The following is a 57,671-nucleotide window of genomic DNA, read 5'->3' as shown; positions in this document are numbered from 1 at the left end:
AATGTCGCAATGTTTCTTTCGAGTGGCCCTTTGCTATGCCGTTATATTTGCTTGCCCTTGACGCCTCATCGAGCGCTTGCTCCGTCGCTCTGCTTCGCCAAGAAGACGCCTCTGACACTGGGCATCTAGCGCCCGAGAACCTAACGCCCGAACATCCGGAGGCCGAATGTCTGGCACGTTTTGAAATGACGCCTCGCGCCCATACGCGTCGATTACTGCCAATGGTAGATGAAGTGCTTGCCGAAGCGCAGGTAACCCCAGCTCAGCTTGACGCCGTAGCGTTTGGCCGCGGCCCAGGGTCGTTTACCGGGCTGCGCATTGCCGCGGGTGCTGCCCAGGGGCTTGCCTTTGGTTTGGACCGCCCGCTCCTGGGTATTTCTACGCTGGAAGCCCTTGCCCTTCAGGCACACCGGCGCTATCACCTGCGCCATGTTGTGACGGCTATCGATGCCCGCATGGGCGAGATCTATGCCGCAACGTGGCATTGCCTGAAAGACACTATTACGGTGATGAGCGCGGAGGCCGTGTTAGCCCCAGAGGCGATGCGACTGCCCAGCGGAGAAACCGACTGGGTCGGCGTCGGCAGCGGCTTTACATTATGGGAACGCTTCACGACCGATGTGCAGCTTAGTATGCCCCAGCACTTGTGTGACCTTGAGCCTCGCGCTGAAGAAATGGCATGGCTAGCGGCGCGTGACTTTGCAGCTGGGCTTGGCCAAGCGGCGCATTTGATTCAACCGGTTTATCTGCGTAATGACGTTGCTTGGAAAAAGCCCGCGTGATCGGTGTGCAGAGTGATCTTGAGAGCGATATTAATAATATCGCTTTGCCAGCGGGTTTGCGCCTAATACAAGGCGATGAAGGGCTGGCACTAGTGGGTGATGAGGTTCGCTACGGGAAGCCGCTAAGCGTTGATTTTACGGCGGGCAAGGCTGCCCATCGGCGCCGCTTTGGCGGTGGGCGTGGTCAGCTAGTCGCCAAAGCCTGCGGGCTGAGCAAAGGCGTATCGCCTAGTATTGTTGATGCGACTGCAGGGCTGGGGCGCGATGCCTTTGTACTCGCAAGCCTCGGTGCACAGGTGCTGTTAATTGAGCGGGTAGCGGCGATTGCAGCGCTGCTGGAAGATGGCCTAAAGCGGGCATTGAAGCATAGCGAGACAGCAGATATTGCTGCACGCATGATGCTCGCACACGGCGATGCTGCTCAATCGTTGGCGCAGTTGGTTGCCAGCGCCTGTTTTACCCCGCAGGTCATACATCTTGATCCTATGTTTCCCCATCGTGAGAAGTCCGCGCTGGTGAAAAAAGAGATGCGCCTGTTTCGCGAGCTCGCCGGTGATGATAACGATGCCCCGCGGCTGCTTGAAGCAGCGCTGGATGTGGCGACTCATCGCGTGGTCGTTAAGCGTCCGCGCAAGGCGCCGCCTATTGCTGGGCCTGCACCTCAGCACACGCTAGAAGGCAAAACCAGTCGCTATGATTTATACGTCCATCGTTCGTTAGTACGGTAGCTCACCGGTAACGCAAGGAGTACCCATGCATAATGCGTGGCGGGAAGGAAATCAATTTACGTTGCTGCCAGAAGCCACGCGCTTTCTTCCGGCCATGTTTGAAGCGGTCAATGCCGCGCAGCACTATGTGCTGGTCGAACTTTATCTGATGGAGTCTGGTGAGCTTGCTAGTCAAGCCATTGAGGCGCTCATTGGCGCTGCAGGGCGCGGCGTCTGCGTCTGTTTGCTACTCGATGGCTATGGTTCGATGGGGCTGTCCCGTGATGATCGACAGCGGTTGAAGCAGGGTGGCGTTCAACTACGTTTTTTTAACCCGCTAGGCTTTCACTCTTTAGCCCTGAACTTGAGCCGCGATCACCGTAAAATTGTCGTTATTGATGGTGAGCTGGCGTTTACCGGTGGTTTTGGTGCGGTCGATGAGTTTCTCAATGCTTGGTACGAGATTGCGCTGCGTATTGAGGGCCCGGTTGTGGCTGATTGGGAGCTGCTATTTCGGCGGCTGTGGTATTCGCGGCTAACCCGCGCTGAAAAGTGTGACGAACGTGCGGTCGGGCTGCCTGAAAGACGCGAGCCGCGGGCGCAGCTTAACGGCATGCCTGGGCGAGCGATGTCGGCACGGGGCTATCGCTATCAAGCTATTCGCCATTCATTGCACGGGCGTGTGAGTAATGCCAAAACGCAGCTATGGCTATGCACGCCGTATTTTGTGCCAACGTTTGCTCTGCGCCGCCGCTTAGTTCGAGCGGCGCGTCGAGGTGTTGATGTGCGCTTACTGCTGCCCGGTGCCAAGCATGATCATCCCGGCGTTCGTTTTGCCGGCCAGCGTTTTTATCAGACAATGCTTAAGGCCGGGGTGCGCATCTTTGAGTTCCAGCCGACGTTTATTCATGCCAAGTTTGTGCTCGCCGACGAGTGGGTCAGTATCGGTTCGTGTAATTTTGATCACTGGAACTTGCACTGGAACCTCGAGGCCAATCAAGAGGTAATGGACCCACGGCTGGCAACTGAAGTACGCCAGATGTTTGAGCGCAACTTTGCCACCAGCCAAGAAGTGGATGCGAAAACGTGGGCAGCGCGCCCCTGGGGGCAGCGCGCCAAAGAGTGGGTCTATGGGGTCCTAGATGCAATGGTGACGCGTCTTAAATAGCGCTTGAAACTGACTCTTGAAACCTGTTCTCGAGACCTGTTCTTGAAACTCGCTTTGAAAATCAGCACATGGAAGTTTGCAAGAGCGCCTAGCGTTTTTTACCTTTAGCGGGCGTCTTCTTGCGTGGTTTAGGCTTAGGCGTTTCCGGCGGCACGCGGTAGTGCAGGTAAAGATCCAGCACCAGCTCTGGCAGCTGTACCACCAGCGACTCTTGGCGCTGCTGGTCCTTGGCTAGTTCGACCATGTCTGGCTCGTCGTCGAACAGGCCCGATAGCAGCATGAACGGCAGTAGTAGGGTGGCCGCAGCCTCTTCATCGTCCTGGAACCAGGCGCCCTCATCGCTGAAAACGCCTTCCATGAAGCCCGCACACCAATCGCCAATCGGGGTGTCTTCAGCAGGTTCGCCGCCGAGCGTCAGCTCGAAAGGTAGTTCCGGTAAGCCGCCTTGTTCCAGTACCGCCACCGCATTGTCACGCAGCAGGGTAAGTAGCGTAATAATCTCATCGCGTTCGGCGTCATCGGCGTAACGCGGCTCACCTTGAAACAGCTCGGCCAGCCACTGGGCGGGCGGCAGCTCACTTGGCGCGACGGCAAGCGCGACTAAGAATCCATGGGCGGAGATTAGATCCAGGGCGTCTTCATCCACTTGATCTGAAGCAAGGAAGTCGTCCAATCTATCCAACTGCTCATCGTCGAGCAGTGGTTGCGGTGGCATGTTCGGTTCTTGGGTGTCGCTACGCTCTGCCATGAGTAAAGCCTCATTAATGCGAATCGGTCATCATCGGATACTATGTATCCCTATCAACGTGTACCTATTACGGCTAGTTTATCACTAATGAGTACTATACCTCTGCCTCCATGGCCTGCTGCCGAACTGGCCGCCATGACGACAACCGATTTGCACCATGCCGCGCGCGCGCGCGTAGAGCAGGCTTGGCAACGCTGCTGTGAGGTATGTCCGCCGCTACCCGCTCCAACGGTTTGGTTTGACTTGCGAGGCGCCTGCGCTGGACAGGCGCATCTCAGCCGTGGCGGCTTACGCTTAAACCCAGTGCTGCTGAGTGAAAACCGCACGGCTTTTTTTGATGACGTTATCCCACATGAAATGGCTCACTGGCTGGTATTTCATTTAGATAATGGCCCACGCTTGAAGCCTCACGGACGTGAGTGGAAAACGGTGATGCGGGATCTGTTCGGTTTGGCGCCACGCGTGACGCATCAGTTTGATGTTCAACAGGCACAGTCCGCGCCTTATCGCTATCAGTGTGGTTGTCGGATTCATCGTTTTACACCCAGGCGCCATGCGCTAGCGGCAAGCGGACGTGGATATCGCTGCCGACACTGTGTTAAGACCTTGGTCTACGCACCAGAAGATGTGCTTTGATATTATTTTAAATATTTGTTTTTTAAGTAAAATTTTTTAATACCAATGTCTAAAGGGAAGCTTGCTCGCGGAGGTTTATGCTAGAGGAACCTTATTAGCAGTCGATAGGCCTGATAATACTCAGCCCACGTCACAAAGCACGCCATAAAGACAGGTATCGGCAACAGTTTCTTTAGCACGATCATTTATTTAGAAAGTGCATTTTCACGCACAGAGGCAATGTCATGAGCAATCAACAGAAAGTCTATCCGGTGCGCGACGATTTCGCCGCCAAAGCATGGGCCGACAAAGCTAAGTATGAGGCCATGTATCAGCAGTCGCTGGACGATCCGGAAGCCTTCTGGGCAGAGCAGGCCCAGCGCCTTGACTGGGTTAAGGCACCTACTAAGATCAAAAACACCTCCTTTGCGCGTGATAACGTCGATATCCGTTGGTTTGAAGATGGATTGCTTAACGTCAGCGCCAACTGTTTGGATCGCCACTTAGACAAGCGTGGCGATCAAACCGCGATTATTTGGGAGGGCGATAACCCCAATGAATCCAAGCACATTAGCTATCGCGAGCTGTACGCACGCACGAACCAGCTAGCCAACGCGCTAAAAGAGTTAGGGATTGGTAAGGGCGATACCGTCACGCTGTATATGCCGATGATTCCTGAGGCCGCTATGGCGATGCTTGCCTGTGCGCGCATCGGTGCGGTGCACTCGGTGGTATTTGGCGGCTTCTCTCCAGATGCGGTTGCCCAGCGCGTGATTGGTTCGGACTCCAAGCTTGTGATCACGGCCGATGAGTCGGTGCGCGGTGGCAAGCACGTGCCGCTTAAGGAAAACGTGGATTCCGCACTGACCCGCGAAGGCACTGACGTATGCAAAAATGTACTGGTGGTGAAGCGCACCGGTGGTGACATTGACTGGAAAGAAGGTCGTGATATTTGGTTTGATGCGCTTGTCGACAAACAGTCAAGCGAGTGCGAAGCCGAAGCCATGGGAGCGGAAGACCCGCTATTTATTCTGTATACCTCAGGCTCTACAGGCGCGCCGAAAGGACTCAAGCACACCACCGGTGGCTACCTGACCTACGCCGCTATGACTCACCAGTATGTGTTTGACTATCAGGATGGTGAAGTTTACTGGTGTACGGCGGATGTCGGCTGGGTAACCGGTCACAGCTATATCGTATATGGCCCGTTAGCGAACGGCGCGACGACCCTTATGTTTGAGGGCGTGCCGAGCTATCCGACCCACGGTCGGATGGGCGAGATCGTTGATAAGCACAACGTTAATATTCTTTATACTGCGCCCACGGCGGTGCGTGCATTAATGGCGCACGGCGACAACGTTATGGATTCGAGCAAGCGGGACAGCCTGCGCCTGCTTGGCTCTGTAGGTGAGCCGATCAATCCGGAAGCCTGGGAATGGTTCTATCGAGTTATCGGCAACGAGAATTGCCCAATTGTCGATACCTGGTGGCAAACCGAAACCGGCGGGATCATGATTGCCCCGCTGCCTGGTGCCACGCCGCTTAAGCCTGGTTCTGCGACCGTACCGTTCTTTGGTGTGAAGCCGGCCTTGGTCGATAATGAAGGCAATATACTTGAGGGTGCCACCGAAGGTAACCTGGCTATTCTTGATTCTTGGCCGGGGCAGGCGCGCTCTATCTGGAATGATCACGAGCGCTTCATCCAGACTTACTTTTCGACCTATGACGGCATGTATTTCACGGGTGATGGCTGCCGCCGCGATGAGGATGGCTACTATTGGATCACCGGGCGCGTTGATGACGTGCTCAACGTGTCTGGTCACCGCATGGGGACCGCCGAGATTGAGTCATCATTGGTAGCACACAGCGCCGTTGCTGAAGCGGCCGTGGTAGGCTTTCCGCATGATATTAAGGGGCAAGGGATCTACATCTATGTCACCTTGAATGACGGTATCGAGGAGACTGACGAGCTCAAAAAAGAGCTGACGCAGTGGGTTCGGAAAGATATCGGTCCGATTGCATCGCCTGATGTCATTCAGTGGGCGCCAAGCTTGCCGAAAACTCGTTCCGGTAAAATCATGCGGCGCATTCTGCGCAAGATAGCCGCAAACGAGTGCGATGGGCTAGGCGATACCAGCACCTTGGCTGATCCGTCGGTGGTCGACCAATTGATTGAACATCGCGCGAATCAATAGCGGCGATATTTTTCTTTCAACAGCATTCTTTCAATAACATTGGCGGTAATGCGCCATTTTAATTAAACAGTGCCGGCCCGTGTAGGTCGGCACTGTTGTGTTGGTTGATATGAATTTTTCTTTGTATGAGTTTTCAATGGTACGATCGGTCAATTACAAATTGTGCATGTGATGCTTGGGCATGATGAGGCCCATGGGGTACCATGCTTCAAACCGCAAGAGCCTAGCGTCGGGGTAGCAGACAGCCCCGCTGTTCAAGGAACCGGAGAAATATCCATGGCAGTAGCTCATAAGTTTATCGTCGCTGACGATCACCCGCTGTTTCGTGCAGCGCTGACCCAAGCGTTACGCCAGTTAGCTCCCCAGGCGGAAATTGTCGAAGCAGATACCATGGAAGCCACTAATGAAGTGGTGAATCGCCATCCCGATGCTGACTTGATTCTCCTGGATCTGCATATGCCGGGTGCCCACGGCTTCTCTGGCTTGATTCAGTTGCGTGGTCAAATGCCCGATATTCCCGTTGCTGTCGTATCTGGAAGCGACGAGCCTTACGTCGTTCGTCGTGCTATTGACTACGGCGCGTCGGGTTTTATCCCTAAATCTTCGTCTCTACAACTAATTGCTGAGGCCGTCGGTGAAATTCTTAAGGGTGAAGTATGGTTGCCCGAGGCATTAGCTAACGTACTGGAAGAAACCAGTGAAGAGGAGTCGCGCTTTGCTGAAGCGATTGCTTCGCTAACCCCCCAGCAATTTCGCGTATTGAATATGCTGACGGAAGGGCTGCTGAACAAACAGATCGCCTACGAGCTGAGCGTTTCGGAAGCGACGATCAAAGCGCACGTGACCGCGATTTTGCGTAAGCTGGGCGTGCACTCACGTACCCAGGCCGTCATTGCTGCCCAGAAGTTGGAAGTTGAGCCACCGAAGGTTGCATCGTAAGCGCTTACTAGCACGTTACGCGGCGCTTAACGCGCCGCGCGATTGGCCTGTAACGTACGCGTCAATAACGCCCGCAGCGCAGCTGGTTTAACCGGTTTTAGCAGCAGTTGGTAACCCGCCCGTTTGATTTCTTCAGCAACAGCTTCAGTTCGGTCAGCGGTGATCACAATGCCCGGCACTGCTCCTTCAAAGCGCTCGCTAAGCGCCTCCAGCGCCATCAAGCCAGTCACTTCATTATCCAGGTGATAGTCAGCCAGAATAGCATCGGGCTCACCGTCCATATTACGCAGAATGGATTTCGCTCCCCCAATGCTAGTGGCCGTAAATACTTCGCAGCCCCACCCGCTTAGCATGGCCGTCATGCCTTCTAGAATCAGCGTTTCATTGTCGATACACACGATACGCGTACCGTTCAATTTATGACCACTCCGGCGCATTTGAGGCTCGAGATCGGATGCGTTAGCTTCCCGGGCCGCCACTGTTGGCACGCTGACCGAGAAAACTGCGCCTTTGCCTACCGTAGAGCGCACTTTGATAGGATGATCCAGCACACGGCTCATGCGATCAGCAATCGAGAGACCTAGCCCCAGCCCCTTTTCGCTTTCTTTATGCCGCGAGACTTGATCCAAGCGACGGAATTCTTGGAAAATTTCGGTCAGTTTAGATTCAGGAATGCCAGGGCCGCTGTCCCACACTTCAATAGAGAGCCAGCCATTTTGGCGGCGACAGCCCAGCAGTACCCGGCCCTCTTGGGTATAGCGAATAGCGTTAGATAAGAAGTTTTGTACGATACGCCGCAGCATCTGAGGATCTGAGTCGACCCACAGCTGGGTCGGCACTACTTCTAAATCCAGCCCTCTGTCGTCAGCCATTACCTCAAACTCGGCGCGCAGTGGGCGAAAGATATTCGCCAGTGGGAAGTGATTGCGACGTGGCGTTAAGGCGCCAGCATCTAGTTTAGAGATATCCAGCAGGGTGCTGAGCAGCTCCTCGGCCGCCTGGAGCGAGTTATCGATATGGCCAACGATGCGCTGGGTATCTGGGGTAGTGACATTTTGCATTAGCGCCGATGTAAACAGCCGGGCAGCGTTAAGAGGCTGCAGTAAATCATGGCTGGCCGCGGCGAGAAAGCGCGTTTTAGAGGCGTTGGCATCTTCCGCCAGCTGTTTAGCCTGGCGCAGGGCGAGCTCTGCCTCCGCGCGCACTCGGTTCTCCTGGCGCAGTGCTGCGTTGGCCTCCGAAAGCGCCTGAGTTCGCTCACGAACGCGCTCTTCAAGCGTTTCGTTGGTTTCCTCTAGGGCAATCTCAGCTTGGCGGCGCTCGGTAATATCTTGATAAAGGGCAAAGAAACCCAAAATAGTTTGGCTGTCGCCAAAGTGGGGCGTGTAGGTCACGAGCATATAGCGCATGGCCTCGTTAACGCGCAGCGAGACTTCAAAGCTCACGCGCTCTCCGCTTAATGCACGGGTAACCCAGGGCGTGCGCTCCTCGGCCTGTTTGACCTGAAGCACGTCCTCAAAACGACGGCCAATGACCGCGTTGCGATCAATATTAAAGGCCTGCTCGTAGGCGCGGTTGGTAAATAAGTAGCGACACTCTTTGTCGAAATAGGCGATCAGCGCGGGCACGTTGTCGGTATAAATTCGAATATTGTTTTCCGAGCGGATCAGCGCCTCTTCGATACGCTTTTGCTGGGTAATATCCTGATAGGTATAAACAAATCCGCCGCCCGGCATCGGGTTGCCCTGAACTTCCAGCACGCTGCCATCCTGGCGATAGCGCACGTAACGATGAGGCTGGCCTTCGCGAATATTGTCGAGCAGAAGCTGGACATGTTCTTCTGGATCTCCCGGGCCATATTCGCTGTTGTGGGCGTTGTAGCGGAAGATGCGATCAATTGGCGCACCGACGCGAATGAGGTGGTCCGGGAAGCGGAAGAGCTCCAGATAGCGCTGGTTCCATACCACCAGGCGCAGGTTCTGATCGACTACGCTGATGCCCTGATTAATATTTTCGATAGTGGCTTGCAGCAGCGCTCGGTTGAACTCCAATACCTGTGATGCTTCATCGACAATTGAAATCACGTCCGAAATGCCGATGCCCCGGCCTTGAAGCGCCGAGTTGACCACAATCCGAGCAGATGATGCGCCGAGCACTGAGGCCAGAAAGCGCTCGGTAAACTGAATAATATCAATCGATGCGCGGGTGCCGTCGTCCAGCGGTTTGCCCGTGCGGCGGGCGTAGTCTTCAAAGGCGCGGCCTACTTGGCTGGCGCCTAGAAAACGCTCGCAGAGCACTTTTAAATCGCCCACGGTGGTTGCCCCGGTCCAGGGCCGGTTGACCGAGGTCTGGCGTGTTTCCACGCTATCGACAAACAGTGATGCCTGAATACGCTCAACTACTCGCTGAGAGGTGACCTGGGAGACAAAAATGTAGCAAAACAGGTTAATCCCAAGGGACAGCATCACACCGTGGGTAAAGCTATCGCCCAAATTAAGCCCAAAGAGTGCCGTTGGCGATAGCCAGTTAAGCCCAAGCGGTCCACCTTCAAGCCACAGGGTTGGCAGCACGCCGGCATTGATCATGGCGGGCATTAGCAGGCTATATACCCAGATCGCGAAGCCGGCGTTCATGCCAACGATAACCCCGAATCGATTGCCGCGCTTCCAGTAAAGCCCGCCAATCACTGCGGGTGCAAACTGCGCTGCGGCCGCAAACGACAGCATGCCAATAGAGGCCAGCGAGGTGAACTCAGCAAGCAGCTGGTAAAACCCGTAGGCCATGGCCAGTACAGCGACAATCGTCAGGCGACGAGTGCGCAGCACCAGACGGCCATAGTCGCGTGCTTTGGTATCAAACCAGCGCAGGCGGAAGAGCGCTGGAATGATAATTTCGTTGGAAATCATGATAGATACCGCCACCGCAGCGACAATCACCATGCCCGTTGCAGCAGAAAATCCGCCAATAAAGGTGAGTAGCGTCAGCCACTGGTGTCCTGACGCCACCGACAGCGCCAGGACGTAGGTGTCGGGCTCTACGCCGGTTTCAGAAAATAACAGTAGCCCGGCCGCGGCTAGGGGCACTACAAAAAACGCAATGGCTAGCAGATAAAGTGGAAACAGCCAGCGGGCTTTGGAGGCATCGTCAGGGTGGATGTTTTCCACCACCGCCACGTGAAATTGGCGCGGCAAGCAAAGAATCGCCAGCATGGCGAGTAGTGTTTGCGCCCAGAAGCTTTGGCCAAAGTCCTGATTGGCGAGCTGGCGCTGGAGCTGAAGCTGGCTCTCGGCATGGCCCATTAATTCCCCTAGACCGCCAAACATACCCCAGGTGACAAAGGCGCCGAGCACCACGAAAGCCAGCAGCTTGACCAGCGATTCAAATGCGACCGCATGAATTAATCCTTCGTGATGTTCGGTGGCATCAGTGTGCCGGGTGCCGAATAAAATCGCGAAGATAGCCATGACAATGGCGACATAGAACGCCGTATCGCCAAACAACGGCGTATGAGTTACATCGGTGGCGTCGGTGAGTACGCTAAACGTGGTGGAAACCGCTTTCAGCTGTAGAGCAATGTAGGGAAGGGTTCCGACTAGCGCAACGAGACTGGCAAAGGCGGCCAACGATTGAGTTTTGCCGTAGCGGGAGGCAATAAAGTCGGCAATAGACGTAACGTTTTGGTGCTTAGCAACACGGATCATTTTGGCCAGCACGGGCCAGAAAAGTAAAAACGTTAATATGGGCCCAACAAAGATACTGGCGAACGACCAGCCGGCTGTAGCGGCTTGCCCTACGGCACCGTAAAAGGTCCATGAAGTGCAGTAAATCGCCAACGCTAAGCTATAGATAGTCGGACGCCGGCGGGTGGCGCCATGCGTGCGCGCTCGGCGGTCACCGTACCATGCTATGCAAAACAAAACGGCAATATAGAGGAACGATACCGCGACCAGTAGCCCGCCGTGAAACATGCTTTTCTCCCGCCAGAGTTTGCGATCCGCTTAACGTGCGCTGCTGATAAAAGGCCTTATTCTAGGCGAAATATCGCGCGCTGTACGATCATTGATACGCAGGTTTGCTGGCGACAGTTAAAGCCTATGTGGCACAGACGTTGAGAAGTAGGGGGGAGCTATCGCGCAACGTGCGTATCTGCTCAAGGATGGGGGCGCGTGTCTCTTTATCGAGTGGGACTAATTCGCGGTTTTCGCAGTTAAGCAGATAAGGCTGGGTGATGATGATGTCCGTGTAATGGCGTTCAAACTGATAAAGGATAAACTCTGCTAAGCGGGCGCCATTTTGCTCGCTGAGACGAATGTTTTCGCTGTCGATCACGCTAAATTTCGTGGTCATGGGGATCGCAAACGTCCATGGGCGCCATACTGCCGTGGAGGTGTCGCTGGAAATCACCGTGGTGGTAGCGGGAAGCTGGGCCTGCTTATGCTCAAACCAGCTGTATTCCACCTGAACCTGATAGCCCAACATCCCCAGCCCGCCAAATACTGGCACTATCCATTTGGGTAGCCGTTTGCCGCTCAGCGTACGCAGTATTAGACCGATCCCTGCGGCCGCCAGGCCCGCAAACACGGCGGCGATCAAATGCCATATCATAAATTATCCTTATTAAAAGACATCGGGCCTCCCTGAGGAAGCCCGATGGTGGGTCGATTCCAAGGCGTGATCACCGCATTACGCTAACACGCCAGGAACGATTATGACTTAGTGATCTATTGCCATGCCAGCACCTTTCGGATAGCGAACGCTTTCCACTAGGTCCTGAATTTCTTGCGGCGGAGCTTTTGTCACGCTAGAGACCGCAAAGGCAACGGCAAAGTTAATCATTGCACCTACTGCACCGAAGGAGAGTGGCGAGATGCCTAGGAACCAGTTGTCAGGCGTGTTTGCCAGCATGTTGGTACCCGAAACAAAGAACCAGCCCAGATAGGTGAAGATATACAGCAGGGTGCTGATTAAGCCTGCCAGCATGCCGGCAATCGCGCCTGAGTTGTTCATCCGCTTAGAGAAAATACCCATCATCAGCGCTGGGAACAGCGATGCACCGGCAATGCCAAAGGCCAGGGCGACCGTTTGTGCTGCAAACCCAGGCGGGTTGAGCCCCAAATAGGTGGCCAACAATATCGCACCGCCCATTGAAATCCTTGCCGCCAGCATCTCGCCTTTTTCGCTGATTTTTGGGTTGATCATCGTTTTGATCAAATCGTGGCTGATGGCTGAAGAGATGGCCAGTAGCAAGCCCGCCGCGGTAGAAAGCGCCGCTGCGATGCCGCCTGCTGCAATCAAACCGATTACCCAGCCGGGTAAGTTGGCGATTTCAGGGTTAGCGAGTACCAGGATGTCATTATTCACACTGAGCTCGTTACCTTCCCAACCACGATCGGTGTAGTCAACGGCATCATTGTAAAACTGAATGCGGCCATCGTTGTTGATGTCGTTGTAGGTGATCAGCCCAGTGTCTTCCCAGGTACGGAACCACTCAGGGCGCTCTTCGTATAGGATCGGCGTTTGCGCCGCTTCTTCGTAGTTCTCAACCTGCCCCGCCATCTCTGGATAGACCGTGGTCATCAGGTTCAAGCGAGCCATGGAACCTACCGCTGGTGCGGTGAGGTAAAGTAGTGCAATGAAGACTAATGCCCAGCCGGCAGACCAGCGCGCGTCGGCCACTTTAGGCACGGTGAAAAAGCGAATAATAACGTGAGGAAGACCGGCAGTACCGACCATCAGCGACAGAGTGAACAGCACCATGTTGAGCTTGTTATCTACATCAGCGGTGTAGTCTTGAAAGCCAAGTGCGCTTACGACGCTGTCCAGTTTCTCAAGCAGCGGCACGCCGGATTCGGTATGCGTACTGAACATCCCGAACATCGGAATGGGGTTGCCAGTTAACTGCATGGCAATAAACACCGCAGGGATAGTGTAGGCAACAATCAACACCACGTATTGAGCAACCTGGGTGTAGGTGATGCCTTTCATACCGCCAAATACGGCGTAGAGGAAAACGATTAGCGCGGCAAGCCAGATACCCCAAGTGTTGCTAACTTCCAAAAAGCGAGAGAAGGCAACGCCTGCGCCGGTCATTTGACCGATAACGTAAGTAACGGAGGCGATAATCAAACATACAATCGCGACGAGACGCGCGGTATTGCTATAGAAGCGGTCACCGATGAAGTCTGGCACGGTGAACTTACCAAACTTACGCAAATAAGGCGCTAGCAGCATCGCCAGAATCACGTAGCCGCCGGTCCAGCCCATTAAGAAGGTGGAGTTCGCGTAGCCTCCAGAGGCGAGCAAGCCAGCCATAGAGATAAACGACGCCGCTGACATCCAGTCCGCCGCGGTAGCCATCCCGTTGGTGATAGGATGAACGCCGCCGCCGGCCACATAGAAGTCTTTCGTCGAGCCTGCTCGTGCCCAAATCGCGATGCCGATATAAAGGGCAAAGGAAGAGCCGACGAACAGTAAGTTAATTGCAAACTGGCTCATACCGGCTTACTCCCCAAGGCCATATTTTTGATCGAGCTTATTCATCTTCCAGGCATAGAAGAAGATCAGCACGATAAAGGTCAGAATTGAGCCCTGTTGTGCAAACCAGAAGCCTAAGTCAGTTCCGCCAACCGGAATGCCGGCCAGGAGAGGGCGAAAAAGGATAGCGCATCCGTAAGAAACGAATGCCCAAACGGCTAGGCATCCATAAATTAAGCGGACGTTAGCTTTCCAGTATTCAGCAGCATTGCTTTTGTCGTCTGCCATTGTGTTTCTCTCCACTTGTGATTTTTAAGGTTGGGAAAGTTCACGAGAAATAGCGTGTAATCCATCAAGGTAATCGTACGTCGAAAACTACTCAGTTTTAGGGCTGACGAACTGATATTTTTTAGTAAGTCAGCTTATTGTCAAGAAGACAAAGTTGAGTGAGTTAGTAACGTGCGATTACCCTGCATGGCTCAGTGCTAATAGTGGCTAATAAATGCAAAAAAATAAATCCCAGACTTTGGTATCAATGTGCAGCTAGATATCGATGGGTGATGTGCATGTTCTTGAAAATAAGAATTTTTAACCGCTATTTGAGCGAAGTTGGTCGGCGTTCTGAGAACTATAGGACGATAGTCTAGTAGGTAAGTAAGTGGTGCGTTATTGGCTGCTTTAAATAAATACTTTGTTTTTAGTCTAATGCTGATAGAAACATATCAATACTTTGGTCGCGTCGCTAAAGTCGCTTCGACTTTAGCGTGATAGCTAAAGGTATAACAACCTTCTGCTTGCCTATTGGGAAGTGAATCCTTTATACCCGTATAGCGCGTTTCAAATAATAACAGCGGGTTTTTTATCGCGTAGAAGTAAGGATTGACTACCTCGGGTCAGCGCTGAGCGTTATGCCACGTTTTTTAGCCCACCTTTTAGTTGAATGAGGTCATGCACAATGGTTGAGGTGGACTTATCCCAACTGCCGTTTACGCTTCTTGATGATGAAGGACGTGACCACATTCGCCGTGGCATTGATCTCGCCTATTTTGATCGCGACGAAATTATTTTAGAGACAGGCCAAGTGGGTGAGTTTGTTTTCCTAATCCATAAAGGGGAAGTGGCTGAAATAGATGCCACCCTTCCATCGACTACCTCGCGTATCGGCCACTACACGCCAGGCGATATATTTGGCGCGATCAGTATTTTGAACGGTAAAAGCCGCTATCGCTTTAAGGCCGAGCAGGAGTGCTTTTGCTATTTATTGCCCAAAGCGCTGTTTCAGCAGCTTTGCCATCGCTACCCAGCCTTTAATGACTTCTTTCGTCAATCGTTGACCCACAAGGCGCGCTTGCTGACTGAAAAGCGCGCCGGAGGGGGCGTCGCCATGGCGGGTTTCATGCTGGCTAAGGTCAGCGAGTGCATGCGCGAGCCGCTGCTGGTTGCAGCATCTACCGATATTGCTAGTGCCGTGAAGCAGCTTAACGATAGCCATGCCGATAGCCTGCTGGTGGACACCCAGGGTACGCTGGGAATGGTGACTAAAACCGATCTGCTCAATGGCTTGGTACTGGGTAGTTGCGATGTGACATCGCCGCTTAATGAGATTGCCCGCTTCAATTTAGTGACCGTTGAGCCGGGTCAGTACTTGTTTGAAGTATTGGTGCTAATGACACGGTATCAAGTAGCCCGAGTAGTGGTGATGGAAAACAGCGTTTTAACCGGCGTTGTCGAACTTACCGATGTACTTAGCTACTTTTCAAGCCGCAGTTTTGTTGTGAGCCTGCAGGTTGAACAGGCGACCAGCTTGGCGGCGCTGGCGGCGGCTAGCCAGCGCACTCCAGAGCTTGTTAAGGCGCTCATGGCTCAGGGCGTTAAACTGCGTTTTGCGATGGATCTACTCGCTGCGTTAAACGGCCGCATCATAAGTAAAGCCTGGGAGTTTATCGTCGACGAGCGATATCGTGAGCATAGCTGCATGATGGTGATGGGTAGCGAAGGGCGCGGCGAGCAAGTTCTGAAAACGGATCAAGATAACGGGCTTATTCTTGCTGATGATGTCCAGTGGCCTGATCTTTCAGCCGATATGAAAAGGCTTACTAGCAGCTTGGTTCAGCTCGGTTACCCGACATGTCCCGGCAATATTATGGTGTCTAATGCTGAGTGGGTGGGCACCGTATCGCAGTGGAAAGCCAGTATTGCAAAGTGGGCCCGTGAGCGCGATGGCGATAGCCTGATGAAGCTGGCGATTATGCTTGATGCTCACGCCGTCGCGGGCAATCCAGGTCTACTTGAAAGCGTCAGAGAAGAGCTGTTTGCACGTTGTTCAAATGACGAGCTGTTGCTGTCCTATTTTGCCCGTACGGCGCTGCGCTTCTCAACGCCCTTGACTCTATTTGGCTCGTTAAAAAAGCCTCAGCACGGTATCGATATTAAAAAGGGCGGTATTTTTCCTATTGTTCACGGTGTGCGCACCATGGCACTTGAGCGGCGTATCAACGCGACCTCGACGCTAGACCGACTTGATGCTTTGGCTTCAGATGGTCGCTTGGATCGTCGCTTTGCTGAGGATCTCGGAGAGGCGCTATCGCTGTTTGCCGAGCTGCGTCTTAAGCAGCAGCTTGATGCGTTAGAAGCGGTGAGTGACCAAAGAACGCTTCACGGAGCTCAAGAGGCAAGCCGAGCTAATCGTGTCGTGGTGCAATCGCTTTCATCACTAGAGCGCGACCTACTGCGTCAGGCGCTGCACATTGTTAAAGACTTTAAACAGCGTCTTTCGCATCGTTATCATTTGGAGTATTCGTGAGTGGAATATGGCTGCTAGACCGGCACGTGGCGCTGTTTAGCGGCTCGCTACGCACGTTGCTGCGTCGTGAAAGCGACCGGAGGCGTTGTGCTGGCTCCCCCTACGCCTGGCTATTTCAACCCTACATGGGAGAAGAGCTGGTGGCGCTCACCTGTTGTGTAACGCCAACAGGGTCATCACCGGTCATTAGCTTGGCGGCTATCGTGTTTAATCAGCAACGGATACTGACCAGCCAGGCCTTTGTGCTGACGTTAGGCACGCCGGGCCAGGCTGATAATGCGTCGCTGCGCCGCCATCGCCTGCTGTGGCAAGCAGGTGAGATAACGGCGCCAAGCAGCGGTAACTTAAGTGCGTTAGTGGAGTTCATCGGTAATCGCCCCGTTGTGGGCTGGCAGTTGGATCAGCGAATTGGAGCGCTCAATGCGCTGCTAAGCGCGCGCCTAAACTTTGAGCTGCCTAATGCCCAGGTCGATGTGGCGAAATTACACCAGCGCCAGCTACGGCGCGTGCATCCTGAGGTTGACGCGCCAAGCAGCTTTGCCCAGGCGCTGGCCTGCTGGCAGGTGCCCGCAATGGGGGCTGCCCAAGGCATATTAGGTGAGGCCACGGCTAGCGCACTGCTGTACATGCGCCTGCAGCGCGTTATGGCAGAGGCTATTTAGACAAGGGTTGGCGCCGAGCGGCGAGGTTGAATGTTGGGTCAATGCAGCGAGTGTTGCTAGAATGGCAGCTGCTTTTCATTTTCAGCATCTTTCACCCTCGGTAGTGCCTATACCATGCAATCTCTTCATCATTTTGATCCTCATCTTTCCTCGGCTCACGTTAATCCTGCGCAGGGCGCCTCAGAGGATTTTGCTGGCGCCAAGAAAAAGCGCGAATTTAACAAACTGCAAAAGCGTTTACGCCGAGAAGTGGGCAATGCGATTATTGATTATCAAATGATCAATGAGGGTGACCGCATAATGGTGTGCCTGTCTGGTGGTAAAGACAGTTACACCATGCTGGAAATTTTGCGCAATTTACAGCGCAGCGCGCCGATCAATTTTTCGCTGATAGCGGTCAACTTAGATCAAAAGCAGCCGGGTTTTCCTGAGCACGTGCTGCCTGCCTATCTGGATAAGCAAGGCGTGGAGTATCACATTGTGGAGCGTGATACCTACTCGGTGGTGAAGGAGAAAACGCCCGAAGGTAAAACCACCTGCGCACTGTGTTCACGCCTACGGCGTGGTTCGCTGTATGGTTTTGCTGAAGAGATTGGGGCCAATAAGATTGCTTTAGGGCATCACCGCGAAGATATTCTTGAGACGCTTTTTCTGAATATGTTTTTCGGCGGCAGCTTGAAGGCAATGCCCCCTAAGCTCCTGTCCGATGACGGTAAAAACATGGTCATTCGGCCGCTGGCCTACTGCAAAGAAGCCGATATTGCTGAATTCTCGCGACTAATGGAATTCCCGATTATCCCCTGCAATTTGTGTGGCTCTCAGCCCAATATGCAGCGCCAAGTGGTCAAAGAAATGCTCGCCGAATGGGATGAGAAATTCCCCGGCCGCCTGGAAAGCATGTTCAAAGCCGTTACCAACATTGCGCCATCACAGTTGGCAGACCGCAGCCTTTTCAATTTCGAAGGCTTAGAGGCCAAGCAAGCGGAGTTGATGGCGGGGCGTATCCAGGCCTTTAACGTTGGCTAGCCTAATTGAATAGCTAGGAGCCGTGCGTGTCACACTATGCGTTATCTGGATATAACACGGTACGCCCTGAGGCTTTGAGCGACGCGTTTCGCCGCCAGCCAGCGGGGCGTTTTTTGGTGCAAGATAGGGGGCCGCTCTCAGTACATGGCGAGGCCAAGGTAGGGCGATTACTGTTTGCCCACGGGGCGGGGGCCGGCCAGCAGTCAGCGTTCATGCAGCAATTTGTCACTTCTTTGGCCCAGCAGGGAGTGCAAGTGCTGTGTATCGACTTTCCGTATATGCAGCAGATGCAAGAGTCGGGTAAGCGCCGACCGCCTCCGCCAATTGCCCAAACACTTGTGCAGTTGACTGAGTGGCATGCATTGCTCAGCCCACTGTCGGCGCTTCCTTTGTGGGTCGGGGGGAAATCAATGGGAGGGCGTGTGGCAACGCTGCTAGCGAGCCAGCAGGCATGTCCTGGGGTCGTGGTGGCTGGCTATCCGTTTCATCCGCCTAAAGCGCCTGACAAGCTTCGACTGGACCACTGGCCAGCCATTGAGTGCCCTTTGCTTGTTTTACAAGGCGAGAGAGACCCGTTCGGCACCCGCAATGACGTCGCAAGCTATGATTTGCCAGCCAATGCCCACCTCGCATGGCTAGAAGATGGCGACCATGATTTCAGGCCTCGCCGCTCTTCTGGCCAAACGCATAAGGTTTTGATTGACGAAGCGACCCAAATTGCGGCATCCTTCGTCCGCGCTTACGGCTAAGGCTTCACAGAAGCAGAGCAGCACGCGGGTTTAAAGCATCGTTTTAAGAACAGTTTTAAACGTAGCATGTTGACATTGAACAAGTCTTCTGTAGAATTCAGCGCCACGTGTCCAGCGGGTGGTTAGCTCAGTTGGTAGAGCACCAGCCTTACAAGCTGGGGGTCACTGGTTCGAACCCAGTACCACCCACCATCTTAGATGGTAAAGATACGTTGTAGGAAAAGCAGTAATAGCGTAATAGTAAGACAAGTGAAATTAAGTATTGATGTGCATAACGGACCGGTAGTTCAGTCGGTTAGAATGCCGGCCTGTCACGCCGGAGGTCGCGAGTTCGAGTCTCGTCCGGTCCGCCAACATCACATCGCTACCCAGCTTGCATACTGTTTCACTGATGCTGTTGTAACAAAGATGTTTTAGAATAGATGTTGCAGTAAAAGTATGTTATCGCACTTCGGACCGGTAGTTCAGTCGGTTAGAATGCCGGCCTGTCACGCCGGAGGTCGCGAGTTCGAGTCTCGTCCGGTCCGCCACGATAACACTGATGGATAGTAAGCTAGATTGGGTGGTTAGCTCAGTTGGTAGAGCACCAGCCTTACAAGCTGGGGGTCACTGGTTCGAACCCAGTACCACCCACCATTATCGCTAAGATTTAAGAGCGCCTCTGAACCGCTTGCAAATAGTAGCTGTGTAATGGGTATGATAGAAGTGTCTTAACGTGGACCGGTAGTTCAGTCGGTTAGAATGCCGGCCTGTCACGCCGGAGGTCGCGAGTTCGAGTCTCGTCCGGTCCGCCATTAAAGCACTTAAGATGTCGTAATGATGTAAAAGCTATATCGGCATTAGCCGAACAAATTCAAAAAAGCCCGGATCATTGATCCGGGCTTTTTTATTGCGTCTACCCGCTTAGCGGCGCGCGAGTATTAAGCAATGGCGCTAACGGCCGCCTTAGCAATTTGCACATCTTGCTCAGGTTTGACGCCTGAAATGCCGACGGCACCCACTACATGACCATCGACAATAATCGGCACGCCTCCTGAGAGAAGACCTTGCAGCGGCGCAGAAATAAACGCAGTGCGTCCGCCGTTGATCATCTCTTCGAATACCTGTGTCTCTTTACGGCCTAGCGCTGCGCTGCGCGCTTTCTGCGTAGCTACTTCAGCGCTGAAGGGGGCAGCACCATCTAAACGGCGCAGGCCCAGCAGGTGGCCGCCGTCGTCAGTTACCGCGATGGTCACGGGCCAGCTATTGCTATCGGCTTCTTTCTGTGCAGCATCCAGTACGCTAATCACATCGGCTTGGGCAAGAATGGCTTTTGTTTGCATGGTGTAATCCTTTTTAAGGGAGGGAGTGAGTCGCCGCGCTATTAAGTAGCAGCGCGGCGCAGGGGTTAAGTTTTAAAAGCTAAGGGTTAGGGAAGTGCTGCATCGACGATTTCTACCCAGTGGCGCACTGGGGTTCGGTTTGCGCCGGCAAGGTGCGTCTGGCAGCCGATATTGGCCGTGACAATAACGTCCGGCTTGCCTGCCTCAAGTGCATTGAGTTTATTGTCACGCAGCTGCGTGGCAAGCTCAGGCTGAGTAATAGAATATGTGCCCGCCGACCCACAGCAAAGGTGCCCATCCTGAACAGGCGTTAAAGAGAAACCTAGCTTAGTAAGCACGCCTTCGACCGCTCCATTGAGTTTCTGAGCGTGCTGTAGCGTACACGGGCAGTGAAAGGCCAGCCGCTTTGAGTCGTTAACGTTCAACGCCTCTAGCGGCTCATCGCGCAAGATTTCGACAATATCTTTAGCCAGAGCGCTGACCTTTTCCGCTTTCACCGCGTAGCTGGGGTCATCCTTGAGCATGTAACCATACTCTTTAATAAAGGCGCCGCAGCCACTGGCGGTTTGTACAATAGCTTCGGTGCCTTGTTCAATGTACGGCCACCAGGCGTCGATGTTGGCGCGCATGCGGGTGCGGCCGTCGTCTTGGGCGTTGAGGTGAAAATCCACCGCGCCACAGCAGCCTGCTTCAGAAACAGGCGTTACGCTAATACCTAAACGATCAAGTATGCGCGCGGTAGCGGCATTGGTATTCGGTGACAGCCCCGGCTGTACGCACCCTTCTAGCATTAATACTTGGCGAGCGTGGCTGTGGGCATCGGGGCGAGTACCGGCATCCACGGGGGCCGTAGGCATTTTACTGCGCAGCTTGGCAGGCACCAGCGGTTTAAAGGTTTGCCCAAGCTTCAAGAGCGCTTGAAAGCGTTTAGGATCAACCATCATCTTGCGCAGTACGTAGCGCTGAGCCCGCTCACCGGGCGGGCGGGGTACGCGGCGCTCAATTTCAGCACGCCCAATGTTAAGCAGCTTATGGTACTCCACGCCCGAAGGGCAGGTGGTTTCACAGTTAAGACACGTCAGGCAGCGGTCAAGGTGTAGGCGAGTCTCATCGGTGACCTGGTCGTCATCGTCGCGGCTTTCGAGCAACTCCTTCATTAAATAGATGCGTCCACGCGGGCCGTCGCGCTCATCGCCTAGCAGTTGATACGTTGGGCAAGTGGCGTTGCAAAAGCCGCAGTGAACGCAGGTGCGTAAAATGCGCTCCGCTTCCTGAATATGCGGCTTTTGACGATCGGCATCGGTAAAGTGCGTCTGCATATGTCAGCTCTCCTGATTAAAACGCCGCATAAAGACGACCGGGATTAAATATGCCATGGGCATCCAGTTCCGCCTTCAGGTTACGATGATATTTTTCCACTACCGCGTTTAGCGGTGTGAAGGGATCTACGGCGCCGCCCTGGGAATGAGGTGTGTAGCAGGTCGCATGGCCGCCCGCGGCGTTGCAGGTAGCGCGCAGCGTGTTTGCATCCAACGTTGTCTTTACCCAGCGCTGGCTGCCCGCCCAGTCGTAAAAGATATTTGTTTCAGGAATATCCAAGGCTAGAGGCGCCGTGTTCGGCGGCAGCGATAGGCGCCACAGCGCTTGATCATCGTCGGGCTGAAAGAACGTGTGAGTATGATCGCGTAGCTCGCGCCAGAAACTGGCATCAAGCGACTCACCGCCCAAGCGTTCCTGCGTCGCTTGAACCGAGCTTTTGCCGCCCTCTAAGCGTAGAAACAGCTCGCCGTGATGCCAGGCAGCCGCCGTGATTGGCAGCGGCTGACGGCCCAGTTCGGCGAGTTTTTTGAGCGCATCATCAAGACTGTACGTTAACCGCAGGCTGTGAGTGGCTGTGGGGATCGGCAGCACTTTAAAGGAAATGTCGGTCAGTACGCCTAGAGTGCCCTGTGCACCAGCCATTAAGCGCGAAAGATCGTAACCGGCGACATTCTTCATCACTTCGCCGCCAAAGCGGAGCAGCTTGCCTTCTTGAGTGATCACTCGCGTGCCCAGCACGAAGTCGCGCACCGCACCCGCCCAGGGGCGGCGAGGTCCGGAAAGCCCAGTGGCGACGGCGCCACCAATGGTGCTGCTTTCAGCGAATAGTGGTGGCTCGAATGCCAGCATTTGATTCTGCTCTGCTAGTACGGCCTCTAAGTCATTAATACGCGTGCCAGCGCGCACGGTTACCACTAACTCTACCGGGTCATAGCTCACAATGCCTTTGTGTTCGGCCATTTGCAGTGTTTGGCCTTCCACGGGGCGGCCATAAAAAGCGCGGGTGTCTCCGCCTACAATACGTAGCGGGGTGCGTTCGGCATACGCGCTGCGCACCTGTTCGCACAGGGCATCAGCGATATCGCGGTCGGCGGCATGCATCGCTCGTTCGGTCATGGTCTTTCCTAGTTTTGGGTCTTGCCTAGTTATTATCGTGGCTAGGGTAAATGTTAAAAACGTGGCAACTCCGGGTGTGGTAACTCGTTGTTATGCACATGCATCGCACCAAATTCAGCGCAGCGTGCCAGCGTCGGAATGTTCTTACCTGGGTTCAGCAGCCGCTGTGGATCAAAAGCCGCTTTTAGCGCATGAAAAACACTAATTTCATCCGGCTGGAACTGGCTGCACATTTGGTTGATTTTTTCGCGACCAACGCCATGCTCGCCGGTGATAGAGCCGCCCACGGCCACGCAGAGCTCAAGAATCTTGCCACCCACCTCTTCGGCAAGCGCCAGCTGGCCCTCTTGGTTGGCATCAAATAGGATCAGCGGATGCATATTGCCGTCGCCTGCGTGAAACACATTGGCCACGGCTAACCCGCTTTCTTGTGAAAGGGCGGCAATGCCTTTAAGCACCCGGGGAAGTTCGCGGCGTGGAATCGTGCCATCCATGCAATAGTAATCCGGCGACATACGGCCCACTGCGGGAAAGGCATTTTTACGCCCCGCCCAGAACTTGGCACGCTCGACTTCATCGCGAGCCTGCTGGATGTTGGTGGCCCCGGCATCTTCCAATACTCGGCGTACGGTAGCGCAGTCGTCGTCGACATCAGCCTCAACGCCGTCTAGCTCGCAGAGTAAAATTGCCTCGGCGTCGAGTGGGTAGCCAGCTCTGACAAAATCCTCAGCGGCTTGGATGGCGAGCTTATCCATCATTTCTAGGCCGCCGGGAATAATGCCTGCGGCAATGATGTCACCAACGGCCCGACCGGCTTTTTCGATGTCATCAAAGCTTGCCATCAGCACTTTAGCCGTTTCCGGTTTGGGCAATAGCTTGACGGTAATTTCAGTAACTACCCCCAACATGCCTTCTGAACCGTTCATTAGTGCCAGCAGGTCAAAACCGGGCGCATCTAGCGACTCAGCCCCCAATGTCATGTGCTCGCCCTCAATGGTGAGCACGTCAACGCGCATTACGTTATTCACCGTAAGACCATATTTTAAGCAGTGCACGCCGCCGGCGTTTTCAGCCACATTGCCGCCAATAGAGCAGGCAATTTGCGATGAAGGGTCGGGCGCGTAGTAGAGCGAGTAGGGCGCGGCGGCTTCAGAAATAGCCAGGTTGCGCACACCGGGTTGAACACGCGCTAAACGAGCATCAGGGTCGACTTTCAAAATCTTGTTAAAGCGCGACATCACTAGCAGTACACCTTGCTCCAGCGGCAGCGCGCCGCCTGAAAGCCCGGTGCCTGCACCGCGGGTGACAACGGGTACGCTGAGTGCATGACAGCGTTTGAGCAGCTTTTCCACCTGATCAAGCGAGTCAGGCAGCGCCACCAACATGGGCAATACGCGATAGGCTGCTAACCCGTCGCACTCAAAAGGTCTCAGGTCTTCCTCACGATGCAGAAGTGTCATTGCGGGAATGGATTGCTGCAGGTCGTTTAAAACCTCTGCTTTATCACGGCTAACGAGCGGACCATCTAGGCGCTCATCAAAGAGGATATTCATGATGACATCCCATGCTTATTGTCATTAAAGGATAACGCTGGCTATTTTCACGAACATATTTCAGGCACGTGCATATTTCACGTACAGCGCGTTTGCGCCACGTGGTTTCAATTTGGGCTTTTTTTGCGCGTCTGTCTAGACCGTGGTGCATTGGTCTTACCATTCATTAGTCGACAGAACGCTTCCTGTGCTGCTGAGTGGCGCTAGGTCCGCTCAGCCGTTAGCGATACTCTTGTCATAATCAGGGTTAATCACGCCCGCTAACGTGGCTACCTCAATTTTATTGCACAAGTGGTCACGCAGGATTTGGCCTAACAGCGCACCGTCACGCTTTTCGAGCGCCGCCATCATGTTTTCATGATCCTTGACCGCCTGGCTCCAGTAACGCTCGGTCATTTTCTTGGAGTAACGCACGCGCTTAACGCGTTGATTTAAGTTGCTATAGGTTTCTTGTAAAACGTCATTATTCGCCGCGGCCAGAATGCTTTCATGAATCTGGCGATTGACCTTGAAATAGGGCAATAGATCGCGATTACGGTAGTGCTCTAGCATCGTATCGTGGAGCTTTCGAATGGCGCTAATTTCAGCGTCACTTATGTACTCACAGGCAAGTTCACCGGATAGCCCTTCTAGGGCCGCCATTAAATCGTAAGTGTCTTTAACCTTTTTGAAGGTCAGCTGTACCACCCGTGCGCCTCGGTTGGGCAGCAGCTCGATAAGGCCTTCGGTGGCGAGCACCTTCAGCGCTTCACGCAAAGGCGTGCGCGATACGCCGAAGCGATCACACAGCTGCTTTTCAGATATTCGTTCTCCGGGGGAAAGCTCGCCGTGCTCAATGAGTTCGCCAATTCTATCGGCCACTTCGCGATACAAGTTGCGCTGCAATATCTTTGTCATTCTTCAGTTCCTTGTCAGTGGCGCACTTGACTTGTTGCCAAGCTACCCAGACCACTTGGATCGTTTGAGCACGATACCATTTGCTTAAACCTAGCGCCGAGTACAGCCGACTTTGCTTAAAACCGTCTTTGCATAGTGGCTATTATTTGCATGATCTGCAAAAGTAATTATGAATTCAGTATTCACGATGTCAGCATTTTGCTGGCGATATTGTCATCTTAACAATCACAAAGGTAAAACCGATGGCCGGACAAGTATTCCACTGCAGCGTGCAGCTTCCTAGGGAACAAAGTAGAAAAGTAATCGAAGGCGCTATAGCGCTGGCCCGCGAAGCCAGACTCCCGCCGCTAACCATCGTGGTATTAGATGGCGGCGGTAATTTAGTGGCAGCAGAACGGGAAGATGGCTGTGCACCGTTGCGTTTTCCAGTGGCGCAGGGGAAAGCCTATGCTTCACTTGGCATCGGGGTTGCCAGCGGCGTGTTAGGAGTTCGCAACGCTGAACGCACGGCGTTTGTTGCCAGCGTTTCGGCGGCTTCCCAGGGGCATTTTGTGGCCGTGGCGGGCGGAGTCCCCATTTTGAATGATCAGCAATGTGTGATTGGCGCGGTAGGCGTAAGCGGTGCCTCGTCTGATGAAGACCAGCAGGCCGCTATAGCGGGTATTGAGCTAGCAGGTTTACGTTGGGGGCTTGAGCCTAGCTAGCAATATAGCGGGATAATTGTGATTCAAGAGCGGGCTGTGTGGCTTATTCGAGCCACTGCCCGTTTTTTTATGTGTGAAGGTTATTAGAGAGAGCTTAAAAAACAACGCGTTGCAGTTTTGTTTTTGCGACAAGACGAAAGTTTAATACCTAATTTTGAATTTTGAATTCAAATTGATGTGGGGAAAGCCTTTGCTGTAGATGCCTATTAGCAACGCGTTGGTCTATTCAAACAGCTTCCCATGCAGGTTCCATCGTGAGCTAACGCTGCGGTGGCGACATAGCCAACAACAACAAATGCTTCACTTGGAGTTCACTATGAAACTGCTCAAAACAGCGCTGGCAACGGCCATTGTATCGCTTGGCTTGCAGGCCGCCGCCGCTAACGCCGCTATTGAAGTGCGCCTTGGTCATGTGGGTGGCCCTGGCTCGTTATTTGAAATTAGCGCCAACCGTTTTGCTGAACTCGCCAACGAACGCTTAGAAGGCGTTGCCGAAGTAAACGTTTATGGCAACAGCCAGCTGGGCAGCGATGAATCAATGATGCGTCGTTTGCGTTTGGGTTCACTGGATCTCTCGATACCCTCCACGGTCATGAGTTCGGAATCAGATCAGTTTGCGCTGTTTGAAATGCCGTATTTAATCGCTGACCGCGAGCACATGAAGCGCGTGCGCGATGAGGTCGTACGTGGGCCCATGTATGACGCCGCTGAAGCCCGTGGTTTTAAAATTATCGGGGTATGGGAAAACGGTTTTCGTCAGATCACTAACAACGTTCGGCCGATTGTTGTTCCTAGCGATCTTGAAGGCATAAAGCTGCGCACGCCCAGCGGTGTATGGCGTATTGAAATGTTCCGTAGCTACGGTGCGGCGCCTTCCCCGATGTCGCTTTCTGAAGTGTTCGTGGCCCTACAAACCGGGGCAATGGACGGCCAGGAAAACCCATTAATTCAAACCTACTCCTCGCGCTTCCAGGAAGTGCAGGATTACCTCTCCATTTCCAACCACGTTTACACCCCTGCCTACCTAACCGCTGGTGCTAGCTGGAGCCGTCTACCGGAAGAAGTGCAGCAAGTGCTCGAAGAAGTGGCCGTTGAAATGGAAGACTTCGTGTTAGAAGAAGGTCAGCGTCTCGATGATGAAACCCTGGCGAAAATGAAAGAAGAGGGAATGGAAGTCAACGACGTCGATTTCGATGCTTTCGTTGAGGCCTCACAAACTATCTACAGTAAGTTTGCCGATGAAGTAGACGGTGGTCAGGACTTGATTGACTCAGTGGCTGCGCTACGCGAGTAAGTCCCGCGCCAATCTATCAGAGGTGCAGCGCTCGATACGCGGCACCTCGTCTCTCGGAGGTCTCAATGAGTACTTTTACAAAATTCAAGAACGCCTATTTTTCGTTTCTTGAAGGTATCGTCGTGATTTTGGTAATTGCGCTTGCGGGCGTGGTCACCGTCGGCTTCGTGACCCGCTATCTAGGTTTTCCCTTAAGCTGGTATGACGAGCTGGCGGCTGTGTTGCTGGCCTGGGTGACCTATTACGGTGCGGCGTTGGCCGCCGCGAAAGGCGCGCATATTACCTGCCCCAGCGTGCTTAATATGTGCCCGCCTGTCATTCGTGTGCCGGTCGCGCTGCTAGCCGAGGCTATCACCATCGGTTTCTTTATCTTCCTTGGCTTAGCAAGCTATCAGGTGATGCTGATTCTTGATGGCGTCAATATGGTCAGCCTCCCCGCCATCTCAATGCAGATAACTCAGTCGGCTATTCCCGTTGCTTCCGTACTGTTCATTATTGCTGAACTGCTGCGGCTCCCCGACGTGATCAAAAGTGCTCGAGGTAAAGGCTTTATTGATCATGAACTTGAAGAAGCAGGCCTTGACGCAGATGCCGTCGAAGCCGTCAGCACACAGCAGCGAGGGTAAGCAGACACCATGGTCATACTGTATATCTTTATCGCATTAATTCTGCTGATTCTTATCAATGTGCCTGTTGCGGTGGCATTAGCATTGGTGGGAACCGTTGCAACGTTCATGTCGTATGGCAGCTTGGCAATGCCGACGGTCGGCATGACGATGTTTGAGGGCGCCACCAACTTTCCGCTGATTGCGATTCCGCTGTTTATTCTCGCCGGTGCCATTATGAACGCCTCGAGTATATCGCGGCGCTTGATTGACTTAGCCATGGCAATGGTAGGGTTTATTAAAGGCGGTTTAGCGATGGTTACCATCGGCGCTTCGGTGTTTTTCGCTGAAATTTCAGGGTCTTCCGTTGCAGGCGTATCGGCCATAGGCAGTATTTTGATTCCCGCGATGCGCAAGCGGGGCTATACCAAAGAATTTGCCGCTTCAATTTCCTCTTCGGCTGCCAGTCTGGCCATCATCCTGCCGCCTTCTATTCCGATGATTCTGTATGCGGTCATGTCGGGTGAATCGGTGGTACAAATGTTTGTTGCCGGTATCTTCCCAGGACTTTTAGGTGCAATGGGCTTGGCGGGGATGTGCTACTACCTGGCACGCAAATATAACTTCCCCTCTGAAGGACGCTTTCGGGTCTCGCAGCTATGGATCGCTTTCAAAGAAGCGATCTGGGCACTGTTGATTCCGATCATCATTCTAGGCGGTATCTTTGGTGGGTTCGTTACTGCGACCGAAGGCGCAGCGCTGGCGGTATGTGTCGCTATCTTTATCAGTGCGGTGATCTATCGCGAATTCACCTTTAGAAATTTCATCGACTCTTGTAAGAGTGCCGGCGTGCAAACCGCGGTGGTGATGCTACTGGTGGCAGCGTCAGCGGTCGTCGGTGGGTATCTGACTGAAACGCGTATTCCCCAGCAGATTGCGATGCAGATTAGCGAGCTTACCAGCAACAAGTACATGATTTTGGCACTACTCAACATCATCTTCTTGATTTTGGGTATTTTCCTGCACTCTGCCGCGGCGATTATTTTGGTCGTGCCCATTGTTTTACCGCTAGTGCTTGAAGTGGGTATCGATCCGCTGCACTTCGGTCTGATCGTGACGTTAAACTTAGCGATCGGCCAGCAAACACCTCCGGTGGCCAGCGTGCTCATTGCGGCGTGCTCCATTGCTAAATCGGACATATGGGCAACCTCGAAAACCAACCTGTGGTTCATTGCCGTGCTGTTTACGATCCTGATGATTAATACCTATATTCCGGCGTTTGCGCTGGCATTAGTGAATTTTGTCTACGGATAACGTGACCGTTGGTCGAGAGCTGAAAGGTAATACTCGAACACGACATGCCTAACAGGAGTAGCAGATGAGCAACGTAAACGAACCCAACCACGTCGATAGCATTCGCTTCGAGCAGCTTAACGGGGTGGCTTGGATTGGCTTTAATCGGCCCCAGAGCCGCAATGCCATGACCTGGGAGATGTACGACGCCTTGGAAAAGCATTGCGATCAGCTGGTCGACAACGATGACATTCATGCGGTTGTCTTACACGGTGTAGGCGGTGAAGCGTTTGTAGCCGGCACCGATATCAGTCAGTTTTCAACCTTTACCAAGGCGAGCGATGCCATTGACTACGAGCGGCGTATTGATCGTGTTGTCGGCAAACTTGAGGCCTTTCCCAAGCCCACGCTGGCGCTGATAGAAGGTGCCTGTGTGGGGGGCGGGGCGGCACTGGCGCTAGTGTGCGATTTTCGCTACGCCACCTCCACGCTCAAGTTTGGCGTGCCCATTGCTAAAACGCTGGGCAATACGCTGTCGATTAATAACGTTTCGCGCATGATCGATATGCTTGGCGTTGCGCGGACAAAAGAGGCGCTGATGATGGCGCGCCTGTTTGGTGCCGATGAGGCACTCGCGACGGGATTAATCAATCAGCAGTTCGGCGCAGGCACCATCTATGCCGACGTGGCGATACTCGCAGAGGCCTTTGCTCAGCGTGCGCCGCTAACGCTTAAGGCCAGTAAGGCGTTGATTGGACGTGCGCTGGAGCAGCGACGTCTTCCCGCCGACGCGAGTGATGACTGGGTAACCACCTGCTATATGAGCCAAGATTTTGCCTCGGCAGTGGATAAATTCGTCAATAAAACGCCGTTTAAGTGGTCTGGCCATTAGTTTTCGGCCAGAGCTTACATCGACTAACTAGGAGGAAAGCCCGTGCTTCCCCTACAAGACATAAAAGTGCTGGATGTATCGCAAATTATGGCCGGACCCTACTGCACCATGGTGTTGGCTGACATGGGCGCTGAGGTGATTAAGGTGGAGAAGCTCAATGGCGGTGATGACAGCCGCCAAATGGGGCCTTACGTCAACGGCGAATCGACCTGCTTTTCACAGATTAATCGTAATAAAAAGAGCATATCGCTTAATCTAAAAGATGAACGCGCTAGAGAAATTTTCTATCGCTTAGCCGCTGATGCCGATGTGATTGTCGAAAACTACCGGCCTGGCGTCACCAAATCGCTGGCCATTGATTACGACACGATTAAGGCCATCAACCCTGGCATCGTGTACTGCTCCATTTCAGGCTATGGGCAAACCGGGCCTTATAGCCACAAAGGTGGATTCGACCTGGTGGCGCAAGGCATGACTGGATTGATGTCGATGACCGGCGAGCAGGGCAAACGCCCGCTGAAAACCGGTATTGCTGTTTACGACATTGGGGCTGGACTCACCGCGATTTATTCAATCCTGGCGGCATGCATTCACAAGATGAAGACGGGCGCCGGCCAGTATATTGATATCGCCATTACCGAGTGTGGCTTGCCCTGGTTTACCTGGGAGGCGGCAGCGTATTTTTCTGAAGGCACCGTGCCTAAGCCAACGGGGTGGCGCCATCGCGTGTCTGCGCCTTACCAGGCCGTCAAAGCCAGCGATGGCTATTTGATGCTCGGCTGTGCCAATCAACGAACCTGGGAACGCTTTTGTCAGGATGTCTTAAAACGCGAGGAGTTAATGGCAGACCCGCGTTTTATCACTAACCAGACGCGCGGTCAGCACGTTGAAGAGCTGGAAGCGTTGCTTGAAGAGCTGATGGCCGACCAAAGTGTGAATGAGTGGCTAACGCTTTGTGACCGCGCGGGTGTACCGGCAGGGCCTATTAACGATTTCGCTCAAGCCATGCAGGATGAGCACTACGTAGCGCGAGGCATGGTGCAGGAGATGGACCACCCGGTGATAGGCAAAATGAAGACGATAGGCTTTCCCAGTAAGTTTTCGGCAACGCCCTCGCAAATTCGTAGCCCTGCACCTTTGTTTGCTCAGCATACTGATGAAGTACTTGATAGCCTGGGTATTTCTGGTGAAGAGCTTGATGCTTTACGCGCTGAAGGATGTATCAAGTAACGCTTTTTTGATGTGATGAATTGCATTCATTATCCATTTTGAATAACGCTAAGCGGCAGATTCAGCCGCGAGCCGTACAACAACAAACAGGAGCGTCATCATGCTAAAACTTAATTTTCACCCATCCGGTCGTCATTTCTTGCAAATTCCTGGCCCATCACCGGTGCCAGATCGCATCTTACGAGCGATGAGCCTGCCCACCATTGATCACCGTGGGCCGGAGTTCGGCGCGCTAGGTCTTGAACTGTTGAGCAAGGTTAAAAAAATATTCAAGACCGAGAACCCGGTGATTATTTACCCAGCGTCAGGTACCGGTGCCTGGGAGGCCGCGTTAGCCAATACTATGTCGCCTGGCGACCGTGTGCTGATGTTTGAAACCGGCCACTTTGCCACGCTATGGCAAAAAATGGCTCTGCGCCTGGACATCCAGCCCGAATTTCTGAGCCTGCCTGGCTATGAAGGCTGGCGCCAGGGTGTGCAGGCAGACATGATCGAAGCGCGCTTAAAAGAAGATACCGGTCACGAGCTGAAAGCGGTGTGCGTTGTACATAACGAAACCTCTACCGGCGTCACCAGTGACATTGCGGCCGTGCGTAAGGCTATTGATGCGGCGGGCCACCCTGCATTGCTGATTGTCGATACTATTTCAGGCTTGGCCAGCGCTGACTTCCGTCACGATGAATGGGGCGTAGATGTTACTGTTTCCGGCTCCCAAAAGGGCCTGATGCTGCCGCCAGGCATCAGTTTTAACGCGCTCTCACCTAAAGCAATCGAAGCGAGTAAGCAGTCGACATTGCCAAAAAGTTTTTGGGCTTGGGATGAAATTCTAGAGGCCAATAAGAACGGCTACTGGCCCTACACGCCAAGCACTAACCTGCTTTACGGCCTGAATGAAGCGCTGGATATGCTGTTGGATGAAGGTCTCGACAACGTGCTGGCTCGCCATCAGCGCTGGGGAGCCGGCGTACGTGCAGCGGTAGCAGCGTGGGGGCTAGAAATTCAGTGCCAGGACTCTGCGGTGTATTCGCCGGTACTGACGGGTGTGGTGATGCCCGAAGGCGTTGATTCGGATGCGGTGCGCAAGATCATTTATGAGCGATTTGATCTTTCACTTGGCATGGGGCTGGGTAAGGCCAAGGGCAAGATTTTCCGGATTGGCCATTTAGGCGACTGCAACGATCTAACCCTGATTGCCACCCTGGGCGGCTGTGAGGCGGGCATGAAGCTTGCTGGCGTGAAGCTGAAGGGAAGCGGTGTGCTTGCCGCGCTGGATTACTTTGCAGCTAATCCGCTCAATGCAGGCGCAGCAGAGCGCTAAATGACGGGGGAGAGCCACATGACGTCTCTGACCAATCATCGCCTGCCCGGTGATGCCAAGATTCGACCGCTCGGCGAGTTTGCCGAGCGGCTATCCCGCGAAATGGAAGGTGAAGTACGGTTTGATCGGGCAACGCGGGGGCGCTATTCAACCGATGCCTCTATTTATCAGGTGACGCCGGTAGGCGTGGTCATCCCGCGCCACCAGCAGGATTTGAAAATAGCGCTGGATATCGCCCGAGATGCTAGCGTGCCGATATTGGCGCGGGGAGCGGGGACTAGCCAGTGTGGCCAAACCGTTGGCGAGGCGCTGGTGATTGATACTACGCGCTGGCTCAATCAGATCGTCGATTTCGACGCCGAGGCACTCACCGTGGTGGTCGAGCCAGGCATTGTGCTTGACCACCTGAATGCGTGGCTTAAGCCGCATGGGCTATGGTATCCGGTGGATGTTTCTACCAGCGCGCAGTGCACGATTGGCGGAATGACGGGCAATAACTCATGTGGGTCTCGCTCGATTTACTACGGCAATATGGTGCATAACGTGCTGGGCGTCGAGGCGCTTTTAGCCGACGGCAGCGCGGCCAACTTCGGTTTCGTGGACAGTGTCGCTCAAGGCTCCCAGGAGCAGCGCATTGCTGAGCAGATCAAGGCCATCGCGCAGCGTGTCGCGCCTGAAATACGTGACCACTTCCCCAAGGTGTTGCGGCGGGTAGGTGGTTATAATCTGGATCTGTTCGATTGCCAAAATCCTATTCCCTATGATCTTGACGGGCGTGCGAACCTCGCCCACTTATTGGTGGGCTCTGAAGGGACGCTAGGCGTTAGCCAGCGTATTAAGCTCAGGCTGTCACCGCTGCCCGAGCAAAAAGTCCTGGGCGTGGTGAATTTCCCGACGTTTTATCAGGCGATGGACTTCACTCAACATATCGTCAAGCTTGGCCCCACGGCGGTTGAGCTGGTTGATCGCACGATGATTGAGCTATCGCTGGAAAATCCTGCGTTTCGGCCTGTCATTGAAAAGGCGCTAATTGGTAAGCCTGAAGCGATTTTGCTCGTGGAGTTTGCCGGCCAAGACCACGCGGCACAGATGGAGGTACTGCGTGGCCTTAGTGAGCTGATGGCTGATTTAGGCCTGCCTGGCAGCGTGGTCGACATGCCAGGAGCCGCTGAGCAGAAAGCATTGTGGAACGTGCGTAAAGCTGGGCTCAACATCATGATGAGTATGAAGGGCGACGGTAAGCCGGTTTCCTTCATTGAAGACTGCGCGGTGCCGCTAGAGCATTTGGCGGAGTACACCGAAAAGCTGACCGACGTGTTTAACCGCTACGGCACGGAAGGCACCTGGTATGCCCACGCAGGCGTCGGCACGTTGCACGTGCGCCCGATTCTCGACATGCGCCGGGATGGCGCAGAGAAAATGCGTGAAATCGCCGAGCTAGCCTCCGCGCTAGTGCGCGAATATAAAGGCGCCTACTCCGGTGAGCATGGCGATGGTATCTGCCGTGGCGAATGGGTGGCGTGGCAGTTCGGTGAGACGATCAACGACGCCTTTCGTGAAATAAAGCAACTGTTTGATCCTAACAATCTGTTCAATCCGGGCAAGATTGTCGATACTCCCAAAATGGACGACGAACGCTACTTTCGTTTTCCTAAAGCCTATAAAACCATCCCGCTAACCCCGGTGTTTGACTGGTCCGCTTGGAATGTAAAGCGTGACCCGCTCACCGGCGAGCAAACGTCGCCAGGCAGCGGCGGCGATGCCACCCATGGCTTGGCTATGGCCGTGGAGATGTGCAACAACAACGGCCACTGCCGTAAGTTTGACGCGGGAACCATGTGCCCAAGTTTTCGCATTACTAAGGATGAACAGCATTTGACCCGGGGCCGCGCTAATACGCTGCGTCTGGTGCTTTCCGGCCAATTGGGTGATGAAGGGCTTGCCAGTGACGATGTCAAAGAGGCGCTGGATCTATGCGTTTCGTGTAAGGGCTGCAAGCGCGATTGCCCCACGGGCGTGGATATGGCCAAGTTCAAAATAGAGGCACGCACCGCCCGCGCGCGTCTTAAAGGAATCTCTCTACGTGACCGTATGGTGGGGGAAATGCCGCGCTACGCCCCGTGGGCCAGCAAGTTTTCCGCATTGGTCAACGGCGTTGAGCGAGTGCCTTTTTTAGCCAAGCAAATCAAACAGGCGCTTAAGCTTGCGCCCCAGCGTTCGCTGCCGCTATTTAACGGCAACTTCCTTGCCAGTGCCGAGGCGTCTCCGCACGCTGCGCGGGAAGTGCTGCTGTTCGTTGATACCTTCAATAATTATATGGAAGGCGATAATGCCAAGGCGGCCAAACGGGTGCTGGAAGCTGCGGGCTACCGCGTTCATCTGAATGTTACGAAAGGGCAGCGCCCCCTTTGCTGCGGGCGAACCTATCTATCGTCGGGCCAGTTCGATAAGGCCAAAGCAGAAGCCAAGCGCACCCTTGAGCATCTGATGCCCTTTGTGGAGCGTGGTGTGGCCGTCGTGGGGCTAGAACCTTCTTGCTTACTCAGCATGCGCGATGAGTTTCTGCAGTACGGCTTTGGTGAAGAAGCGAAAGCACTGTCGTCATCGGCGTATTTGTTTGAAGAGTTTTTGGTCAACGCGCGTGCGGCGGATCAGCTTCCGCTGGAACTTAAAGCGCTGCCATACGGGCACGCTATGCTGCACGGCCACTGCCACCAAAAGGCGTTTGATGCACTGCGCCCCGTCGAGCAAGTGCTAGGCTGGATTCCCGGCCTTGAGGTCAAAACAATTGAGTCCTCGTGCTGCGGCATGGCGGGCAGCTTTGGCTATGAAGCGGAGCACTATGAGGCATCGCTAAAAATGGCCGAGCTCTCGCTGTTGCCCGCTATCCGCAACGCTGATAAAGATGCCGTACTTATTGCTGACGGCACAAGCTGTCGCCATCAAATTCATGATGGCAGCGGTCGTGAAGCGATACACGTTGCTCGATTGCTGGAACAAGCGCTAGCCTGAAGGCTGTACATCAATAACAACCTAGGAGGTCAACGTGGCCATTTATCAATATGGCGAGCACCGCCCGGATATTCACGACGACGTATACGTTGCCGAAACGGCAGATGTTATCGGCCAAGTGACCTTAAAAGCGCATTCAAGCGTGTGGTATCAGGCGGTATTGCGCGGTGATTCGGATCACCTTGAGGTTGGCGAAGAGAGCAATATTCAGGATGGCGCAGTGCTGCATGCAGACCCAGGCTTTCCGCTTAAAGTAGGTAAAGGCGTAACGGTAGGGCACCAGGCCATGCTGCACGGCTGCACGGTTGGCGATGGCTGCCTAATCGGTATCCAAGCGGTGGTGCTCAATGGCGCGGTGATTGGTGAAAATAGCTTAGTAGGTGCCGGTGCCTTTATTAAGGAAGGCGCGGTGTTCCCAGCGAATTCCTTAATTGTTGGTTCACCTGCTCGCGTGGTGCGAACGCTTTCCGAAGAAGCGGTGGCGGGTCTGAAGAAAAATGCTCAGGGCTACGTAGAGCGTAGCAAGCGCCATCGCCAAGAACTCAAGCGAATAGACTGACTGCACTTGTCCCGCTCCAAACGCAAACCCCCAGGCCAAGGCCTGGGGGTTTGCGTTTCTGCTACAACAACCGCCACTTTTACATTAACGGGTCGGTCACGCCGATCACGTAGAACGCAACCAGTGCGATGATGCCGGTAAAAATCAGATAGTAAATGGTGGGTAGGATCGTCTTGCGGATCGTTGTGCCTTCTCGGCCCAATAGCCCGACCGTTGCCGACGCTGCGACCACGTTATGGATAGCGATCATATTACCCGCCGCCGCACCTACCGCTTGCAGTGCAATCATCATCGCCGTCGAAAGGCCAAGGGATTGCGCGACGCTGAACTGGAACTCTGCCAGCATTAGGTTAGACACGGTGTTGGAGCCTGCAATGAAGGCGCCCATTGCCCCGACAGCGGGTGCAAAGAAGGGGTAAATGCCACCTACGCCATCGGCCACCGCTTGCGCCATCATCACCGGCATAGACACAAGGTCTGCGCCATTAACACCCGAGTTGATCAGGATACGTACCATCGGCACGGTGAAGACCAACACGAAGCCCGCACCAAAAATCGTTTTGGTGGACTCTGAGACGGCGGCGCTAATTTTTTGTGGATTCATGCGGTGCAAGAAGTAGGTAATGATCACCACTGCTACAATAATTCCACCGGGTAGATACAGCGGCTGCACGCCGCCGCTAACGCCCGCTTCGCCAAGAATGTTGTTCCAGTCCAGGCTGATTGACGTTAACGCGACGCGCAGCGGCTCAATGGTCCGTGATGCGACTAAGAACAGCGCCAGCAATACGTAAGGTACCCAGCCTTTAAAGGTCGACATAGGCGCTTTGCCCGCAACGTCTTCCAGCTTGATTTGTAGATTGCCAATCCACTCATCGGGCCAAGACGAAGATTCAGGAAAGTCCCAGGTATCTTTAGGCAGCAAGAAGCCTCGCTTGGCGGCAGGCACCACAATCGCTAAGCCCACCATAGCGCCTATCATAGACGGGAACTCAGGCCCTAGCAGCACGCCGACTAGCATGTAAGGCACGACGAAGCAGATGCCGGTAAAAATAGCGAAAGGGGTAATCGACAACCCCTCTTTCCAGGAGCGGTTGGCGCCGAAGAAACGCACCATTACCAGCACTAGGATCAGTGGCATTAAAATGCCCACGATGCCGTGAGTAATGGCGACCGAACTAGTGATTTGTTGAAAAAATACGTCCCAGCTAGAGCCGACCGAATCAAGCTGAGCGGTAATGCCCACGCGATCCACACCGCTACCAACGCCCACCACAATAGGTGTACCGACGGCGCCGAAAGAGACGGGCGTTGACTGAATCATCATACCCACAACGACCGCGGCAAGCGCCGGGAAGCCGAGAGCCACCATCAGCGGTGCCGCAACGGCGGCTGGCGTACCGAAGCCAGAAGCGCCTTCGATGAAGCAGCCGAATAGCCAGGCCACAATCAACGCCTGAACGCGCCGGTCAGGACTAATGCCCGAGAATCCGTTGCGAATCGCGGTAATGCCCCCGGAGTGCTTGAGGGTATTAAGCAGCAGGATAGCGCCAAAGATGATCCATAGAAGGCCTGCTGTCTGAATCAAGCCTTGAATAGTCGATGCCACGACGCGGGTAAAGGACATATTCCAAACGGTTAGGCCAATAATGGCAGCCGTTAGGAAAACGAGAGGCATCGCTATCTTAGCGGGTACTTTAAAGCCTACGAGTAGAATGCCGGCCAGCAGCAGCGGCAAGAAGGCCAGAAGTGCAAGTGTCGTTTCATTCATGAGAGGAACTGCCCCTTGTTATTGATTTGGTACGCTCCGCGAAAACCGCCTGGATTGTGTGTTACCAGCCGGGTGTAAGTGAAAGATACGGTTAGGTTAACAAGATGACTACATTGGAAAATTGGTCTTACCTGTTAAAGCCATTTTTAAAGGCGAGTTAAGTGTTGGTTTTTTTGCCTAACATGATGTTTTTAATGTGTTTTTTAATAACCTGTAAAGTGAGGGGTATAGCGCTCTCGTTAGACTAATAGACACCGTTTAGCGGTGCCTATTGCACGCATAGTTTCTTAAGCTCATTGTTGAACCACGCCAAGCGCATTCGCACGTTTGATAACCACTCGTTTCCTCACCATGGGGCAGTACTGATGGCACTAAAACTCTATGATTTATGTGGTCGAGATGAACAGCTTCGTTTCTCACCTTACTGCTGGCGCGTACGCATGACGCTTGCCCATAAAGGTTTGGAATTTACCACCGTGGCGTGGCGCTTTCTCGATAAAAAGGCGCTGGAGTTTGCCGACTACGACAAAGTACCCGTACTTTGCGACGGCGATAAAGTCGTCACCGATAGCTTCGAAATCATGCGTTATTTGGATCAAGCGTATCCCGGCGCGCCCGTGCTGGGTGACGGCGTCAGCTATCAGCGCGTGCTGCTGTTCAAATACTTTGTTGAGCGCAGTGTTACACCAGCGTTATTTCGTATCGTGGGTCTGGATTTACTCGCGGCGGTACACCCGGATGATCGCGCTTACTTTCGCGAAACGCGTGAAGCGCGGTTCGGCTGCACGCTAGAAGAATTCAGCCAGCCAGAGCAGGGTAAACAACAGCTCAAGCAGGTGTTGGCACCGGTGCGCGATTTACTGCGTGAAAGCGCATTTCTCGACGGTGACTCCCCCAGTGGTTCAGACTATTTGCTGTTTGGCAGCATGATGTGGGCTTACATCGTATCAACACAGGCGATTGTAGAACCGGGCGATCCGGTCGACGAATGGTTCCAGCGCATGCTTAGCGTTCACGATGGGGTGGCAAGTAATGCCCTGACCGTACGCGACATATAACGCACAGGGCGGTGCAGCCACGGCCGCCTGATGCATTAAGAAAGCCTTAATTTGCTCAGTGAGTGAATCAACGCTTTCATTAAGGAGATGGCAATGATTGATCTGTATTACTGGACAACCCCTAACGGCCACAAAATCTCCATCATGCTCGAAGAGGCCAAGCTTGCGTATCGAGTGAAGCCGATCAACATTGGGCGGGGCGAGCAGTTTGACCCTGAATTTCTCGCGATCGCGCCCAATAATCGCATCCCCGCCATTGTCGATCACTCCCCGCAGGACGGTGGCCAGCCGCTATCGATATTTGAATCTGGCGCGATACTTGAGTACCTCGCCGATAAAAGTGGGCAGTTCCTGCCCTCGGAAGGCCGCGAGCGCTATATCGTCTTGCAGTGGCTGCACTGGCAAATGGGCGGCTTAGGCCCGATGGCCGGCCAAAATCATCACTTCTGCAACTATGCGCCGCAAAAAATTGAGTACGCCATTGAACGGTACGTGCTCGAAACCAATCGGCTCTATAGCGTGCTGGACCAGCGTCTAGCGCACCATACGTTCGTAGGTGGTGATGACTACTCGATTGCGGATATGGCGATCTACCCTTGGATTGTTCCCTGGGAAAAACAGCGCCAAACGCTAGAAGAGTTTCCTGACTTGGAGCGCTGGTTCGATATGGTGAAAGCGCGCCCAGCCGTGCGCCGCGCTTACGCGTTGGTCGAAGATGTTAATCCACAGGCGGGCGTTGAAATGGATGAGCAAGCGCGTAAGCACTTGTTCAATAACCGCTAGTCGCGGGTTATCGGCGGTAATAAAAATACGCTATAAGTGAGCAGGCGCAGCATGAGATAAAATCATGTTGCGCTGCACAAAAAGCACTGTTAACTTTATAGTCAGCAGAGGCAAATGCCTAGCTTAGATCCGCCTAATCAAGGCATGTTGATGTGCTAGCTCACTTATGGGGATATGAAGATGGCTACTAAATCGAGTACTGATCAAACCGCGCAACAGCTTGAATCTGTGTTTGTATCGCCAATGCGCTCTTACACGCTGACCGCACTTGATTACTATGAACAGCTATTCAGTGCGCAGGTGGATGCTGCCCGCGCTTACTCCGATATGGCTATTTCACAAGCGCGGACTTGGCTTGATGTAAAAGACACTGATAGTTTCAAAAAAGCGCTCGAAAGCCAGCAGAAAACAGCCAGTGATTTCATGGAGCGTGTTAAAGGTGACACTGAAAAAGTGACGTCCATCAGTCAAAGCTTTGCTGAAGATAGCAAAAAGCAGGCTGAAGAAACCACCAAGAAAGCGGTAGAAACGGCTAAGCAGTAAGTTAGCTGATCTGGCTCAAAGCGCCGCTCCCTATGGGGTCGGCGCTTTTTTTTACGCTTTGCTGGCACGATCGATTAAGCGCAGGCAGGCAATACGGATAATGTGTTCAATGGCCGTTTGCCGTTCGGCTGCCGCAGCGTTGTTCAAGCGTTCTTCAAAGGCGGCTAAAATTGCGCCACGATCTAACCCCTTAACGGCAATCACAAAAGGAAAACCAAATTTCTTTTTATAAGCCTCATTAAGAGATTCAAACTGAGCGAACTCATCGGCACTGCAATGATGTAGACCTGCTCCGGCCTGTTCGCTGGTGGAATCCTGCGTTAATTCGCCTGAGATAGCGGCTTTGCCAGCCAAATCGGGGTGGGCACGAATGACATTGATTTGCTGCTCGCTGCTGGCCTGCTGCAGCATTAGGCCCATAAGCTGTGCCAGCCCATCAGGGGCGTCATGCTCTTCATTTAGGCCGTGATGCCAGGCGGCTTCTGCGACCCAAGGCGAGTGCTCATACACGTCCCCATAGTGAAGCGTCAGCATTTCAAGGCTGCATCGGCTAGGCGCTGGTGAAAGTACTAATGGGCGGTGGGTCGACACTGAAATTCTCCTAGGCATGCAGTTTTTCAAAGCGTAAAGCGATAGACTTAATGTATACAATAAAGAACGGCAGCGGTACTCCTTGACCGATAGGCTCAACGGTACAACGGCATGGATGTCGATCAAGTATCGCCAATAACCTTATAAAATAGGAGCGGCTATGGGGCGTTTAACTACCCACGTACTGGATACCGCCACGGGACAGCCCGGGCAGGGGATTACTATTGAGGTGTTTCGCTTGACCCGCAGTGAACGCCAGCATCTAAGCACCGTCATCACTAACAGTGACGGGCGCTGTGATGCACCTCTTTTAGAGGGCGATGCGTTGACTGCAGCTGAATATGAGCTGGTTTTTCATGCCGGTGACTACCTGAGAGCCCAGGGCGTAGAGGCTAATGAGCCCCGCTTTTTAGATATGATTCCACTGCGCTTTGGTGTTGCTGATGTCAGCCAGCACTATCATGTGCCGCTGCTGCTATCGCCCTATGGCTACTCAACTTACCGCGGTAGCTAAAATCTCCGATTAACTATTACATGATAACCAACATGCGCGATGAAGAGCACGATATCATTGCGGCTTGGAAGGAATGATCAGAGAGGCTAGCTATGAGTGATGCGCAGGCACCGGTAAAGCGGCGCGCTTCCGTTAATAAAAATAGCAAAGAGGGCGATGAGCGCCACGAAGTGATTTACCGGTCTATCAGCGATGCGATTGTGGAGCAACGTTTAAAGCCTGGTGCCCGGCTGCGTGAAGATGCGTTGTCGGAAGTATTTGGTATTAGCCGTACCGGGATTCGTAAAATCTTACAGCGCTTAGCGCTGGAGCAATTAGTCACACTCACGCCACGCCGCGGCGCTAGTGTTACCCGGCCAACCGCTGATGAAGCCAAAGACGTTTTCGATGCTCGTCAGTTAATCGAGTGCGGGTTAATGCCCGATGTGGCAAGACACATGAGCGACAAAGAAGCCGCTGAGCTTCGCGAAATGGCCCGCCAAGAGCGCCAAGCGCTGCGCAGTGGCCAGCAAAGTGTGGCTATTCGTCTCTCAGCGGATTTTCACTTGCGCTTAGCGCAGCTTTCAGGCAACGCCACCCTGGCGGAGTTTGTTGAGCGCCTGTGCTCGCGCTCTTCGCTGATACTCGCCGTTTACGGTCATCGCGGCCACCTGGGCTGCGAATCCCACGACCACGATGACCTAATCGGGCATTTAGAATCAGGCAACGGAGATCGCGCTAAAGCCTTTATGAGCCGCCACCTAAAAGCCATCGAAGCTTCGCTTTCCATGGTTGAAGAGCAAGAGAGCGCACCGGATTTGCAGCAGATATTTGGGGGTTAGGTTAGGTGCGCTTCATCAGTTAAAAACATCCCAGCCGCAGTAATTAATGGCAACTCTCATAAAGCCGTCGGTGATTTCACGCAGACTCCAGATGATTAGAGCACCCTGACGCGTTATGTCCTAAACAAACGCCACCGGCTCTGGCCGATGGCGTTTGTTCTAGCAGTTAAAATTTCTCAACTTACCGTATGCTCAGCAAACGCAGACGCTGCCTTAAATTGACGCATTAAGCCGTAGTAGAATAGCCCGCCTAAGCCCGCGCCTATCAGCCAGCCGTATCCGCCTAGGCTTGATAGTGCGGGAGCTAGAACGGTAGAAAGAGAGAACATCGCAGCGGCGCCAAAGGCGATAAGGGCGCGGATGTTCCAACCATTCACGTAATAGTAGGCGCCGCCCGGCGCTGATGAGAACAGCTCCTGCATATTCAAATGCTGGCGCTTGATCAGGTAGTAATCGACCACGATGATGCCGTAGAACGGCGCGACGATTGCACCGAGTGCGTTTACGAATCCGGGAATGCCTATTTGACTGATCACGGAGATCCAAAGCGCGCCGACAAAGAAAGCAATAATGGCGGTAATCAGGCCGCCTGTCTTAAAGCTGATTTTGCTGGGAAACAGGTTGGCCAGGTCATAGGCGGGCGGAATAAAGTTGGCCACTAAGTTAATGCCTACCGTAGCGGCGAAGAAGGTGAGGGCAGCGACAATCGTCAGCGGCAGCGAATCAACCCGCTCAACGATATCGGCGGGGTTGGTCAGTGCCTCGCCAAACAGCACCAGAGTGCCTGCCGTAATAATTAGCGCAATAAAAGAGAAGAAAGCCACGTTAAGCGGTAAGCCTAGCAGGTTGCCAAGCTTCATCTGGCGCTCGGTTTTCACAAATCGCGTGAAGTCGCCAAAGTTGATTACCACCGCTGCGAAATATGCCACCATGGTCCCGACAATGGCCATAAAGGCGGCAATCGAACTGCCACTGGCTTCACCATCGCCGCTAAAAATAGTGCCAATAGCAGGTAGTAATTCGCTGCCCGCCTGATACCAAACAACCGCCATTAACACCAGCATCACCACATAGACCAGTGGGCCTGCCAAGTTTAGAAAGTGTTTGATGCGCTCAATGCCCTGCCAGAAAATCGCGATTTGGAACAGCCAAACAATCACAAACGACACCCACGCCACGCCGGAAAGGCCGAGGAAAGTACTCCCGCTGCCCGCACCAATAAAGGCGGTAATAAGCAGCGTTACCGCGGTTGATGCGAAGTAGGTTTGTACGCCGTACCAGAAGATACCGACGATGGCACGTAGTATGGCGGGCAAATTCGCGCCGCGAACACCCATGCTGGCACGTACCATCACTGGAAACGGAATGCCGTATTTAACGCTGGGCTTACCGGTAAGGTTGACCAAAAACATCACGATCACGCCCGCCAGTATAATGGCAGCCATTACCGCCCAGCCGTTCAGGCCATAACTCAAAAATAACGAAGCGGCTAGGGTATAGCCAAATAGGCTTTGGATATCGTTCGACCAGACGTTAAAGATCTCAAACGCGCCCCAGTTACGATCTTGAGGTTTAAGCGGCGCAAGGTCCTCGTTATACAGCGTCGGGTCGATGTGCCTAATGTCTAAATCACTCACGTCGTTGCTCTCTTTCATTTTATTGGCTCAAGGTTGGCGCGTGGGGTTACTGGCTAAAACGTTGGCAAGGTGCCCAGTACTTCATCAGCAGGTAATAGCTAATGCCTGCAGGGATAAGGCTGGCGTACCAGGAGATCGCCGAGAAAGAAAGCGCCGCCACAATGCCAATCGCCGTGGCAATCAGTGCCGCCGCGTTAACGCCTTTATAAGGCCCCTCCGGGTCATACAGCTTGCTGATATCTAGAGTGCGACGGCGAATGATGTAGTAGTCGACGACGAGGATGGCAAAGATGGGGCCGAGGAATGCTGAATAGGTCTGCACAAACATCTGTAGGCCCGCTGCAGAGCCTGGCTGGACAAGCTTCCAAGGGAATGTGGCAAACGCCAGTAGCCCAACGATGATCGTGGCGATCGGAAACTTGATCTTAAAGACGTCCATCAATACGTAGGTCGGCGGCACCACGTTATTGAGTACGTTGGTGGTGACCTGTGCGAAGGCGATGAATAGTAGGGTGGTCATCAACAGCGGCGTATTGTCGACGGCGTTAGCAAATACTTGGATAGGGTCTGCAGTGCCGGTGGCTTGCGAAACCATGTAGCCAATCAAACCCATAAATAGCGTGCAGGGCAGAATCGACATGGCATAAATGGTCGTCAGCAGGCTTTGGGCCGTGCCTTTTTTATGCTCACGTGAGTAGTCGCTAACGTTGAGCATCATGGTGCTGTATATGCCAAGAAATAGCATGGTCGCACCCCAGAAGGGCATGCCCCATGAGCCTTCCATGGTTAGCAGGCTGGCTGAAAGCTCATCGCCATAGCGCTGCACCGTGGCGTAAAACATGTACATCAGTGAGGCTAGGATAAAAACGCTGCCGATGTTTTCTAGCCATTTGATGCCCTGGAACCCCATGACCGATAGGCCGATTTGCAAAAACTGGAAGGTAATAAAGTAGAAAATAAGGTTGTCAAAACCGAACAGCGTAGCCGACACCATATTCAGTGCCCCTGCGCCAACCCAGCTTTGAAAGCCGTACCACACTACCGCAGGCACCGCGCGAACTAATCCAGGCAACCGCGTGCCGGTAAAGCCGAACGCACTACGTGCTTGAACCATGAACGGTATGCCGTACTTGTAGCCTGCGGCCCCGTTAATGGCCAGGGCAATGCCGATGACAAAGCATCCGATGGCAATGGCCAGCGTAGCTTGTAGCAGGTTTAACGTGCCGACAACGCTTGAACCCATGGCAAAGGTGCCAATGGAAACGCAGCCGCCGAACCACGCCAGAAAGTAGGAGCTACGCCCCATTATTCGGGTGTCTTGAGGGGCCAGGCTTTCAGCCCCCATGCTTTTTGTTCCCACCGTGTCGTTCGCAGGAGATTGATTCTTTGACGCAAGAGCCGAAGTTGAAGTGCTCATGATGTAGTCCTCGCAAGATTATCGGTTTTATTGGTAGCTTGAGTATTTTCATACCCAAGCAACGCTTGCGGCGTGGCGTGCTAATGGACGTGTTGCTTATCTTGTATAATATTAATTATTATTAGCAATATTGCGAGCGTTGTCAGTTAGTGATGTCTGTCAGTTAAGGTGCTGTCCGTCATATCGGAAGACTATGAGTTAAGCGGCAGTGAAAGATCAGAAAGCGCCGCAAACTTACCCGTGAATGCTTTTGGTCGTGGGTAGGCAAGGTCGCCATGCTTACTGGTGTGCAGCCCTAAGCTAACCAGTGATTCAGCTAGTTTCAGCGCTGCGCTGACGCCTTCAATCACCGGCAGACCTACTTCGCGACTAATCTGTTGGGTCAAATTAGCCATGCCGCCGCAGCCTAAAACGATGGCGCCGATATCATCTTTATCCCGCGCACGGCAGCACTCTTCGACAATGCGGGCAAATGCCGCCTCAGGATGATGCTCAAGGTCCAAGACCGGAATTTCAGCTGCGCGAATGCGCCGACAGTGGTGGCTGAAACCATACTGCTGAAGCAAGTGCTCAGCGATAATGCCGGTACGCCCCAGCGTGGTGACAATCGAAAAGCGAGTGCTGATCAGCGTGGCAAGATGGAACGCTGCTTCGGCAATACCAATGACCGGCGCACGGGTCAGCTCCCTTGCGGCAAGTAGGCCAGGGTCGCCAAAACAAGCCACCACGTAGGCATCAATACCGCCTTCGCGCTCGCCTTTAAGAACCTCTTCTGCCACGCCGACCGCGCTAATAACTTCGTCAAAGTGGCTTTCAATTGAAACGGGCCCCGCGTCCGGCTGCGAGGCGCTAATCTGAGTGCCAGCACCTGCCTGTTGCAGCGCTGCATTATAAATAGCAGCGGTCATGGAGGCGGTGGTGTTGGGGTTGATAATTCGTATATGCATGATAAGTAATCCGCATGTAAACAATATTTATTTTCTTGTATACGAAAATAGGGCGATTTTCAGCGTAGTGCAAGTAACTAAATTGAGCTGGTCATAAAAAAGACAGCCAGAAATGGCGGCTAGTGGCTATGGGTGCGGCTGATAGATTCATTGTTAGTGTGAAAAAGACCTGTGGATTCCAGTCTACTAGCCTGTGGGCGCGTTGCGGTTGATCGTCAATGCCGCTATTTTGTATACAAATTGTTTGCAGGTTCTCTAAGCGCGCTATCTCGGCTATGTTTTATCCAGCGATAGCTAAGAATTGGAATCAAGGAGCTATGCATGTCGTCATCACCTTCGAACCTCTACGCTCGTGACCTAATCGGTTACGGACGAAATCCGCCCCACGCTAACTGGCCCGGAAAGGCAAAGATTGCCGTCCAATTCGTGCTCAACTACGAAGAGGGCGGCGAAAATTCCGTACTGCATGGTGATTCAGGCTCAGAGCAGTTTTTATCTGAGATTATCGGCGCACCAGCCTATCCTGATCGTCACCTGAGCATGGAGTCGATTTACGAATATGGTTCGCGGGCCGGGGTGTGGCGCATTCTGCGCGAATTTGAAAAACGTGATTTACCGCTCACAATATTTGGCGTGGCGATGGCGCTGGAGCGTAATCCTGACGTCGCTCAGGCGTTTAAAGAGCTAGGCCACGAAATTGCCTGCCATGGCTATCGCTGGATTCACTATCAAGAAGTCTCGGAGCACGTTGAGCGGGCGCACCTTCAGCAGGCCATGGAGATTTTTCAGCGGCTTTATGGTGAGAAGCCGCAAGGCTGGTACACCGGCCGCGATAGCCCTAATACGCGCAAGCTAGTGCTGGACGAGGGCGGCTTCCTTTACGATAGCGACTATTACGGCGATGATTTACCCTTCTGGACTCGTGTCACCGATAGTCAGGGCAGTGATCATAATCATTTAATTGTGCCTTACACGCTCGACACTAATGATATGCGCTTTGCCGCCCCGCAGGGGTTCAATACCGCAGATCACTTCTTTACCTATCTACGTGATGCCTTTGATGTGCTTTACGCAGAAGGGGAAGAGGCGCCGAAAATGCTCTCTATTGGAATGCACTGTCGTTTACTTGGGCGGCCTGGGCGTTTTCGAGCATTGCAGCGCTTTTTAGATTATATCGAAAGCCATGACCGCGTTTGGGTTGCGCGGCGAGTTGATATCGCCCGCCATTGGGCCGAGCATCATCCCGCATCAACGTGACATTAAACTAGTTTATTAGGATGTTATGACGCCGCATATCGGACAGCGTATTACCGCTCAGTTTGACGAGTTAAGTGCCCAGGAGCAGCGCGTCGCGAGCTTCATTCTCGACCACTTTGACGATCTGGCGGTGTATAGCGCGGCCGATTTGGCGCGCTTGACCGGGGTATCTAAATCCACGGTCAGCCGTCTGTTCAAACGGCTGGGGTTTGAGAGCTATCGTACCGTTAAAGACCATGCCCGCCAGCTGCGCAACTTAGGCGTGCCGCTAGTGATCGACGCAAATGCCATGCAGGAAGAGGCCGGCGCGCCGTTCCAGCGTCATTTGCAGCGCGAGCAGGAAAATCTGCAGCGCTGCTTGAACGGGATAGCGTCGGAACAGTTTGCTGCGCTGGTAGAGCATCTGGATAGCGCACGCCATGTGGTTGTGATCGGGTTTCGTAACAGCTACCCGTTAGCACTACATTTTCGTCAGCAGTTGATTCAAGCGCGCACCCAGGTGCGGGTGGTTCCACATCCTAACCAGTCGTTAGCGGAAGAAATTGTCGATCTCTCCGAGCAGGATGTTGTGGTGCTGTTTGGATTTCGCCGCCGCCCCGCGGCGTTTGCTGCGCTGGTGGATGCGCTTGAGCGCTCGCCGGCCAAGGTCGCATTAATTGCTGATCCAACCGCGGTGAATTTCGCCGCTCAAGTCACCTGGTTTATGGAAACGCCGCTTGAAAGCCTCTCGGCATTTGATAGTTACGCCGCAGCCAATAGCCTGATTTGTTTGCTGGCGAACGGCGTTTTACACCGTCGCCTGGCAGAGGGGCGAGAGCGGATCAGCGCGATCAGCGATATGTACGTTGAGCTCAGTGAACTTGAAACACCGATCATGAGTATCGATTAGCACATACGTTAGAAATCGTTGGCGTTTCAACGTGAGGCGAAGATGTCCGCTAGCGCCCTAGCCTCACGCTGATTCTTGCTATTCGGCGTTCAGAAAGTCTGCCACATCAAGCAGTATCATCTCATTATCATCAGCCTGCCCTTGCTCGCGACCAATCGAGAACGGATAGTTATTGTCGTTGGCGACCACGATAGTTCTTTCATCGACTCTATCCACGTTCTCAATAGTCACAAAGGGAAAATTAAACGTGCCGTCGATCGTGCCTCGCGGTGCGATGCCGTTGGGATCTTGAATGTCCATGAGGTCTATATAGGCGATTTTCTCAAGCACACCTTGCTCGTTCGTGCGATCGAGGTCGATAAGATAGATACGCTTGAACTCGGCGGGATCGTTCGCCCACTCTGCTCTAGGGTCTCCTTGGCGGCTATCACGCTCGATAATCAGGCCGCGGGTGCCCTCAATAAGATTGAAGTCGCCAATGGCATGATCCGCTGACGCGAGTGGGTAATAGCGAGTTGTATCGCCCCATTCGCCTGTGTCAGTGCTGAGTTCGAACATTCTTAAGACGGGCGTGCCATCAATGGTTTCCGGGGCATTATCATTACTGTCCCATACAGGCTTTTCCAACAATGGATAGAGCGTTGTGTGGTCTTCGGAGAGCGCCATACCCTCATAGCCACCGGAGCGAAAAACGACAACATCATCTGAAAGTGGTGCGCCGGGGTTTGGGGTCAGGGCAAAGGCATTGTCGGGCGAGCGCATCATCGTGCCGCCTGGGTTTGTGGCTATCACTTGCAACACTTCACCCTCCTTATTGACCTGGATAATCCAGGGGCCGAATTCATCACCAATCCAGTAGGTATCACCCACCGGCTGGATCGATTCGATGTCGAAATCAGCACCGGTCAAAAATCGCCCGGGGGTGGCTTCATTCATAATAGGGAAGGGTACCTTGCGGTTTGGGTCCGAGAGTTGAACGGTCTCCTCAATAGTGACGCGTCCGGTTTTCCAGTCGGGGTTTATGATGTTAAACATCAGTATGATATCGGAAGAGTTCGCCTTAGAGCCAAAGCCGTTATCGGTTAAGACCAGAAAACGATCGTCGCCAAGCGAGCGTATACCTGAAAACCCTTGCAGCGGCTGGCTGGGAAAAGGGAGCGCTAAACCAGTGGCTTGTACGTTAGTGTATAACTGCTCAATACGTCCTTCTTCTCCAGTAAAGCGGCCTGAGGTGTTGTAGTGTTCAGCGGCGCCGGATGGGGCCGCTACAAACGTGCTGCCGGGCAGTTGAGCATGACTGGACAAGGTGGCAGGAAAGGCCTGCTGAGAATAAGCTGAATCCGTAAATACAAAGGCGAGTAAGGCTGTGGCGAGTATCGGTTTCATCATCACTATTTAACCTTTGCAAAGAAGATAAGATGTAGCTGAGCAGGGTCAGCTACATCTATCTTCTTCAACAAAGGTGATAGTTGAATGACAGAAAGCAGATCTTTTGATTTCTGGCCGTTTTGACTATTTTGGCTAACGTTTTTTGTTTACTGGTTAACCATTCCATTGAGTCGCCTGAGCGAACACAAGAAACGCCAACGCAATCAGCACCCATATGCAAAAGAGGGGGAAGAAGAACTTGACCCATTTTTGCCACGTCACCCCAGCCAGTGCCAGCGTGGCCATAAAGTAGCCTGACGTTGGGTAAAGAATATTGCCAATGCCGTCGCCGAGCTGGAAAGCCAGCACCGCGGTTTGTCGTGTGACGCCAATAATATCGGAAAGCGGTGCCATCAGCGGCATAGTCACCAGGGCCTGACCGCTACCGGAAGGAATGATGAAGTTAAAGCCTAGCTGGGCGAAGAACATGCCAATAGCCGACAGTAACGTGGGCAGGCCGCCAACCAGATTGCCCAGTCCAAACACCAGCGTATCCATGATCTGACCATCTTCCAGCATCACGGCGACACCGCGAGCAACCCCTGCGATCATCGCTCCCACGAGCACATCACGGAAGCCCTGGTTAAAGCCTGCGCATATTTCGTCGGTGTTAAGCCCCGCGATCAGCCCCACCACAATCCCCATAATGATGAAAAGCCCGGCCATCTCCATCATGAACCAGCCTTGCTGTAACACGCCGTAAATTAGCACGCCGAAGAAGGCAAAGGCCGCGATTGCGGCTAGCTTTTGACGACCGTTGGCCACCAGTGCGCGGCCATTATCGGCATGCTGATAGAGCGAACGCTTTTCAGACTCGCCCGGGTCACTGCTGAGCAGGCTAAAGGATGGTTCGTTATGCACTTTGCGGGCGTAGCGCATGACAAAGAAAATGGCCGCCGCCAGCATGACAATAAACGCCAAGATGCGCAGCCCGTAGCCTGAATAAAGCGGGAGTGCTGAAAGCTGCTGGCCCAGGCCGGTATTGATGGGGTTGAGTACGCCGGTAGTGAAGCCGACAGTAGTGGCACATAAAGCCACCGCCGCCGCCGTCACTGAGTCAAAGCGTAATGCAATCATCAGTGGCAGGATTACCGGGACGTAAACCAGCGCCAGCTCCTGGGTGCCAATAACGGTCGCGATGAGGGCAAATACTGTCATCAGCACTGGAATGGTCAGCAGGCTTTGTCGGGCAAAGCGCCTAGTCAGCTTATCGACACCAATCTCGATAATGCCGGTATGCCTCAATACCATGAACATGCCGCCAATCATGAAGGTAAAAAAGACAACTTCCCCGGCACTCATCAAGCCGTTGGGAATCGCCAGCATGAAATCGACAATGCCCACTGGAGAGGGGGCTATTTGTTCATAAGAGGTCGGGTCGATGGTGATACGACCAGCCGGGCCTGGAACGCGCTCGAACTGCCCTGCGGGCACAAAGTGCGTGGCGATCGCCGCTAGCGCAATAAATATGAACAAAACGGCGTAGATATCGGGGATTCTACACCAGCTTTTCTTAGGCACTGGGCGTTCAGGGGAGGGCGAAGGGGGGATTTGTTGGGACATGCGTTGCCTCGCGTTATTTAAAGCCACCCTTGAGGGCAGCCGTTGTTATAAATGCCTAGTTATAAATGCTTAGTTATAAATGCCTAGTGTGAGCCGAGCAATGACATCGTCTAGCCACTAGATCAACAAGGGCCAAACGGTGAAGCACTGTCATTTGAGACACTGTCATTTGAAACATTGCCATTTGAAGCATGGTTCGTATGGTTTTAGAATTATGAAACGAAAGTTTCTAAAGAAGTTACTATTGGGAGGAGTGTTTCACAAGGGCTTTGCGAAAGATCGCTTTAATGTGTGTCGCAGATCTTGTATACAAGATGTTTTCTTTATTTTAATAAAATCAGATAGGACCAATCATGCCAGCTACTTACTACGCTCCCACGGGCGGTCATCCGCCGCAAACGCAGTTAACCGCTGACCGCGCTGTTTTTACCGAAGCCTATGCGCTGATTCCTAAAGGCGTGATGCGTGACATAGTGACAAGCAATTTACCGTTCTGGGAAGGCACGCGCCTGTGGGTGCTCGCGCGGCCGCTATCAGGCTTTGCTGAAACATTCTCACAGTACATTATGGAAGTGCAGCCCAACGGCGGTAGCGATAAGCCTGAGCTGGACCCTCAAGCTGAAGGCGTGCTGTTTGTGGTGGAGGGTGAGTTAACGCTTATATTAGCGGGCGAGCGCCATACCATGGTGCCCGGTGGCTATGCGTTTATACCGCCTGGCAGTGATTGGCAGGTACGTAACGAATCAGCAGCAGCAGTGCGCTTTCATTGGGTTCGTAAGTCCTTTGAGTTTGTCGAAGGGCTCGACGTGCCTAAAGCGTTTGTGGTCAATGAGCAAGACATTGCCCCTGTTGAAATGCCAGGCACCAACGGAAGCTGGGCGACGACACGCTTCGTTGATCCTAATGATGTGCGCCACGATATGCATGTGACCATTGTAACGTTCCAGCCGGGCGGCGTTATTCCCTTCGATGAAACCCACGTGATGGAACATGGCCTTTACGTGCTGGAAGGTAAGGCGGTTTATCACCTTAATCAGCAGTGGGTTGAAGTAGAGGCCGGCGACTTTATGTGGCTGCGCGCATTCTGCCCCCAAGCCTGTTACGCCGGTGGGCCAGGACCGTTCCGCTATCTGCTATATAAAGACGTTAATCGTCATCCCGCCCTTCGTCTGAAATAACGTGTAAGGACAACGCAATGCTTAAACTCACTGCTACACCGCTAACGGCAGAGGCGTTTGCCCCTTTTGGCGATGTGATTGATGCGCGCAACGCCGCGTCGTTCCCTATCAACGCTGGTCGTACCCAGCGCCATCATGACCTCGCTAAGGTGGAAACGCTGGGTGAAAACGGCCACACGCTGATCAACATTTTTATCAGTCAGCCGATCACACTGCCGCTTGAACTGACGTTTTTAGAGCGCCACCCTCAAGGCAGCCAGGCGTTTATGCCGCTGCATGAAGAGCGCTTTATCGTGGTGGTGGCCACTCCCGGCGAGCATATTAACTCAGGTGACGTGCGTGCCTTTGTGACCGACGGCCATCAAGGCGTCAACTACCGTGCAGGCACCTGGCATGCCGTTCAATCGGTGCTGGAACGAGAAGGCGAGTTTTTGGTGGTAGATCGAGGCGGTGACGGCAATAACTGCGAAGAGTTTCCCATGGCGATAACCGTGACCTTGGAATAATCCGTGCCTGTGAGTGGTACCGCTGTCATATAGAGCGCGTTAAACTGATAAGCTAGTGTTATTCAATAGAGTCTCGTTATCCAATAGCGTCACTACAGGCTAATTCGCATGGTGGGAATATTATGAGCGCACTGCACTTTTCTTCGATCCGTCGTACCAAAATTGTCGCCACTCTTGGCCCTGCCAGTGATCGTGAGGGCGTATTGGAGGCCATGCTTGCTGCGGGCGTGGATGTGGTGCGTTTAAATTTCTCTCATGGTACCGCCGATGATCACCGTCGACGCTTAATGCAGGTACGTGAAATCGCCGCGAAGCTAGGCCGTAGCGTTGCCGCTTTGGGCGACCTTCAAGGTCCCAAAATCCGTATTGCCCGTTTTCGTGATGGTGCGGTGGTGCTCAAAGAAGGCCAGCCGTTTATTCTCGATATGGCGCTAGACGGCGATGCAGGTGATATTCACCAGGTGGGCTGCGACTACACAACGCTGTCGCAAGATGTCTCAGCAGGTGATCGCCTGTTGCTGGATGATGGTCGCGTCGTTCTAGACGTTGTTCGCGTCAGCGGCCAGCAGGTGTATACCGTTGTGGTCGTGGGCGGCAAGCTTTCCAACCATAAAGGCATCAACAAGCAGGGCGGTGGGCTTTCTGCCCCAGCGTTGACTGAAAAAGATAAAGAAGATCTGAAAACTGCCGTCGAGATTGGCGTGGACTACTTGGCCATTTCTTTCCCCCGCCACGCCGAAGATATGCTGGAGGCGCGCCGCTTGCTGGGCGAGGCGGGCAAAGATATTGGCTTAGTCGCGAAGGTTGAGCGTGCTGAGGCCGTGGCGGATGACGCCACCCTCGACGGTATTATTGAAGCATCGGAAGCGGTGATGGTGGCGCGGGGTGATCTCGGCGTTGAAATTGGCGATGCGAAGCTAGTCGGCGTTCAAAAACGCATGATCAAGCGTGCTCGCTCACTTAATCGCGCGGTGATCACTGCTACACAGATGATGGAAAGCATGATTTCGGCGCCGCTGCCCACACGGGCAGAAGTGTTCGATGTGGCTAACGCCGTGCTGGATGGCAGCGATGCAGTGATGCTCTCAGCGGAGACCGCCGCAGGCGACTACCCGCTTGAAACCGTAGAAGCCATGGCGCGGGTTTGTTTAGGCGCTGAGCGTGAAAAATCAGCCCAAGAATCCGGCCACCGTATTCATGAAGGTTTTGCTCGCCCTGATGAAACCATTGCGCTTTCAGCGATGTATGCCGCGAATCATATGACTGGCGTTAGCGCGATTGCCTGCATGACGTCTTCTGGCTACACGCCGCTGATTGCATCGCGTATTCGTTCTGGTTTGCCGATCGTGGGTCTGGCACACAACCCTATCGCACAGCGCCGCATGGCACTGTATCGCGGGGTGGTGTCGCTACCTTTTGATACATCTGAAATGTCACCCACCGAGCTAAATGAACGTGCGCTTGAACTGCTGGTGAAAACCGGTATCTCAAAAGCCGGAGATCACGTGATTCTGACCCGCGGCGATCACATGAACGCTCATGGGGGCACTAATACGATGAAAGTGATGGAGATTACCGACCAGCACGCTGAGCATAACGGCTAATAGACGACGTGGCTGGATGCTGGCCTGCTGCTGATAGGTTCCCCATATGTTGGGGAGTTACGCGCATCATAAAAGGAAGTACGCATGAACTCTACGCGTCGCACGCTGCTTAAGGCGTCGTTACTGTTACCGCTGGCGGCACTGTTGCCGATGTCGTTACTTAGTGCTGTGGCGTGGGGGCAGGCGAAGCCAGCCGGCCTGCAAACGCTGGCGCTTGCTATTCATAGCGAGGATGGCCCGCATCGTGTAGACGTTGAAGTGGCGGAAACGATTGCTCAGCGTCAGCGTGGTTTGATGGAGCGTGAGAGCATGCCAGCAAGCAGTGGCATGCTGTTTCGGTTTGAGAGAGAACAGTCGGCTAACAATGCCTTTTGGATGTATCACACGCTAATCCCCCTCGATATTGCCTTTATCGATGGCAATGGGCAGATTGTCGCCATCAATACCATGCCGCCTTGCGAGTCCTCTGAGCCCAGTCGTTGCCCTTCCTATCCGGCCGGTGCCGCGTATTACTCGGCGCTAGAGGTTAACGGCGGATACTTTGCCGAGCGCGGTATTAAAGTGGGCGACTGTGTATCGGTCCCTGATGATGCAGGTTTCTGCCAGCCCGCACCCTAAGCTAGACGGGGTGCGCGGCGGAATTTAATCACAATCAGCGCGATACCTGAGACCACCAATCCTCCACCTATCAGCTTGTGAATGCCTAGGCTGTCGCCCATCAGCAGCGCGCCTAGGCCCACCGCAAATACGGGCGTTAGAAGCGTCATGGGAATGACGCGATTGATCGGATGGCGCCGCAACAGTGTGTACCAAATCCCGTAAGCGACAATCGATGACATGACGGCGGTGTAAATGATTGCTCCCCAGCCCACCCAGCTTGCCTGCTTAATTGCCTGCCATTGACCACTTTCAAATAGCCACGACCCTAGCGCTACCTGAGGTACTGCAAACAGCGCCACCCAGCCTGCGAGTGCCAGTGGGGCAATCGGTGGGCCGCGCTTAATTAACAGCTGCGAGATTGCCCAGCCTAATGCGCTCAGCAGCAAGATAGTTAATGGCAAAGGCGACGGCAGCGTTGGCCCTCCCGCAATGACGGCTATACCGGCAAAGGAGAGCAGCAGCCCGACGATACGCTTAGGCCCCAGCCGTTCCTTAAAAAACACCACGGCCAATAACGTGGCAAACGGTGTACCCATTTGCACGAGCAGCGCGCCGGTACCCGCTTCCGCGTGCTCTAAACCAATGAATAGCAGTGCAAAGTGAAGACTGCCGAACGTCACTGATAGCAGCAGTAAAAACGGCAGCTGCGCGCGTGCGACGGGATAGAAGGGTACTAGCAACGCTGCGACCAGCATAAAGCGAATGGTGGTTATCAATAGCGGCGGTAGTTCTTCCACGCCTACCTTGATAACAATGATGTTTAACGCCCATATAGCGATAACGAAGAGGCCGAGCAGCAGGTCGCGTAGGGGCACGTTGATGTCCATGGCAGGAAGGAAACAGATAGCCATTGTAACAGCTTGAGAGAGCGCCAAAATAATACAGCGATGGAGACTATCTTTGCCATGCCGACCTTAGGCGTCTTTCTTTCGCGCGCTAAGTGAATACAATAAGTGTGGCTTCAACGAAAAGCCTCGCCACGGCTATCCGCACGCATCCTAAATGTACATCATAAAAATAGATAAAAAAGGAATCACCATGACGCTGACACGCTCAATGGCTCGTTTGACTGCCGGCTTGGCCGGTGCGGCACTACTTTCTGCCTCCCTTTCTGCTCAAGCCCGCGAACTTTCGGTTTCTACCGTGTTGTCTGACGCGTTTCCCTGGGGGCAGGCCGCCGAGAAGTGGGCTGAGTTAGTAGAAGAGCGCAGCGACGGTGAGCTGACGCTGCGTGTGTATCCCAACTCCCAGCTGGTTTCTGGCGATCAGACGCGCGAATTTTCCGCCATGCGCTCGGGTTTAATCGACGCCGCGGTGGGCTCGACGATTAACTGGTCGCCTCAGGTGCCAGAACTTAACCTCTTTTCTTTGCCGTTTTTCATTCCAGATGAAGCCGCGGTCGATGCGGTGACCGGTGGTGAAGCGGGCGACTTGGTGTTTGCAGCGATCGAATCGCGTGGTGTTATTCCATTAGCGTGGGGCGAGAATGGCTTCCGCCAAGTCTCGAACTCACGCGAGGCGATTACTCAGCCCGATGATTTAGACGGCTTGAAGATTCGCGTGGTGGGTTCGCCGCTGTTCCAGGATACGTTCTCGGCACTCGGTGCGGACCCCACGCAAATGAGCTGGACCGACGCGCAGCCGGCGTTAACTACCGGGGCTGTCGACGGTCAAGAAAATCCGCTGTCTGTATTTGACGTGGCGCGTATAGACCAAGTTGGCCAGGCGCATTTAACGCTTTGGAACTATATGAATGATCCGCTGATTTTTGCGGTGAATCAGCAGGTATGGGCGTCGCTGAGCGAAGAGCAGCAAACCATGCTGCGCGAAACTGCGTTAGAAGCCGGTGAGTGGGAAATCGCGATGACCCGTGAAGAAGAGAGCGAACGCTTGGCCGCCATCGAGGAGCGCGGCGTGACGGTAACCGAGCTTACCGATGAGCAGTATCAGGCGTTTGTTGAGGCCACGCAGTCGGTCTATGAGAAATGGGTGCCACGGATTGGTGAAGACGTCGTCAACGCTGCTCAAGCGGCCATTGATGCCCGCTAAGCGATCTCTATGACCGTTTACTACCGGCCCCAACGGCCGGTAGCTTTGTTGCTGTGAGGCTGCCATGAAAGGCTTTCCTGATGCCCGCCTTGAACGCTGGTTGGGCGCGCTGGCATTAAGTATTATCTCTTTGATTAGTCTTGGAAATGTTGTTACTCGCTACTTAACCGGCGGCTCTTTTTCGTTCACCGAAGAGTTTTCCGTTTTTTTGTTAGTGATTCTGACCTTTGCCGGCGCCTCGGTGGCGCTGCGGCGTAATCGGCACATCCGCATTAGCTTTTTAGAGCGCGCATTGCCGCCGAAGTACCGCCGCGGACTGATCGTATTGCAAGCGCTGTGCGTTGCCATTGTGCTGGGTTTGATCTCTTGGTATGGCGGTAAATTAGCCTGGCAAGAGTATCAGTGGGAGTCACTTTCGCCAGGGCTTGGGTTGCCCCAGTGGTGGTATTTAGTATGGCTACCGGTCCTGACA

Annotated in this window: 50 protein-coding genes and 5 tRNA genes (1 of these 55 cut by a window edge); 37 read left to right on the top strand and 18 right to left on the bottom strand. The window is 53.6% G+C overall.

What is annotated here, in order from left to right:
- Positions 1-35: 35 nt before the first annotated feature.
- From tsaB to ACT3TR_RS11955, 3 genes are read left to right on the top strand one after another with little or no spacing between them, the layout of a single operon-like run.
- Positions 36-782, top strand: coding sequence for a tRNA (adenosine(37)-N6)-threonylcarbamoyltransferase complex dimerization subunit type 1 TsaB (tsaB, locus tag ACT3TR_RS11965; RefSeq protein ID WP_444625115.1), 747 nt, complete (start codon positions 36-38; stop codon positions 780-782).
- 5 nt (positions 783-787) lie between these two features.
- Entirely contained in the window at positions 788-1,510 is a 723-nt protein-coding gene (locus ACT3TR_RS11960; RefSeq protein ID WP_441686314.1) for a class I SAM-dependent methyltransferase, read from the top strand.
- A 25-nt stretch (positions 1,511-1,535) separates the two neighbouring features.
- Positions 1,536-2,657, top strand: a complete 1,122-nt coding sequence (locus ACT3TR_RS11955) for a phospholipase D-like domain-containing protein (protein ID WP_444625116.1) — start codon at positions 1,536-1,538, stop codon at positions 2,655-2,657.
- Between the two features lie 88 nt (positions 2,658-2,745).
- Here ACT3TR_RS11955 and ACT3TR_RS11950 read toward each other — a convergent pair whose 3' ends face one another.
- Positions 2,746-3,405: a YecA/YgfB family protein gene (locus tag ACT3TR_RS11950; protein ID WP_444625117.1), complete on the bottom strand. Its 660-nt coding sequence runs from the start codon at positions 3,403-3,405 to the stop codon at positions 2,746-2,748.
- An 87-nt stretch (positions 3,406-3,492) separates the two neighbouring features.
- Here ACT3TR_RS11950 and ACT3TR_RS11945 point away from each other — a divergent pair, with 87 nt between their 5' ends.
- The 3 genes from ACT3TR_RS11945 (at position 3,493) to ACT3TR_RS11935 (ending at position 7,154) form a co-directional block, all read left to right on the top strand.
- A complete protein-coding gene (locus ACT3TR_RS11945; RefSeq protein WP_096282292.1) occupies positions 3,493-4,041 on the top strand; it encodes a SprT family zinc-dependent metalloprotease in 549 nt (182 codons plus the stop codon).
- Between the two features lie 224 nt (positions 4,042-4,265).
- Positions 4,266-6,215 carry an acetate--CoA ligase gene (gene acs / locus ACT3TR_RS11940; protein WP_096278243.1) on the top strand — a complete coding sequence of 650 codons (1,950 nt, stop codon included), beginning with the start codon at positions 4,266-4,268 and terminating at the stop codon, positions 6,213-6,215.
- A 276-nt stretch (positions 6,216-6,491) separates the two neighbouring features.
- Positions 6,492-7,154 carry a response regulator gene (locus ACT3TR_RS11935; protein ID WP_096278245.1) on the top strand — a complete coding sequence of 221 codons (663 nt, stop codon included), beginning with the start codon at positions 6,492-6,494 and terminating at the stop codon, positions 7,152-7,154.
- A gap of 26 nt (positions 7,155-7,180) precedes the next feature.
- Here the strand turns inward: ACT3TR_RS11935 and ACT3TR_RS11930 are convergent, their stop codons facing one another.
- From ACT3TR_RS11930 to ACT3TR_RS11915, 4 genes are all read right to left on the bottom strand, one after another.
- A complete protein-coding gene (locus tag ACT3TR_RS11930) occupies positions 7,181-11,122 on the bottom strand; it encodes a hybrid sensor histidine kinase/response regulator (RefSeq protein ID WP_096278247.1) in 3,942 nt (1,313 codons plus the stop codon).
- Positions 11,123-11,246: 124 nt separating this feature from the next.
- Complete coding sequence (locus ACT3TR_RS11925) at positions 11,247-11,759, bottom strand: hypothetical protein (protein WP_096278250.1); 513 nt, start codon at positions 11,757-11,759, stop codon at positions 11,247-11,249.
- A gap of 108 nt (positions 11,760-11,867) precedes the next feature.
- A complete protein-coding gene (locus ACT3TR_RS11920; RefSeq protein ID WP_096278252.1) occupies positions 11,868-13,649 on the bottom strand; it encodes a sodium:solute symporter family protein in 1,782 nt (593 codons plus the stop codon).
- Positions 13,650-13,655: 6 nt separating this feature from the next.
- On the bottom strand, positions 13,656-13,916 hold the full coding sequence (locus tag ACT3TR_RS11915) for a DUF4212 domain-containing protein (protein ID WP_096278254.1): 261 nt from the start codon (positions 13,914-13,916) through the stop codon (positions 13,656-13,658).
- 667 nt (positions 13,917-14,583) lie between these two features.
- Here ACT3TR_RS11915 and ACT3TR_RS11910 point away from each other — a divergent pair.
- From ACT3TR_RS11910 to ACT3TR_RS11870, 9 genes are all read left to right on the top strand, one after another.
- A complete protein-coding gene (locus ACT3TR_RS11910; protein WP_096278256.1) occupies positions 14,584-16,431 on the top strand; it encodes a DUF294 nucleotidyltransferase-like domain-containing protein in 1,848 nt (615 codons plus the stop codon).
- Positions 16,428-17,093: a DNA polymerase III subunit epsilon gene (locus ACT3TR_RS11905; RefSeq protein WP_255249090.1), complete on the top strand. Its 666-nt coding sequence runs from the start codon at positions 16,428-16,430 to the stop codon at positions 17,091-17,093. Before ACT3TR_RS11910 ends, ACT3TR_RS11905 begins: the two co-directional genes overlap by 4 nt.
- Positions 17,094-17,207: 114 nt before the next feature.
- A complete protein-coding gene (ttcA, locus tag ACT3TR_RS11900; RefSeq protein WP_096278258.1) occupies positions 17,208-18,119 on the top strand; it encodes a tRNA 2-thiocytidine(32) synthetase TtcA in 912 nt (303 codons plus the stop codon).
- A 26-nt stretch (positions 18,120-18,145) separates the two neighbouring features.
- The gene (locus ACT3TR_RS11895; RefSeq protein ID WP_096278260.1) at positions 18,146-18,868 is read left to right on the top strand and encodes an alpha/beta fold hydrolase; all 723 of its coding nucleotides are present in this window, start codon (positions 18,146-18,148) and stop codon (positions 18,866-18,868) included.
- A gap of 116 nt (positions 18,869-18,984) precedes the next feature.
- Positions 18,985-19,060: transfer RNA gene (locus tag ACT3TR_RS11890), tRNA-Val, on the top strand.
- Between the two features lie 84 nt (positions 19,061-19,144).
- Positions 19,145-19,221 (top strand) — tRNA-Asp (locus ACT3TR_RS11885).
- Between the two features lie 100 nt (positions 19,222-19,321).
- Positions 19,322-19,398, top strand: a tRNA-Asp gene (locus ACT3TR_RS11880).
- 30 nt (positions 19,399-19,428) lie between these two features.
- A tRNA-Val gene (locus tag ACT3TR_RS11875) sits at positions 19,429-19,504 on the top strand.
- An 81-nt stretch (positions 19,505-19,585) separates the two neighbouring features.
- Positions 19,586-19,662: transfer RNA gene (locus tag ACT3TR_RS11870), tRNA-Asp, on the top strand.
- Positions 19,663-19,788: 126 nt separating this feature from the next.
- On the opposite strand, the gene ACT3TR_RS11865 is transcribed toward ACT3TR_RS11870, so the two are convergent.
- From ACT3TR_RS11865 to ACT3TR_RS11845, 5 genes are all read right to left on the bottom strand, one after another.
- A complete protein-coding gene (locus ACT3TR_RS11865; RefSeq protein ID WP_096278263.1) occupies positions 19,789-20,190 on the bottom strand; it encodes a heme-binding protein in 402 nt (133 codons plus the stop codon).
- A gap of 86 nt (positions 20,191-20,276) precedes the next feature.
- Positions 20,277-21,509, bottom strand: coding sequence for a glycolate oxidase subunit GlcF (gene glcF, locus ACT3TR_RS11860; RefSeq protein WP_096278265.1), 1,233 nt, complete (start codon positions 21,507-21,509; stop codon positions 20,277-20,279).
- 16 nt (positions 21,510-21,525) lie between these two features.
- Positions 21,526-22,626, bottom strand: coding sequence for a glycolate oxidase subunit GlcE (glcE, locus tag ACT3TR_RS11855; RefSeq protein WP_096278267.1), 1,101 nt, complete (start codon positions 22,624-22,626; stop codon positions 21,526-21,528).
- A 53-nt stretch (positions 22,627-22,679) separates the two neighbouring features.
- Entirely contained in the window at positions 22,680-24,179 is a 1,500-nt protein-coding gene (glcD, locus tag ACT3TR_RS11850) for a glycolate oxidase subunit GlcD (protein ID WP_096278269.1), read from the bottom strand.
- Between the two features lie 213 nt (positions 24,180-24,392).
- Positions 24,393-25,076 carry a GntR family transcriptional regulator gene (locus ACT3TR_RS11845; protein ID WP_096278271.1) on the bottom strand — a complete coding sequence of 228 codons (684 nt, stop codon included), beginning with the start codon at positions 25,074-25,076 and terminating at the stop codon, positions 24,393-24,395.
- Between the two features lie 242 nt (positions 25,077-25,318).
- Here ACT3TR_RS11845 and ACT3TR_RS11840 point away from each other — a divergent pair, with 242 nt between their 5' ends.
- The 9 genes from ACT3TR_RS11840 (at position 25,319) to ACT3TR_RS11800 (ending at position 35,983) form a co-directional block, all read left to right on the top strand.
- Positions 25,319-25,780 (top strand): GlcG/HbpS family heme-binding protein, encoded by a 462-nt coding sequence (locus ACT3TR_RS11840; RefSeq protein ID WP_096278273.1) that lies wholly within the window; start codon positions 25,319-25,321, stop codon positions 25,778-25,780.
- A gap of 316 nt (positions 25,781-26,096) precedes the next feature.
- On the top strand, positions 26,097-27,074 hold the full coding sequence (locus tag ACT3TR_RS11835) for a TRAP transporter substrate-binding protein (RefSeq protein ID WP_096278275.1): 978 nt from the start codon (positions 26,097-26,099) through the stop codon (positions 27,072-27,074).
- A 65-nt stretch (positions 27,075-27,139) separates the two neighbouring features.
- Positions 27,140-27,700, top strand: coding sequence for a TRAP transporter small permease (locus ACT3TR_RS11830; RefSeq protein WP_096278277.1), 561 nt, complete (start codon positions 27,140-27,142; stop codon positions 27,698-27,700).
- A gap of 9 nt (positions 27,701-27,709) precedes the next feature.
- Positions 27,710-28,993, top strand: coding sequence for a TRAP transporter large permease (locus ACT3TR_RS11825; protein ID WP_176483373.1), 1,284 nt, complete (start codon positions 27,710-27,712; stop codon positions 28,991-28,993).
- Between the two features lie 64 nt (positions 28,994-29,057).
- Positions 29,058-29,864: an enoyl-CoA hydratase gene (locus ACT3TR_RS11820; protein ID WP_096278279.1), complete on the top strand. Its 807-nt coding sequence runs from the start codon at positions 29,058-29,060 to the stop codon at positions 29,862-29,864.
- 42 nt (positions 29,865-29,906) lie between these two features.
- Positions 29,907-31,094 (top strand): CaiB/BaiF CoA transferase family protein, encoded by a 1,188-nt coding sequence (locus ACT3TR_RS11815; protein WP_096278280.1) that lies wholly within the window; start codon positions 29,907-29,909, stop codon positions 31,092-31,094.
- Between the two features lie 100 nt (positions 31,095-31,194).
- Positions 31,195-32,412 carry a pyridoxal-phosphate-dependent aminotransferase family protein gene (locus ACT3TR_RS11810; RefSeq protein ID WP_096278282.1) on the top strand — a complete coding sequence of 406 codons (1,218 nt, stop codon included), beginning with the start codon at positions 31,195-31,197 and terminating at the stop codon, positions 32,410-32,412.
- A gap of 18 nt (positions 32,413-32,430) precedes the next feature.
- Positions 32,431-35,424, top strand: a complete 2,994-nt coding sequence (locus tag ACT3TR_RS11805; protein ID WP_096278284.1) for an FAD-binding and (Fe-S)-binding domain-containing protein — start codon at positions 32,431-32,433, stop codon at positions 35,422-35,424.
- 34 nt (positions 35,425-35,458) lie between these two features.
- Positions 35,459-35,983 (top strand): gamma carbonic anhydrase family protein, encoded by a 525-nt coding sequence (locus ACT3TR_RS11800; protein ID WP_096278286.1) that lies wholly within the window; start codon positions 35,459-35,461, stop codon positions 35,981-35,983.
- Positions 35,984-36,062: 79 nt separating this feature from the next.
- Here ACT3TR_RS11800 and ACT3TR_RS11795 read toward each other — a convergent pair whose 3' ends face one another.
- Positions 36,063-37,754 carry an L-lactate permease gene (locus ACT3TR_RS11795; RefSeq protein WP_192536295.1) on the bottom strand — a complete coding sequence of 564 codons (1,692 nt, stop codon included), beginning with the start codon at positions 37,752-37,754 and terminating at the stop codon, positions 36,063-36,065.
- A 365-nt stretch (positions 37,755-38,119) separates the two neighbouring features.
- On the opposite strand from ACT3TR_RS11795, the gene ACT3TR_RS11790 reads away from it, so the two are divergent.
- The 3 genes from ACT3TR_RS11790 to ACT3TR_RS11780 all read left to right on the top strand — a co-directional run bounded on the left by ACT3TR_RS11790 (position 38,120) and on the right by ACT3TR_RS11780 (position 40,138).
- Positions 38,120-38,812 carry a glutathione S-transferase family protein gene (locus ACT3TR_RS11790; protein WP_444625118.1) on the top strand — a complete coding sequence of 231 codons (693 nt, stop codon included), beginning with the start codon at positions 38,120-38,122 and terminating at the stop codon, positions 38,810-38,812.
- Positions 38,813-38,905: 93 nt separating this feature from the next.
- A complete protein-coding gene (locus ACT3TR_RS11785; RefSeq protein WP_096278292.1) occupies positions 38,906-39,595 on the top strand; it encodes a glutathione S-transferase N-terminal domain-containing protein in 690 nt (229 codons plus the stop codon).
- A 180-nt stretch (positions 39,596-39,775) separates the two neighbouring features.
- Positions 39,776-40,138, top strand: coding sequence for a phasin family protein (locus tag ACT3TR_RS11780; protein WP_096278294.1), 363 nt, complete (start codon positions 39,776-39,778; stop codon positions 40,136-40,138).
- Between the two features lie 51 nt (positions 40,139-40,189).
- Here ACT3TR_RS11780 and uraD read toward each other — a convergent pair whose 3' ends face one another.
- Positions 40,190-40,729 carry a 2-oxo-4-hydroxy-4-carboxy-5-ureidoimidazoline decarboxylase gene (uraD, locus tag ACT3TR_RS11775; RefSeq protein ID WP_441686239.1) on the bottom strand — a complete coding sequence of 180 codons (540 nt, stop codon included), beginning with the start codon at positions 40,727-40,729 and terminating at the stop codon, positions 40,190-40,192.
- A 160-nt stretch (positions 40,730-40,889) separates the two neighbouring features.
- Here uraD and uraH point away from each other — a divergent pair, with 160 nt between their 5' ends.
- Together uraH and ACT3TR_RS11765 are read left to right on the top strand one after the other, a co-directional pair.
- Positions 40,890-41,243, top strand: coding sequence for a hydroxyisourate hydrolase (gene uraH / locus ACT3TR_RS11770; protein WP_096278298.1), 354 nt, complete (start codon positions 40,890-40,892; stop codon positions 41,241-41,243).
- Positions 41,244-41,335: 92 nt separating this feature from the next.
- Positions 41,336-42,064, top strand: coding sequence for a GntR family transcriptional regulator (locus tag ACT3TR_RS11765; protein WP_444625119.1), 729 nt, complete (start codon positions 41,336-41,338; stop codon positions 42,062-42,064).
- Between the two features lie 176 nt (positions 42,065-42,240).
- Here the strand turns inward: ACT3TR_RS11765 and ACT3TR_RS11760 are convergent, their stop codons facing one another.
- The 3 genes from ACT3TR_RS11760 to ACT3TR_RS11750 all read right to left on the bottom strand — a co-directional run bounded on the left by ACT3TR_RS11760 (position 42,241) and on the right by ACT3TR_RS11750 (position 46,065).
- Positions 42,241-43,719: an NCS1 family nucleobase:cation symporter-1 gene (locus tag ACT3TR_RS11760; RefSeq protein ID WP_096278302.1), complete on the bottom strand. Its 1,479-nt coding sequence runs from the start codon at positions 43,717-43,719 to the stop codon at positions 42,241-42,243.
- Between the two features lie 28 nt (positions 43,720-43,747).
- Entirely contained in the window at positions 43,748-45,118 is a 1,371-nt protein-coding gene (locus ACT3TR_RS11755) for an NCS1 family transporter (protein WP_444625120.1), read from the bottom strand.
- A 191-nt stretch (positions 45,119-45,309) separates the two neighbouring features.
- Positions 45,310-46,065: an aspartate/glutamate racemase family protein gene (locus ACT3TR_RS11750; protein ID WP_444625121.1), complete on the bottom strand. Its 756-nt coding sequence runs from the start codon at positions 46,063-46,065 to the stop codon at positions 45,310-45,312.
- Positions 46,066-46,386: 321 nt separating this feature from the next.
- Between ACT3TR_RS11750 and puuE the strand changes: the two genes are divergently transcribed.
- Positions 46,387-47,322, top strand: coding sequence for an allantoinase PuuE (gene puuE / locus ACT3TR_RS11745; RefSeq protein WP_096278309.1), 936 nt, complete (start codon positions 46,387-46,389; stop codon positions 47,320-47,322).
- Between the two features lie 25 nt (positions 47,323-47,347).
- On the top strand, positions 47,348-48,211 hold the full coding sequence (locus ACT3TR_RS11740; RefSeq protein WP_096278311.1) for a MurR/RpiR family transcriptional regulator: 864 nt from the start codon (positions 47,348-47,350) through the stop codon (positions 48,209-48,211).
- 78 nt (positions 48,212-48,289) lie between these two features.
- Here ACT3TR_RS11740 and ACT3TR_RS11735 read toward each other — a convergent pair whose 3' ends face one another.
- The gene (locus ACT3TR_RS11735) at positions 48,290-49,600 is read right to left on the bottom strand and encodes an esterase-like activity of phytase family protein (protein ID WP_441686474.1); all 1,311 of its coding nucleotides are present in this window, start codon (positions 49,598-49,600) and stop codon (positions 48,290-48,292) included.
- A gap of 153 nt (positions 49,601-49,753) precedes the next feature.
- Entirely contained in the window at positions 49,754-51,202 is a 1,449-nt protein-coding gene (locus ACT3TR_RS11730) for a YfcC family protein (protein ID WP_096278315.1), read from the bottom strand.
- 353 nt (positions 51,203-51,555) lie between these two features.
- Here ACT3TR_RS11730 and ACT3TR_RS11725 point away from each other — a divergent pair, with 353 nt between their 5' ends.
- The 4 genes from ACT3TR_RS11725 (at position 51,556) to ACT3TR_RS11710 (ending at position 55,108) form a co-directional block, all read left to right on the top strand.
- Entirely contained in the window at positions 51,556-52,380 is an 825-nt protein-coding gene (locus ACT3TR_RS11725) for a bifunctional allantoicase/(S)-ureidoglycine aminohydrolase (protein ID WP_096278317.1), read from the top strand.
- 17 nt (positions 52,381-52,397) lie between these two features.
- Complete coding sequence (locus tag ACT3TR_RS11720) at positions 52,398-52,886, top strand: ureidoglycolate lyase (protein ID WP_096278320.1); 489 nt, start codon at positions 52,398-52,400, stop codon at positions 52,884-52,886.
- A 122-nt stretch (positions 52,887-53,008) separates the two neighbouring features.
- A complete protein-coding gene (gene pyk / locus ACT3TR_RS11715) occupies positions 53,009-54,490 on the top strand; it encodes a pyruvate kinase (protein ID WP_096278322.1) in 1,482 nt (493 codons plus the stop codon).
- An 84-nt stretch (positions 54,491-54,574) separates the two neighbouring features.
- Complete coding sequence (locus ACT3TR_RS11710; protein ID WP_096278324.1) at positions 54,575-55,108, top strand: DUF192 domain-containing protein; 534 nt, start codon at positions 54,575-54,577, stop codon at positions 55,106-55,108.
- Here the strand turns inward: ACT3TR_RS11710 and ACT3TR_RS11705 are convergent.
- Positions 55,105-55,965, bottom strand: coding sequence for a DMT family transporter (locus ACT3TR_RS11705; RefSeq protein ID WP_096282295.1), 861 nt, complete (start codon positions 55,963-55,965; stop codon positions 55,105-55,107). The genes ACT3TR_RS11710 and ACT3TR_RS11705 overlap by 4 nt on opposite strands.
- Positions 55,966-56,188: 223 nt before the next feature.
- Between ACT3TR_RS11705 and ACT3TR_RS11700 the strand changes: the two genes are divergently transcribed.
- Positions 56,189-57,199 (top strand): DctP family TRAP transporter solute-binding subunit, encoded by a 1,011-nt coding sequence (locus ACT3TR_RS11700; RefSeq protein WP_441686478.1) that lies wholly within the window; start codon positions 56,189-56,191, stop codon positions 57,197-57,199.
- Positions 57,200-57,263: 64 nt separating this feature from the next.
- Positions 57,264-57,671 carry the 5' portion of a TRAP transporter small permease gene (locus ACT3TR_RS11695; RefSeq protein WP_096278328.1) on the top strand. It continues 72 nt past the right edge of the window, so only the first 408 of its 480 coding nucleotides appear in the window; it begins with the start codon at positions 57,264-57,266; its stop codon lies beyond the right edge, outside the window.

Source organism: Halomonas sp. AOP12-B1-6, assembly GCF_052379225.1.
Classification (GTDB): Bacteria; Pseudomonadota; Gammaproteobacteria; order Pseudomonadales; family Halomonadaceae; genus Vreelandella; species Vreelandella casei.
Note: the sequence above shows the minus strand (reverse complement) of the source record. Positions and strands in the feature narration are given on the sequence as shown.

Bases quoted from the DNA above. Each gene is read 5' to 3' on its own strand.
- ACT3TR_RS11945 (WP_096282292.1), top strand. From the start codon at position 3,493: ATGAGTACTATACCTCTGCCTCCATGGCCTGCTGCCGAACTGGCCGCC.
- ACT3TR_RS11910 (WP_096278256.1), top strand. From the start codon at position 14,584: ATGGTTGAGGTGGACTTATCCCAACTGCCGTTTACGCTTCTTGATGAT.
- glcF (WP_096278265.1), bottom strand. From the start codon at position 21,509: ATGCAGACGCACTTTACCGATGCCGATCGTCAAAAGCCGCATATTCAG.
- ACT3TR_RS11780 (WP_096278294.1), top strand. From the start codon at position 39,776: ATGGCTACTAAATCGAGTACTGATCAAACCGCGCAACAGCTTGAATCT.
- ACT3TR_RS11720 (WP_096278320.1), top strand. From the start codon at position 52,398: ATGCTTAAACTCACTGCTACACCGCTAACGGCAGAGGCGTTTGCCCCT.
- ACT3TR_RS11805 (WP_096278284.1), top strand. From the start codon at position 32,431: ATGACGTCTCTGACCAATCATCGCCTGCCCGGTGATGCCAAGATTCGA.
- ACT3TR_RS11845 (WP_096278271.1), bottom strand. From the start codon at position 25,076: ATGACAAAGATATTGCAGCGCAACTTGTATCGCGAAGTGGCCGATAGA.
- ACT3TR_RS11820 (WP_096278279.1), top strand. From the start codon at position 29,058: ATGAGCAACGTAAACGAACCCAACCACGTCGATAGCATTCGCTTCGAG.
- ACT3TR_RS11955 (WP_444625116.1), top strand. From the start codon at position 1,536: ATGCATAATGCGTGGCGGGAAGGAAATCAATTTACGTTGCTGCCAGAA.
- ACT3TR_RS11760 (WP_096278302.1), bottom strand. From the start codon at position 43,719: ATGAAAGAGAGCAACGACGTGAGTGATTTAGACATTAGGCACATCGAC.
- ACT3TR_RS11785 (WP_096278292.1), top strand. From the start codon at position 38,906: ATGATTGATCTGTATTACTGGACAACCCCTAACGGCCACAAAATCTCC.
- ACT3TR_RS11750 (WP_444625121.1), bottom strand. From the start codon at position 46,065: ATGCATATACGAATTATCAACCCCAACACCACCGCCTCCATGACCGCT.
- ACT3TR_RS11710 (WP_096278324.1), top strand. From the start codon at position 54,575: ATGAACTCTACGCGTCGCACGCTGCTTAAGGCGTCGTTACTGTTACCG.
- ACT3TR_RS11730 (WP_096278315.1), bottom strand. From the start codon at position 51,202: ATGTCCCAACAAATCCCCCCTTCGCCCTCCCCTGAACGCCCAGTGCCT.
- ACT3TR_RS11915 (WP_096278254.1), bottom strand. From the start codon at position 13,916: ATGGCAGACGACAAAAGCAATGCTGCTGAATACTGGAAAGCTAACGTC.
- ACT3TR_RS11790 (WP_444625118.1), top strand. From the start codon at position 38,120: ATGGCACTAAAACTCTATGATTTATGTGGTCGAGATGAACAGCTTCGT.
- ACT3TR_RS11930 (WP_096278247.1), bottom strand. From the start codon at position 11,122: ATGTTTCACGGCGGGCTACTGGTCGCGGTATCGTTCCTCTATATTGCC.
- puuE (WP_096278309.1), top strand. From the start codon at position 46,387: ATGTCGTCATCACCTTCGAACCTCTACGCTCGTGACCTAATCGGTTAC.
- ACT3TR_RS11925 (WP_096278250.1), bottom strand. From the start codon at position 11,759: ATGATATGGCATTTGATCGCCGCCGTGTTTGCGGGCCTGGCGGCCGCA.
- tsaB (WP_444625115.1), top strand. From the start codon at position 36: ATGCCGTTATATTTGCTTGCCCTTGACGCCTCATCGAGCGCTTGCTCC.
- ACT3TR_RS11840 (WP_096278273.1), top strand. From the start codon at position 25,319: ATGGCCGGACAAGTATTCCACTGCAGCGTGCAGCTTCCTAGGGAACAA.
- glcE (WP_096278267.1), bottom strand. From the start codon at position 22,626: ATGACCGAACGAGCGATGCATGCCGCCGACCGCGATATCGCTGATGCC.
- ACT3TR_RS11810 (WP_096278282.1), top strand. From the start codon at position 31,195: ATGCTAAAACTTAATTTTCACCCATCCGGTCGTCATTTCTTGCAAATT.
- ACT3TR_RS11950 (WP_444625117.1), bottom strand. From the start codon at position 3,405: ATGGCAGAGCGTAGCGACACCCAAGAACCGAACATGCCACCGCAACCA.
- pyk (WP_096278322.1), top strand. From the start codon at position 53,009: ATGAGCGCACTGCACTTTTCTTCGATCCGTCGTACCAAAATTGTCGCC.
- ACT3TR_RS11735 (WP_441686474.1), bottom strand. From the start codon at position 49,600: ATGATGAAACCGATACTCGCCACAGCCTTACTCGCCTTTGTATTTACG.
- ACT3TR_RS11700 (WP_441686478.1), top strand. From the start codon at position 56,189: ATGACGCTGACACGCTCAATGGCTCGTTTGACTGCCGGCTTGGCCGGT.
- uraH (WP_096278298.1), top strand. From the start codon at position 40,890: ATGGGGCGTTTAACTACCCACGTACTGGATACCGCCACGGGACAGCCC.
- ttcA (WP_096278258.1), top strand. From the start codon at position 17,208: ATGCAATCTCTTCATCATTTTGATCCTCATCTTTCCTCGGCTCACGTT.
- acs (WP_096278243.1), top strand. From the start codon at position 4,266: ATGAGCAATCAACAGAAAGTCTATCCGGTGCGCGACGATTTCGCCGCC.
- ACT3TR_RS11935 (WP_096278245.1), top strand. From the start codon at position 6,492: ATGGCAGTAGCTCATAAGTTTATCGTCGCTGACGATCACCCGCTGTTT.
- ACT3TR_RS11740 (WP_096278311.1), top strand. From the start codon at position 47,348: ATGACGCCGCATATCGGACAGCGTATTACCGCTCAGTTTGACGAGTTA.
- ACT3TR_RS11765 (WP_444625119.1), top strand. From the start codon at position 41,336: ATGAGTGATGCGCAGGCACCGGTAAAGCGGCGCGCTTCCGTTAATAAA.
- glcD (WP_096278269.1), bottom strand. From the start codon at position 24,179: ATGAATATCCTCTTTGATGAGCGCCTAGATGGTCCGCTCGTTAGCCGT.
- ACT3TR_RS11825 (WP_176483373.1), top strand. From the start codon at position 27,710: ATGGTCATACTGTATATCTTTATCGCATTAATTCTGCTGATTCTTATC.
- ACT3TR_RS11830 (WP_096278277.1), top strand. From the start codon at position 27,140: ATGAGTACTTTTACAAAATTCAAGAACGCCTATTTTTCGTTTCTTGAA.
- ACT3TR_RS11795 (WP_192536295.1), bottom strand. From the start codon at position 37,754: ATGAATGAAACGACACTTGCACTTCTGGCCTTCTTGCCGCTGCTGCTG.
- ACT3TR_RS11835 (WP_096278275.1), top strand. From the start codon at position 26,097: ATGAAACTGCTCAAAACAGCGCTGGCAACGGCCATTGTATCGCTTGGC.
- ACT3TR_RS11755 (WP_444625120.1), bottom strand. From the start codon at position 45,118: ATGAGCACTTCAACTTCGGCTCTTGCGTCAAAGAATCAATCTCCTGCG.
- ACT3TR_RS11725 (WP_096278317.1), top strand. From the start codon at position 51,556: ATGCCAGCTACTTACTACGCTCCCACGGGCGGTCATCCGCCGCAAACG.
- ACT3TR_RS11865 (WP_096278263.1), bottom strand. From the start codon at position 20,190: ATGCAAACAAAAGCCATTCTTGCCCAAGCCGATGTGATTAGCGTACTG.
- ACT3TR_RS11920 (WP_096278252.1), bottom strand. From the start codon at position 13,649: ATGAGCCAGTTTGCAATTAACTTACTGTTCGTCGGCTCTTCCTTTGCC.